Origin of the sequence: Stappia sp. (assembly GCF_048261845.1) — a bacterium.
Classification (GTDB): domain Bacteria; phylum Pseudomonadota; class Alphaproteobacteria; order Rhizobiales; family Stappiaceae; genus Stappia.
In genome coordinates, this window is the sequence record NZ_JBLXFR010000031.1 from 1 (window position 1) to 46,081 (window position 46,081).

42 protein-coding genes, 3 pseudogenes and 1 riboswitch are annotated in these 46,081 nt (G+C 65.8%); of the genes and pseudogenes, 20 read left to right on the plus strand and 25 right to left on the minus strand.

The genetic code is table 11. The features are described from left to right. Both ACN0T5_RS13390 and ACN0T5_RS13395 read left to right on the plus strand, forming a co-directional pair. Positions 1 to 183 (plus strand): annotated as a pseudogene (locus tag ACN0T5_RS13390) (hypothetical protein); the annotation flags it as partial. Positions 184 to 415: 232 nt separating this feature from the next. Then, positions 416 to 760: an acyl-CoA thioesterase gene (locus ACN0T5_RS13395; RefSeq protein ID WP_417769143.1), complete on the plus strand. Its 345-nt coding sequence runs from the start codon at positions 416 to 418 to the stop codon at positions 758 to 760. On the opposite strand, the gene ACN0T5_RS13400 is transcribed toward ACN0T5_RS13395, so the two are convergent. Together ACN0T5_RS13400 and ACN0T5_RS13405 are read right to left on the minus strand one after the other, a co-directional pair. Then, the gene (locus ACN0T5_RS13400; RefSeq protein WP_417769104.1) at positions 724 to 1,104 is read right to left on the minus strand and encodes a hypothetical protein; all 381 of its coding nucleotides are present in this window, start codon (positions 1,102 to 1,104) and stop codon (positions 724 to 726) included. The two genes, ACN0T5_RS13395 and ACN0T5_RS13400, sit on opposite strands and share 37 nt — an antisense overlap. A 44-nt stretch (positions 1,105 to 1,148) precedes the next feature. Then, a riboswitch (SAM-I-IV-variant riboswitch) is annotated at positions 1,149 to 1,286 on the minus strand. Between the two features lie 328 nt (positions 1,287 to 1,614). Beyond that, positions 1,615 to 2,880: an MFS transporter gene (locus ACN0T5_RS13405; protein WP_417769105.1), complete on the minus strand. Its 1,266-nt coding sequence runs from the start codon at positions 2,878 to 2,880 to the stop codon at positions 1,615 to 1,617. 761 nt (positions 2,881 to 3,641) lie between these two features. On the opposite strand from ACN0T5_RS13405, the gene ACN0T5_RS13410 reads away from it, so the two are divergent. Then, positions 3,642 to 5,075, plus strand: a complete 1,434-nt coding sequence (locus tag ACN0T5_RS13410) for an amidase (RefSeq protein WP_417769106.1) — start codon at positions 3,642 to 3,644, stop codon at positions 5,073 to 5,075. Between the two features lie 373 nt (positions 5,076 to 5,448). Here the strand turns inward: ACN0T5_RS13410 and ACN0T5_RS13415 are convergent, their stop codons facing one another. The 6 genes from ACN0T5_RS13415 to ACN0T5_RS13440 all read right to left on the minus strand — a co-directional run bounded on the left by ACN0T5_RS13415 (position 5,449) and on the right by ACN0T5_RS13440 (position 11,223). Continuing rightward, positions 5,449 to 6,318: an isocitrate lyase/PEP mutase family protein gene (locus ACN0T5_RS13415; RefSeq protein ID WP_417769107.1), complete on the minus strand. Its 870-nt coding sequence runs from the start codon at positions 6,316 to 6,318 to the stop codon at positions 5,449 to 5,451. Between the two features lie 109 nt (positions 6,319 to 6,427). Beyond that, a complete protein-coding gene (locus ACN0T5_RS13420) occupies positions 6,428 to 7,702 on the minus strand; it encodes a TRAP transporter large permease (protein WP_417769108.1) in 1,275 nt (424 codons plus the stop codon). Between the two features lie 6 nt (positions 7,703 to 7,708). After that, positions 7,709 to 8,215 carry a TRAP transporter small permease gene (locus tag ACN0T5_RS13425; protein ID WP_417769109.1) on the minus strand — a complete coding sequence of 169 codons (507 nt, stop codon included), beginning with the start codon at positions 8,213 to 8,215 and terminating at the stop codon, positions 7,709 to 7,711. 81 nt (positions 8,216 to 8,296) lie between these two features. Then, a complete protein-coding gene (gene dctP, locus ACN0T5_RS13430; RefSeq protein ID WP_417769110.1) occupies positions 8,297 to 9,295 on the minus strand; it encodes a TRAP transporter substrate-binding protein DctP in 999 nt (332 codons plus the stop codon). 331 nt (positions 9,296 to 9,626) lie between these two features. Next, a complete protein-coding gene (locus ACN0T5_RS13435) occupies positions 9,627 to 10,241 on the minus strand; it encodes a DNA-3-methyladenine glycosylase I (protein ID WP_417769144.1) in 615 nt (204 codons plus the stop codon). 259 nt (positions 10,242 to 10,500) lie between these two features. Beyond that, positions 10,501 to 11,223, minus strand: coding sequence for a protein phosphatase CheZ (locus ACN0T5_RS13440; RefSeq protein ID WP_417769111.1), 723 nt, complete (start codon positions 11,221 to 11,223; stop codon positions 10,501 to 10,503). Between the two features lie 183 nt (positions 11,224 to 11,406). Here ACN0T5_RS13440 and ACN0T5_RS13445 point away from each other — a divergent pair, with 183 nt between their 5' ends. From ACN0T5_RS13445 to ACN0T5_RS13455, 3 genes are all read left to right on the plus strand, one after another. Beyond that, on the plus strand, positions 11,407 to 12,189 hold the full coding sequence (locus tag ACN0T5_RS13445) for a DUF2927 domain-containing protein (RefSeq protein WP_417769112.1): 783 nt from the start codon (positions 11,407 to 11,409) through the stop codon (positions 12,187 to 12,189). Between the two features lie 239 nt (positions 12,190 to 12,428). After that, the gene (locus tag ACN0T5_RS13450) at positions 12,429 to 13,178 is read left to right on the plus strand and encodes a L,D-transpeptidase (RefSeq protein ID WP_417769113.1); all 750 of its coding nucleotides are present in this window, start codon (positions 12,429 to 12,431) and stop codon (positions 13,176 to 13,178) included. A gap of 200 nt (positions 13,179 to 13,378) precedes the next feature. Then, the gene (locus ACN0T5_RS13455; RefSeq protein ID WP_417769114.1) at positions 13,379 to 14,092 is read left to right on the plus strand and encodes a hypothetical protein; all 714 of its coding nucleotides are present in this window, start codon (positions 13,379 to 13,381) and stop codon (positions 14,090 to 14,092) included. 8 nt (positions 14,093 to 14,100) lie between these two features. Here the strand turns inward: ACN0T5_RS13455 and glcF are convergent, their stop codons facing one another. The 4 genes and pseudogenes from glcF to ACN0T5_RS13475 all read right to left on the minus strand — a co-directional run bounded on the left by glcF (position 14,101) and on the right by ACN0T5_RS13475 (position 18,208). After that, a complete protein-coding gene (glcF, locus tag ACN0T5_RS13460) occupies positions 14,101 to 15,444 on the minus strand; it encodes a glycolate oxidase subunit GlcF (RefSeq protein ID WP_417769115.1) in 1,344 nt (447 codons plus the stop codon). Position 15,445: 1 nt separating this feature from the next. After that, positions 15,446 to 16,639, minus strand: a pseudogene (locus tag ACN0T5_RS13465) (FAD-binding protein); the annotation flags it as partial. After that, positions 16,567 to 16,758, minus strand: a pseudogene (locus ACN0T5_RS13470) (hypothetical protein); the annotation flags it as partial. The pseudogenes ACN0T5_RS13465 and ACN0T5_RS13470, both read right to left, overlap by 73 nt. After that, positions 16,712 to 18,208, minus strand: coding sequence for an FAD-linked oxidase C-terminal domain-containing protein (locus ACN0T5_RS13475; protein ID WP_417769116.1), 1,497 nt, complete (start codon positions 18,206 to 18,208; stop codon positions 16,712 to 16,714). The gene ACN0T5_RS13475 and the pseudogene ACN0T5_RS13470, both read right to left, overlap by 47 nt. Positions 18,209 to 18,395: 187 nt before the next feature. Between ACN0T5_RS13475 and ACN0T5_RS13480 the strand changes: the two genes are divergently transcribed. Both ACN0T5_RS13480 and ACN0T5_RS13485 read left to right on the plus strand, forming a co-directional pair. Then, entirely contained in the window at positions 18,396 to 19,352 is a 957-nt protein-coding gene (locus ACN0T5_RS13480; RefSeq protein WP_417769117.1) for a LysR family transcriptional regulator, read from the plus strand. A gap of 156 nt (positions 19,353 to 19,508) precedes the next feature. Beyond that, on the plus strand, positions 19,509 to 19,907 hold the full coding sequence (locus ACN0T5_RS13485) for a c-type cytochrome (protein ID WP_417769118.1): 399 nt from the start codon (positions 19,509 to 19,511) through the stop codon (positions 19,905 to 19,907). 137 nt (positions 19,908 to 20,044) lie between these two features. Here the strand turns inward: ACN0T5_RS13485 and ACN0T5_RS13490 are convergent, their stop codons facing one another. The 4 genes from ACN0T5_RS13490 to ACN0T5_RS13505 all read right to left on the minus strand — a co-directional run bounded on the left by ACN0T5_RS13490 (position 20,045) and on the right by ACN0T5_RS13505 (position 25,022). Next, a complete protein-coding gene (locus ACN0T5_RS13490) occupies positions 20,045 to 21,412 on the minus strand; it encodes a DUF3422 family protein (RefSeq protein WP_417769119.1) in 1,368 nt (455 codons plus the stop codon). A gap of 68 nt (positions 21,413 to 21,480) precedes the next feature. After that, positions 21,481 to 22,863 (minus strand): TRAP transporter large permease, encoded by a 1,383-nt coding sequence (locus tag ACN0T5_RS13495; protein WP_417769120.1) that lies wholly within the window; start codon positions 22,861 to 22,863, stop codon positions 21,481 to 21,483. 16 nt (positions 22,864 to 22,879) lie between these two features. After that, positions 22,880 to 23,842 (minus strand): TRAP transporter small permease subunit, encoded by a 963-nt coding sequence (locus tag ACN0T5_RS13500; RefSeq protein WP_417769121.1) that lies wholly within the window; start codon positions 23,840 to 23,842, stop codon positions 22,880 to 22,882. A gap of 133 nt (positions 23,843 to 23,975) precedes the next feature. Beyond that, positions 23,976 to 25,022, minus strand: coding sequence for a TRAP transporter substrate-binding protein (locus ACN0T5_RS13505; RefSeq protein ID WP_417769122.1), 1,047 nt, complete (start codon positions 25,020 to 25,022; stop codon positions 23,976 to 23,978). Positions 25,023 to 25,386: 364 nt separating this feature from the next. On the opposite strand from ACN0T5_RS13505, the gene ACN0T5_RS13510 reads away from it, so the two are divergent. The 9 genes from ACN0T5_RS13510 (at position 25,387) to ACN0T5_RS13550 (ending at position 32,559) form a co-directional block, all read left to right on the plus strand. Then, on the plus strand, positions 25,387 to 26,217 hold the full coding sequence (locus tag ACN0T5_RS13510; RefSeq protein WP_417769123.1) for an FCD domain-containing protein: 831 nt from the start codon (positions 25,387 to 25,389) through the stop codon (positions 26,215 to 26,217). Next, positions 26,214 to 27,035, plus strand: coding sequence for a (Fe-S)-binding protein (locus ACN0T5_RS13515; protein WP_417769124.1), 822 nt, complete (start codon positions 26,214 to 26,216; stop codon positions 27,033 to 27,035). The genes ACN0T5_RS13510 and ACN0T5_RS13515 overlap by 4 nt, the downstream gene beginning before the upstream one ends. Before the next feature lie 72 nt (positions 27,036 to 27,107). Next, a complete protein-coding gene (locus ACN0T5_RS13520) occupies positions 27,108 to 27,617 on the plus strand; it encodes an arsinothricin resistance N-acetyltransferase ArsN1 family A (RefSeq protein WP_417769125.1) in 510 nt (169 codons plus the stop codon). Continuing rightward, positions 27,610 to 29,049: a LutB/LldF family L-lactate oxidation iron-sulfur protein gene (locus ACN0T5_RS13525; protein ID WP_417769126.1), complete on the plus strand. Its 1,440-nt coding sequence runs from the start codon at positions 27,610 to 27,612 to the stop codon at positions 29,047 to 29,049. Before ACN0T5_RS13520 ends, ACN0T5_RS13525 begins: the two co-directional genes overlap by 8 nt. Beyond that, positions 29,046 to 29,726, plus strand: a complete 681-nt coding sequence (locus ACN0T5_RS13530; protein WP_417769127.1) for a LutC/YkgG family protein — start codon at positions 29,046 to 29,048, stop codon at positions 29,724 to 29,726. The genes ACN0T5_RS13525 and ACN0T5_RS13530 overlap by 4 nt, the downstream gene beginning before the upstream one ends. A gap of 86 nt (positions 29,727 to 29,812) precedes the next feature. Then, positions 29,813 to 30,442, plus strand: a complete 630-nt coding sequence (locus ACN0T5_RS13535; protein WP_417769128.1) for a thioredoxin family protein — start codon at positions 29,813 to 29,815, stop codon at positions 30,440 to 30,442. A gap of 4 nt (positions 30,443 to 30,446) precedes the next feature. Beyond that, complete coding sequence (locus ACN0T5_RS13540) at positions 30,447 to 31,055, plus strand: hypothetical protein (protein WP_417769129.1); 609 nt, start codon at positions 30,447 to 30,449, stop codon at positions 31,053 to 31,055. A gap of 162 nt (positions 31,056 to 31,217) precedes the next feature. After that, positions 31,218 to 31,478, plus strand: coding sequence for a hypothetical protein (locus ACN0T5_RS13545; RefSeq protein WP_417769130.1), 261 nt, complete (start codon positions 31,218 to 31,220; stop codon positions 31,476 to 31,478). Positions 31,479 to 31,614: 136 nt separating this feature from the next. Further along, positions 31,615 to 32,559: a DMT family transporter gene (locus ACN0T5_RS13550; protein WP_417769131.1), complete on the plus strand. Its 945-nt coding sequence runs from the start codon at positions 31,615 to 31,617 to the stop codon at positions 32,557 to 32,559. A 26-nt stretch (positions 32,560 to 32,585) separates the two neighbouring features. Here ACN0T5_RS13550 and ACN0T5_RS13555 read toward each other — a convergent pair whose 3' ends face one another. Continuing rightward, on the minus strand, positions 32,586 to 33,470 hold the full coding sequence (locus tag ACN0T5_RS13555; RefSeq protein ID WP_417769132.1) for a LysR substrate-binding domain-containing protein: 885 nt from the start codon (positions 33,468 to 33,470) through the stop codon (positions 32,586 to 32,588). A 221-nt stretch (positions 33,471 to 33,691) separates the two neighbouring features. On the opposite strand from ACN0T5_RS13555, the gene ACN0T5_RS13560 reads away from it, so the two are divergent. Beyond that, positions 33,692 to 34,000: a DUF1127 domain-containing protein gene (locus ACN0T5_RS13560; protein WP_417769133.1), complete on the plus strand. Its 309-nt coding sequence runs from the start codon at positions 33,692 to 33,694 to the stop codon at positions 33,998 to 34,000. Between the two features lie 190 nt (positions 34,001 to 34,190). Here the strand turns inward: ACN0T5_RS13560 and ACN0T5_RS13565 are convergent, their stop codons facing one another. The 3 genes from ACN0T5_RS13565 to ACN0T5_RS13575 form a co-directional block, all read right to left on the minus strand. Then, positions 34,191 to 35,027, minus strand: a complete 837-nt coding sequence (locus tag ACN0T5_RS13565; protein ID WP_417769134.1) for a DUF937 domain-containing protein — start codon at positions 35,025 to 35,027, stop codon at positions 34,191 to 34,193. A gap of 81 nt (positions 35,028 to 35,108) precedes the next feature. After that, positions 35,109 to 36,482, minus strand: coding sequence for a glutamate--cysteine ligase (locus tag ACN0T5_RS13570; RefSeq protein WP_417769135.1), 1,374 nt, complete (start codon positions 36,480 to 36,482; stop codon positions 35,109 to 35,111). A 119-nt stretch (positions 36,483 to 36,601) separates the two neighbouring features. Next, complete coding sequence (locus tag ACN0T5_RS13575) at positions 36,602 to 37,351, minus strand: 16S rRNA (uracil(1498)-N(3))-methyltransferase (protein WP_417769136.1); 750 nt, start codon at positions 37,349 to 37,351, stop codon at positions 36,602 to 36,604. Between the two features lie 108 nt (positions 37,352 to 37,459). Between ACN0T5_RS13575 and xseA the strand changes: the two genes are divergently transcribed. Then, entirely contained in the window at positions 37,460 to 38,905 is a 1,446-nt protein-coding gene (gene xseA / locus ACN0T5_RS13580; RefSeq protein ID WP_417769137.1) for an exodeoxyribonuclease VII large subunit, read from the plus strand. An 83-nt stretch (positions 38,906 to 38,988) separates the two neighbouring features. On the opposite strand, the gene ACN0T5_RS13585 is transcribed toward xseA, so the two are convergent. The 5 genes from ACN0T5_RS13585 to ACN0T5_RS13605 all read right to left on the minus strand — a co-directional run bounded on the left by ACN0T5_RS13585 (position 38,989) and on the right by ACN0T5_RS13605 (position 45,854). Next, entirely contained in the window at positions 38,989 to 40,356 is a 1,368-nt protein-coding gene (locus ACN0T5_RS13585) for a TRAP transporter large permease (protein WP_417769138.1), read from the minus strand. Further along, a complete protein-coding gene (locus ACN0T5_RS13590; protein ID WP_417769139.1) occupies positions 40,353 to 41,000 on the minus strand; it encodes a TRAP transporter small permease subunit in 648 nt (215 codons plus the stop codon). The genes ACN0T5_RS13585 and ACN0T5_RS13590 overlap by 4 nt, the downstream gene beginning before the upstream one ends. 256 nt (positions 41,001 to 41,256) lie before the next feature. Further along, on the minus strand, positions 41,257 to 42,267 hold the full coding sequence (gene dctP / locus ACN0T5_RS13595; RefSeq protein WP_417769140.1) for a TRAP transporter substrate-binding protein DctP: 1,011 nt from the start codon (positions 42,265 to 42,267) through the stop codon (positions 41,257 to 41,259). A gap of 247 nt (positions 42,268 to 42,514) precedes the next feature. Beyond that, the gene (locus ACN0T5_RS13600) at positions 42,515 to 43,939 is read right to left on the minus strand and encodes a sigma-54-dependent transcriptional regulator (RefSeq protein ID WP_417769141.1); all 1,425 of its coding nucleotides are present in this window, start codon (positions 43,937 to 43,939) and stop codon (positions 42,515 to 42,517) included. Positions 43,940 to 43,988: 49 nt separating this feature from the next. Further along, complete coding sequence (locus ACN0T5_RS13605) at positions 43,989 to 45,854, minus strand: sensor histidine kinase (protein ID WP_417769142.1); 1,866 nt, start codon at positions 45,852 to 45,854, stop codon at positions 43,989 to 43,991. 56 nt (positions 45,855 to 45,910) lie between these two features. Here ACN0T5_RS13605 and ACN0T5_RS13610 point away from each other — a divergent pair. After that, the coding region (locus ACN0T5_RS13610) for an acyl-CoA dehydrogenase family protein (protein WP_417769145.1) at positions 45,911 to 46,081 on the plus strand (171 nt) is incomplete at its 3' end.

The following is a 46,081-nucleotide window of genomic DNA, read 5'->3' on the forward strand; positions in this document are numbered from 1 at the left end:
GTGCAGCAGGCGGCGGAAGGCACCGGTGCGGTCACCCGCAACATGGAGCTGCTCGCCTCGACGGTGGAGAGCACGTCGGCTGCGGCCGGCAACGTGCTCGACGCCTCCGGCGCCATGAGCCGCAACACCGATGCCCTGCGCGAGGAGATCGACCGCTTCCTCACCGAAGTCGCCGCCGCCTGAGGCGTTCGCGATCCGGCCTCATGGCCACACAATCGCTCTGCCGACCCCGGCCCGCCCCGCGCGGGCCGGGGTTTTCGTTGCACATGCCGCGATGCAAAGCCCTCGCGCGATTTCCACCGTCGCGAATTGGCTCTAGGGTCAGGGCACATTAAATTCACGAAAGAGGATCCTGCCCGTGACAGACGAGAGTGCTGCGACCGAAAGCCCGAGCGGCGAGTTGACGTTGAGAACCATGGCAATGCCCGCCGACACCAATGCGGCCGGCGACATTTTCGGCGGCTGGGTCCTGTCGCAGATGGACCTGGCGGGCGGCATCGCCGCCGGCCAGCGGGCAAGGCTGCGTGTCGTCACAATCTCCGTCGACCGGATGACCTTCATCCGCCCGGTGCATGTGGGCGACGTGCTTTGCGTCTATTGCCGCGTGATCGGCGTCGGCCGAACATCGATGAAGATCGGCATCGAGGCCTGGGCCCTGCGCCACCGCCACGGCGAGCGCGAGAAGGTCACCGACGCGACCTTCACCTTCGTCTCCGTCGATGATCAGGGCCGGCCGATACCGGTACCGCCCGACGAGTGAGGGAAACGCGGCGCGGCCGCGTGGCGGCGGCGCAGGCGGCTCCTCAGCCGTCCGGCCAGTTCCGGGTGGCGCGCCGCGATATCGCGAAACAGCACCTCGTCGACGACATTCCGGCAGCCGCCGGCCCAAAGCCCCACAAGCACCGCCAGCCGGTCGGCCCGCTCCGCCTCCGGAAGGATGTCCCTGTCCGGCGCACAGCCGCCAAAGCCCGGGGCGCGCATCCGCAACCCGACCGCCAGCACGCGCATTTCGGCGAAGGACACCCGCGTCACGGAGGCACAGCGGCTACGGGCCGGCAGGGCGCCGGCGACGTCGGCAGAGACAAGATGCGGGGCATTCGACATTAAAAAATCCTCCATCGGTTTCCCGAGGAGGACTGGCGCGGATCAGATGACCGTTTCGTTGCCGCTTTCGCGGCCACATCCCCAAAACGCGGACCGGTTGTTCCGGTCTTTCGTGTCAGGGAGACCACCTTGCCCGGTCGGGCAGGTTGGCGAGGGCGCCAGCCCTTCTCTTGATGACGGATTCGTCATGCCACGATCCGGCGTGCCATGCAAGGTCCAAACCGCCGTCCCAGGACGTGAACTCATAGTTCTGGCGAGAAACGGTATGAGGGAACGGGACTGGATACCAGGAGCAAACCTGCAGGAAACCGCCCGGTTTTCAAGGGGGTGCGACGCCGTTGCCAGCCCGTTCCCTCATACCCCGTTCTCTCATACCAAGGGGGGCGCCCGTCCGGCTTCGATCCGCGGCGTCAGACAGCTTGACCGGGGCCCCACCCCGGCCATCGCGGCCTTTCTGGCGGATCATTGCCGGACCGGGCGCCGTTTCCGCCACAATCATGAGTCCACGTCCTAGGCCGCGTCGCGCGGCAATTCCTCCTCGTCCTCCTCGGCGCGCGGATCCAGCGCCAGCGTCTCGGGAGTGGAGAAGCGCACGCCCGAGGCCATGGCAACGAAGTCGTCCTTGTCCTCGCTCGGCAGTGCGCTGCGCTGCGTCATCCGCCACAGCGCGAAGGCGATGAGACAGGCATGTGCGGCCGAGGTCACGGCGAACAGTCCCTGCGGCGTGGTCAGTGTCATCATCACGGCCGCAAGCAGCGGTCCGACCACCGAGCCGGCACCGAACAGCAGCAAGAGGCCCCCGCTCGTCTTGAGGAATTCACCCGGCGGCGTGTGATCGTTGGCATGGGCGACAATCACCGGATACATCGAATAGATCATGCCGCCGAAGGCGCCGACCAGCGCGATGACTGCCACCGGCGACAGTGCGCCGCCGAGGCTGAGCGCAGCACCGAGCAGGCAGCCGGCACCGGCGATGCCGATCAGCACCAGACGCCGGTCGACCCGATCCGACAGCATGCCGATCGGCACCTGGATCAGCGCGCCGGCCAGCAACGCCACCGACATCATCGTCGCGATGGAAGAGACCGAGAGGCCCACCTGCCGGCCGTAAACGGCCCCGAGCGTACCGAAGGCGCTGTTGGAAATACCGACCAGGAAGACGCCGATCACCGCCACCGGCGAGTTGTGCCACAGCGCCCTGAGGTCGAGGCGCGCCTGCGACAACGGCTGCGGGGCGGCGGCAGTCGACAGCGCGGTCGGCAGCAGCGCCATGGAATAGATCATCGCGCCGAAGACGAAGAACAGGAAGCCGGCGGTGTCGCCGAGCGTCAGCAGCATCTGGCCGAGCATCGTCGCGCCGAGATTGATCATCGTGTAGATGCCGAAGATCCGGCCCCGCGTCGCCGGACTGGCGCGCTCGCTGAGCCAGCTTTCCACCACCATGGCGGCACCGGCGAAACAGAACCCGGAAAGGGCCCTGAGCGGGATCCAGGCGGCAGGGGTCATGAACACCAGGTTGAGCAGCACGACGATGGAGGCCAGCGAGCAGAACACGCCGAAACAGCGGATATGGCCGACGCGCTTGACGATCACCGGGGTCAGGAGGCAACCGGCGATATAGCCGATCGCCCAGCCCGTGCCGAGCAGGCCGAGCGAGGTATCCGAAAACCCCTCGAAGGAGCCGCGCAGCGGCAGCAGCAGGCCATGCAACCCGCCGGCGGTGAGCAGCAGCGCCGACCCGACAAGAAGAGCTGCAATGGGAAGGATCTGGGTCATGAACTGGCCGGCCAAAGTGAAGGAAACGGGAGGTTGAACGGATCGAGGGTTGAAAAGCTGCCGCGAGCGGACGCGGTACAAGGCGCTCGCCTCCGTCCTCTCCGACCGCATTGCGACGGCATGATGGCAACCTAACAAAATCCCGAGCGATCACAACATGTCCTCGGCTGTCATGCCCGCAACGGCAGGCATCCGGTATCCGCGGGCGGGAGAGAGGCGACAAGGAGCCGACCCCGCCGCCTCAACCGTGACAAGGACAAGCCGCGACCCGGCGCCCATTCGTTCCCGGAGCGGGGGCAGTGGTGCGGCGGAGGCCATGTATCAGGTCGGTCGACGGACGGCGATGAGTTCCGTGGCTGCCGCAAGCGCCGGGAGCCCTCACACCTGCCGGGGTTGCCAATGGATCCCGCTCGGGGCGGGGGGGCAGCCGAGACGGAGGCAGGTGCCTTGCGCTGCCCTATCTCCGGAGCCGGGATGACACGGAAAAGCAGCAGGCGCCTGCGTGCCTGATCCGCGGCGGCTGAAGCTCACGCTCTCTTTCGCCGCCCAAGCCCCTGTTGCCGCTTGCATATCCTGTGCAAGATGCGCCAGTGTCGGTCAACGGGTGAAAACGCGCGTGCCCCGCGCCGGACCGCTCCCCGGCCGGCCGACGCCGTCCGTTGTCGCCCGGCATCCCCTGTCCGGCATCATCGATCAGGCATCCCCTGTCCGGCAGGGGCCTTCACCCCGAACCCACGCGAACCACAACAGGAGAGAGACGAATGGCGAATGGCGAGATCACCAGCCTTGGCGCGCGGGCCCTGTCGCGGGCGATCCATGAACGCCAGGTGTCAGCGCGCGAGGTGATGGAAGCAACGCTTGCCCGCATCGCCGAGGTCAATCCGAAGATCAACGCCATCGTCTCGCTGCGCGAGGCCGACGCGCTGCTGGCCGAGGCGGATACGGCAGACGCCGAGTTGGCGGCCGGCCGCTCGCGCGGTGTCCTGCATGGCATCCCGCAGGCGATCAAGGATCTCGCCATGACGGCGGGCCTGCCGACCACGATGGGATCGCCGGTTTTCGCCCGCCAGGTGCCGGAGGAGGACAGCATTCATGTCGCCCGGGTGCGGGCGGCCGGGGCCATCATCATCGGCAAGACCAACGTGCCGGAATTCGGCCTCGGTTCGCATACCTACAACCCGCTGTTCGGCCCGACGCTGAACCCGTATGACCGGACGAAGAGCGCCGGCGGATCGAGCGGCGGGGCGGCGGCAGCGCTTGCCACCCGCATGCTGTGCGTGGCCGATGGCAGCGACATGATGGGTTCGCTGCGCAACCCCGCCGCCTTCTGCAACGTGATGGGCCTGCGCCCCAGCTACGGGCGCGTACCGGCCGGCCCCGCGCCTGAGGTCTTCTTCGACACGATGGCGACCGACGGACCGATGGCGCGCAGCGCCGATGACCTTGCCCTGCTCCTGTCCGTGCAGGCCGGCTATGACCCGCGCGCGCCGCAGTCGCTTCCCGGTGACGGATCGGAATTCGCAGCCGAACTTGCCGACAATGTCGCCGGCATGCGCATCGGCTGGCTCGGCGACCTCGGCGGCCACCTGCCGACGGAGCCGGGCGTCCTGGAACTCACCCGCACGGCGCTTGATGTCTTCGCCGGTCGCGGCTGCACGGTGGAGGATGCGGAACTTGCCTTCGATGCGGAGCGCGTCTTCCAGGCCTGGATCGACCTGCGAAGCTGGCGGGTAGCCGGCAAGCTCGGCCCGCTTTACGAGGCGGCTGCCACCCGCGACAAGCTGAAGCCGGCGGCAATCTGGGAAATCGAGAGGGGGCGGGCCTTGTCGCTTTCGCGCATCGAGGAGGCGAGCGCGGTGCGCAGCGCTTTCCACCGGGCGATGCTTCGGCTGTTCGACCGCTTCGACGCGCTGGTCATGCCGAGCGCCCAGATCTTCCCCTTCGACGTCACGCTCGACTGGCCGGCGGAGGTCGCGGGCCGGCCGATGGACACCTATCATCGCTGGATGGAAACCGTCGTCCCGGCAAGCCTGCTCGGCCTTCCCGCGATCGCCCTTCCGGCCGGCTTTTCCGCGGGCGGTCTGCCAGCCGGCTTCCAGTTGATCGGCCGGCCGCGCGACGATCTCGGCTTGCTGCGCCTCGCCAAGGCTTATGAATGCGGCACGGACTGGCTCACCCGCGCACCGGAGCTCTGACAGCCAGGCGTGCGGAAATGCGGAGACCGCTCCGGGGGGGAAGCGGTCTCCGTGCCGGGAGCCGATCGGGATGGCCTCCCGCGGAACCGGCGGCGGTTTCCGACAGCGTAATCGGGAATGGCCGTCGCGCCGCCTGCTCCGTTTCAGGTACGCGGGCACGGGGCGGCCGGATCACGGACGACAGCCCGTGGCAGATGGCCGGGTTCACCGGAGCGATTAAAAAACTCAGATTTTCGATCAATTTTGCGCAAAAAATTGCAAAAATTGTCCGGTCTTGTCGAAATTGCACGCATGCACGGAGGCCCGCGCCGCCACATCCGGGCCCGGCCCGGCGCAGGCCCCGGACAGGGGGCCCGGCCAAGCTCCGGATTGCTCAGTCGCGCCGGTCGGCGTAGCTCGCCTCTTCCTCGTAATAGGCATCGAAGCCGACGGCCTTGCGCAAATCGGCGAAGTCGAGAAGCGCCTCATTCGGATGGCCGCCCGCCTTCATCACGGCAAGCGCCTCCTGCATGGCCCGCGTCATGGCGGAGAGCAGCGTCAGGGGATAGGCGGCAAGCCGGTAGCCGATGCGCTCAAGTTCGGCATGGGGCAGCATCGGCGTCGCGCCGCCCTCCACGAGGTTCGCCATGTGGACGCCCGGCACCTCACGGCAGATTGTCTCCATCTCTTCAATGCTTTGCGGCGCCTCGACGAAGAGCATGTCGGCACCGGCGTCGCGAAACGCGCGGGCGCGCTCCAACGCTTCGTCGAGCCCGTGGCCGTGACGTGCATCGGTGCGGGCGAGGATAAGGATGTCGGCCCCCTCCTCGCGCGCGTCGACCGCCGCCTTGATGCGGTTCACCGCCTCGACCCGGTCGACGACCAACTTGCCGCGCGTGTGGCCGCAGCGCTTGGGCGCCACCTGGTCCTCGATCATCACGGCGGCCATGCCGGCCTGCGCGTATCCCTTGACCGTCCGCTTCACGTTGAGCGCGTTTCCATAGCCCGTATCGCCATCACCGATCACCAGTGCCCGTGTCGCGGCAACCACGTTGCGGGCCGTGTCGACCATCTCGCCATAGGAAATGAGGCCGGTGTCGGGCTGGCCGATGCGACTGGCCGAGACGGCGAACCCCGACATGAAGGTTACGTCGAAGCCGGCATCGCCGATCAGGCGGGCGGAGAGACCGTCGAAGCAGCAGGGCATGACGGTGAAAGGGGTGCTGGCCAGATGGGCACGCAGCCTTGCGGCGGGTGAGGACATTGTTTCCTGCCTTTGTTCTGCCTGACGGCCGGCCCCGCAAGCGGAGCCGGCAAGTCCTTGTTTTCAAGGGACCGAACGCCCCGGTGGTTGGCCGGGGGACTGGCGGCCGCTACAGTTTGAAGGGGATATAGAGCACCAGGTCGGTCCACCAGAAGATCAGCAGGACGCTTGCCAGCATGATCGCCAGGAACGGCCAGACGCCGGTCGAAACCTCGCCCATCGTCGCCTTTCCGACAGCCTGTATGACATAGAGATTCAATCCCACGGGTGGCGTGATCAGCGCGCATTCGACCATGATGACGAAGAAGACGCCGAACCAGATCGGGTCGATCCCGAGCGCGAACAGCGCGCCCGAGAGCACCGGAACCATGATCAGCATCATGGAGAGTGCTTCCAGGAACAGCCCCATCACCAGAAGAACCAGCGCCACGACCAGGATGAACATGCCGGCGGTCGAGATATGCTCGGACAGGAACATCGAGATGTCCTGCGGGATCCGATAGAGCGTGATCGCCTTGCCGAAGACCTTGGCGCCGCACACGATCAGCAGGATCGCCACCGTGGTGGTCATGGATTCGGCCACCGCGTCGCGCAGCTTCGGCCAGTCGAGCGTTCTCAGAACCAGACCGACGACAATCAGCGAGCCGAGGAAACCGACGGCTGCCGCCTCCGTCGGCGTGAAGATGCCGGCATAGATGCCGACGATGACAAGTCCGGCCAGCAGCACCGTCGGGAAGGCCCGGATTGCGGTTGACCGGCGCTCCCCCCAGCTCGCCTTGGGGCTCGGCTGATAGTCGGCGGCGAAGCTTGCGTAAAGCACTGACCAGGCGATGAAAAGCGCCATCAGCATGAGGCCGGGGCCGATGCCGGCGAGGAACAGCGCGATGATCGATTCCTCGGTGATGACGCCGTAGACGATCATCGGGATCGACGGGGGAATGAGGATGCCGAGCGTGCCGCCGGCGGCGAGCAGGCCAAGCACGAAGCGGCGCGGATAGCCGCGCGCCGTCATCTCCGGAATCGCGACCGTGCCGATGGTGGCGGCGGTGGCGACCGAGGACCCGGAGATCGCCGCGAAGATGCCGCAGGACAGGATGGTGGCGATCGCAAGCCCGCCCGGCCAGTGGCCGACCCAGGCCTGGACGGCGGCGAAGAGGTCGCGGCCGACACCGCCCTTGAGCAGCACGTTGGACATCAGCAGGAACAGCGGCACGGCGATCAGCACGAAGCTGTCAGCTGCCGACAGCAGCCCCTGCGGCACCATCAGCGGCGACAGTCCGCCGAAGTAAAGCAGGCCGAGACCGAGGCCCGCGAGCGTGAAGGCGACCGGGATGCCGGCCAGGAGCAGGGCGAAAAGCGCCAGGAGAATCAGAATGGTGGTCATGTCGCCTCAATGCTCCAGCGGCGCGCGGGGCGTGTCATCGGGTCCGTTCAGCGCCACCCGCAGCGCCTCGACGAGCGCTTGCAGGGAAAGCAGGGCGAAACAGGCGGGAAGCGACGCTTGTGCCCACCAGGCCGGCAGGTCGAGCATCGAGCCGGTGGTGCGCCCGCGGGTCAGGGAATCGCCCGCGATGCCGCCGCCATAAATGACGATGAAGAGGGCCAGCGCGGCCACGAAGAGCAGCGCAAAAACCTCCTGCGCCTGGCGCAGGCGCGGCGGCAGGTGGTCGGTGACCAGGGTGATCACGATGTGCTGGCGCCTATGCACCAGGATCGCAGCGCCGCCGAACGTCGCCCAGACAAGAAACATGCGCGACAACTCCTCCGCCCAGATCGTCGGAGCGATGAAGACATAGCGCATGATGACCTCGTAGCAGAGCATCAAGGCGATCGCAAAATAGGCCCAGCCGGCGACGGTCCCGACGAAGCGGGACACGTGGTCGATCATACGCAGCATCGGCGTCATCCGTGCATGTTGACTGTCGGGAGAAACCGGGGCGGCGACCGCCGCCCCGGAACTATGCGGCAGGACGCGGGCTCAGTTGCCGAGCGCGCGGGCAGCCGTGAGCACCTTGGCTCCCAGGTCGCCGGAATCGGCGAGGAACTGGTCGTAGACCGGCTGGGCGGCTTCCATCCAGGCGGCGACTTCCGCATCGCTGAGCTCGTAGACGGTCATGCCGTTTTCGCGAGCCGCGTCATAAGCCTCGGTCTCGATCTTGGTCATGCGGTCGCGCACGTCGTTCTCGGCGAAGAGGGCGGCTTCCGTGATCCACGCGCGCTTCTGGTCGGACAGGCCCTGCCAGAACTGCTCGTTGACGACGACGATGAACTCGATGTCGGCATTGTTGGTCACGGTGATCGTGTCCATCACCTCCCACAGGCGACGGCTCTTGACGCCGGACACGCCGGTCATGCCGACATCCACGGTGCCGCGCTGGTAGGCGATGTACTGCTCGGAACCGGAGACCAGCGTCGGCGCACCGCCGGCGGCCTTGATCCACTCGCCGAGCGTCTTGCCGAAGACGCGGACCTTCTTGCCGACGACATCGGCCGGGGTCTTGATCGGGCCGCCGTTGGACAGCAGCACCGAACCGCCATAGGCCTGCCACCAGACGACACGTGCGCCGGTTTCCAGGATCGCCTCGTCAAGCGGTCCGCGCACCGGGCTGCCCGGAGCAACCGCCTTGCGCACCAGTTCCTCGCTGTTCAGCAGGAAGGGCATGTAGAAAACGTCCACCGCCGGCACGTCGCCGACATAGCGGGTGAGCGAGGCAACGCCCATCTCGATGGAGCCGGAGCCGACAGCCTGCGGAACCTCGTTGTCCTTGTAGAGCTGTGCCGAATCATAGATCTCGACCGCGATCTCGCCCTTGGAGATTTCCTCGAGCTTCTGCTTGAAGAGCGACAGGTTCTCGCCGAGATGGCTCTTGAGCGGCAGCTGCAGGGTGATGCGCAGCGTCGTCGTCTCGGCCCAGGCTGCCGACACAGTCAATGCAAGGCCGGCGGCAAGGCCGACGGCGAAACGAGCGAGTTTCATAACATTCCTCCCTTCGGGCGCCCCCAACCGCGCGCCCGGACGCGGCACCTTCTGGCAGCCGCCTGTTTTACGTTCAGACGCGCGGGAAACCGGCACATGCCGCTTTCCCCCGCCCCCGTTCCGGTCCCAGGACCTTGGGCAACATGAATAACCTCATGCCGGCCGGCGATCCTACACGATTTGCCGGGCCCGAGCACAGTTTCGAACCGTGTCCACAACAACCGGTGCGCACCGCGCCTCCAGCCACGGAGCCTCGGCAAATACAACAAGAGCTAAGCGCATGCACCGCCTTAGCGCAACTACCGAAATCGACTGGCGTCCGTCGAGCGTTCTATTTTGGGCGGACAAAATCCGAGCGCTGTTGCTCCACCTGCTCACGTATGCAGCAGCCTTCGAGGTGATCGTTGACCAGCCCCATTGCCTGCATGAACGCATAGACCGTGGTCGGCCCGACAAAACTCCAGCCGCGCTTCTTCAGGTCACGCGACAAGGCCCTGGACGCGGGCGTCTGGGCAAGCACCGACAGGGACGCGTGATCGAAGCGCGCGGGACGCTCGGAGGGATCCGGCTCAAAGCTCCAGAAATACGCGGCGAGCGATCCATGTTCGGCAGCAAGGTCACAGGCGCGCCGCGCGTTGTTGATGGTCGAGACGATCTTGCCGCGATGGCGCACGATGCCGGCATCGCCGAGCAGTCGCTCGACATCCGCATCGCCAAACCTTGCCACGGCCTCGGGATCGAACCCGGCGAAGGCCTTGCGGAAATTCTCGCGCTTGCGCAGGATCGTCAGCCAGGACAGGCCCGACTGGAAGCCCTCGAGGCAGATCTTCTCGAACAGGCGCCGGTCGTCCGCCACGGGCCGCCCCCACTCGGTGTCATGATAGTGCAGATAGTCGGGCTTGTTGCCATGCCACCAGCAACGCACGGCGCCGTCCTCCCCGACCATCAGCCCTGCGGCCGGCTCCCCGTGTTCCTCGTCCAAAGTCAGTCTCCCATGCTTGCCCCGACCGACGTCCGGTCGCATTGTTCACTATTTGTTCGAGATAGCAGAGAACAGCGCCGACTGGCAAGCAGCGCCACGGAATGCGGCGCCATGCCGGCTTCGCCCGCATGCTGCAGGAATTTCCAGGAAAACTGCCCGAACCGGATGTCCGCCGCAGGCCTGCGGCACGGATGCTTCGGTTTCCCTCATCGAGGCGGAGCGCTCAGGCGAACAGGGCGTCGATGTCGTCCTGGCTGGCGACACCCTCATCGATGTCCAGAGCCGGGCCGTTGAGCAGCGCGGCGTCGCCTTCACGCTGCGATCGGGCCTCGGGCTGGATCGACTTGAACGTCTCGATGCCGCCCCAGATCTCCATCATTCGGATGATGCGATCCTCGATGAAGCGCAACGTTCCGATCACCTTGGTGATGCGCTGCCCGGTCAGGTCCTGGAAGTTGCAGGATTCGAAGATCTGGATGACCTTCTCCTGAATGTCGTTGGCAAGCTCGGCATCCTGGCCGGAAAGCCGCGCACTCAGCGTGTTGGCTGTCTCGTCGATGAATTCCGCCGCCGAGAGAATGCCCTCGGTCGCGCCCTCGGTGCCGCTGACGACCGCGTCGAGCTCGTTGGTCACCCGTGTCATGTCCTGGCTCTCGGAGCCGGCGGTGTTGTGCAGGGTGGCGATCTCGCGCTTGGTCTTGGCGATCGCCTCGTAGATCGAATCGAGCTCGGTTTTCAGCTTCACCGCCTCGCCCAGTTCCTGCTTGAACTTCTCAAGCACCTGGTCGCCGACTTCCTCGGCCGGACGGATCAATGCCTTGAGCGAGGCGATCTCCGCCATCAGTTCCTGATGGCGATAATCGGAACCTGCCGCCGAGGAGGAGGTGTTGACGCCCGACTGCTGCAAAAGGCTTTCGGCTCTAAAGGCTCTTCTCGTCGCCATCATGGTCGGCTTCGTCTCCAGATCTCGGACCGGGTGCGGGACAATCTATACAAGTCGAGTTTTAAGGAATTGTTCCTCCGGAAGGCCCTTGGCCGGCCACGTGCCGAAAGGTCACGGCCACCGCCGAAGTCGCGCAGTGACGTGATTTTGCTTTCCGCACGGCTCTCGGGTTTTGTATGGTTGACGATGGCGGTCGACGCTCGCCGTCCCCAAACAGAGAGCCTGAACCTGTTCGTGCGCCGACCGATACCGACATTTGTCGTCCTGATCTTCTGCGCCCTGCTCACCGGAGCCGGGCTGCCGGGCAGCGCGCGCGCGACACCCTATACGTTCTCAACCGAGGAACTGGTCGACGGGTTCCTCAAGACCGTTTTCGGGCTCGAGTACCGTTCGTGGAGCTGGCAGCCCTATCTGGTCAAGAAATATGCCGGGCCGGTGCGCTTCTATGTGCACAACATGGCGCGCAAGAACCGCAAACCGACCGTCTATCGCTTCATCGACCAGATCGGTGCGAGCATCCGCGGACTGGCGACCACCATCGTGGCAAACCCGGCGGAGGCAAATTTCCACGTCTACGTGGTTGACCGCAGCCAGTATCGCGACGTGGTCCGCCGGCAGATCTACAAGGATCCCAACGCAGATGTCCCCGGCCGCTGTCTCGTGCGGGTGGTCTCCGACAGCCGCGGCATTTCGCAGTCGGCGGCGGTGATCGTCTCCGACGAGGGCGATTTCCTGTTCCGGCGCTGCCTGGTGGAGGAACTCCTGCAAGGGCTCGGGCCCATGAACGACGACCCCTCGCTGTCCCATTCGGTCTTCAACGACCGGTCAAGGCACAGCCGCTTCACCTCTTTCGACCGGCTGATCCTGAACATGCTCTACCACCCGCGCATCAAGCCGGGCATGCGCCCTGCCCAGGTCGAGCCGCTGCTGCCCTCGATCGTCCGCGAAGTGCGGCCCCTGGTAAACTGAAGCCCGCCTTTTCGTTAACCGGCGAGCCCGGGCGATTCAGGACTTGTTGACCACGTCCCTCAACGCCGCGCTAACCACGCCACGCGATTCCGTTCGGACTTGCGTCAAGGTTTACGTTTGACTGCCTGCAACCGGATATTCTTTCGACCCATGTGCCGATGCAGCGGTCCGGAGCCATCCGGCGCCGTCCGCCCGGGCGCATGAACCCGTGTACCGACGAAGAGGTTGCGAGTACGTCGATGCAACGAACATCAAGACTTCTTGCCGCGCTGGCGTTGATCGGCGCTTTCGCGCTGTCGCCGGCCCAGGCCGACTACCGCAGCGGCGCCGGCGCGCCGCCGCTTCTGCTCAGCCCGGACCTGACCGAACCCTGGGTGCTGCAATTGCGGCCGCACCGGCGCAGCCTGCGCGCGCAGGTGACCAGCCGGCCGGCGGCGCGCGTGCGCCCGCCGGCGCACTCGAAACCGCGCCACATGCAGCGGGTGCGCCACATGGGAGCGGTCGCCCCCGGCGCCCCTGCCCGCCAGCCGCCGCAGCGCACGGTCGACCCCCGGTTCCTGCCGACCACGGTTGCCTATGACGGCAACCACGCGCCCGGAACGATCGTCATCGACACCAACGAGCGCTATCTCTACCTGGTGGAGGCGGGCGGTTTCGCACGGCGCTACGGCGTCGGCGTCGGACGGCCCGGCTTCGAATGGGCCGGCACGCACAAGGTGACCCGCAAGGCGGAATGGCCCGACTGGCGGCCGCCGGCGGAAATGCGCCAGCGCCAGCCCAGCCTGCCGACCTTCATGCCCGGCGGACCGAAGAACCCGCTTGGCGCGCGCGCCCTCTATCTGGGCTCGACGCTCTACCGCATCCACGGCTCGAACGAACCCTGGACGATCGGCAAGGCTGTCTCCTCGGGCTGCATCCGGATGCGTAACGAAGACGTTATCGACCTTTATCAGCGCGTGCCGGTAGGGGCCAAGGTCCAGGTGATCTGAGGATCTTCAAGGTATTGTACCAGTTGTGCTTTTAAAATGGCCCGCGGCAGACATGCCGCGGGTTTTTTGTTCGCCTTCGCCACTCGCGTTAACTATGTACAACATCTTATTACATTGTAATTAATTACAAGGTATAGTTATTGCCGCTTTCGGCCAACGCAGGCGCCCCCATTCCACCGCCAACAACAGGAGGCTCAGCAGTGGCGAAACGCATTCTCACTGCTGAAGAGACCCTCCGCAGATCCGACGAGATCCGCGCGGAACTGAACCGGCTTGTTACCCGGCCGCAATTCACCCAGGCTCCCAAGGCGCGACGCCTGATCGTTCACCTTGTCGAGGCCAAGCTCGACGGCAAGCCCGAACTGCTTTCGGAACGGGCCATCGCAACGGAAGTCTTCGGCCTCGATCAGAGCTACCCCCAGCGAGCCAATCCGGTTCTGCGTCATACCGTCCTCAGGCTTCGTCAGGCACTTGCGGCATGCAACGACCTGACGGCCTCGTCAACGCGGCCTCATGTCGAGCTCCCCGACAACAGCTACGAGCCGCGTTTTGTCATTTTCGTGCCCGAAGGCGAGACGCCCGCTGCGGAGCAGCCCCAGATGCCGACGGAAAAGGCCGCCGCAGAGAACCGGCTTTCGGTTCGCGGGCAGGTCAGGCCGGTGCAACGGACGGGGCAACCTCGGGAGAAAGCCGGGAGCGAGGCCCGCAATGCCTCGCCGCCATACCGGCCCCGCCCCTTCCGGATTTCAGGACGGGCGTCCCGCGCATTGCTGCTGGTCGCGACACTCTCCGCCGCCGTTCTTGCGATCGGCTATCTTGTCTTCGCAGCGCCGATGACGGACCTGCCGCGATTGGCAGAAAGCCCGCCGGCCATTGCTGTATGGCCTGTCACTGAACAAAAGCCCGCAAACTGAACGGCCTGTCAGCCAGCCGCCTCCACCGTATCCCCGGCCAGAGCGGTCTCGCGCAGGGCAAGCGGCACCGGCCCGCCATAGGCCCAGTCGAGCAGTTCCGCCGTGTGGACGATGGGCAAGCCGGTGCCACCGCCGATCTGGGTCATGCAGCCGATATTGCCGGTGGCGACGAGATCGGGCGAGGTCTTCTCGATATTGGCGACCTTCCGGTCGCGCAGGCGGCGGGCGAGGTCCGGCTGCAGGATGTTGTAGGTGCCGGCGGAGCCGCAGCACAGATGGCCCTCGGGCACATCGCGCAAGGTGAAGCCGGCCGCCTTGAGCAAGTCCTTCGGCTGGCGGGTGATCTTCTGGCCGTGCTGCATCGAGCAGGCTGAATGATAGGCAACGACAAGCCCGCCCGGACGTTCGGGCGGACCGAGTTCGAGCGTGGGAAGGAACTCGCTGATGTCCTTCGCCAGTTCCGATACGCGGGCGGCCTTTTCCGCATAGGCGGGATCGCCGCGCAGCATGAAGCCGTAGTCCTTGATCGTCGTGCCGCAGCCCGATGCGGTGATCAGGATGGCATCCAGCCCCTCGCCCTCGATCTCGCGCCACCAGGCATCGACATTGCGGCGGGCGTCAGTGAGCGCCCGCTCCTCCTTGCCCATGTGATGGACAAGCGCGCCGCAACACCCCTCCCCCTCAGGCAGAACCACCTCGATGCCGGCGCGGGTCAGCAGGCGGATCGCGGCCTCGTTGATCTGCGGGGCAAGCACCGGCTGGGCGCAGCCGGACAGCATCGCGACGCGGCCACGGCGCGCCGTTGTCGCTGGGAAACTCCCCGGCCCCTCCATCGCGGAACGAAGCGGCGCTCGCGCGGGCGCCAGTTCCAGCATCGCGCCGAGCGGCTTCAGCGGCCCGCCCAGCGCCTTCAGCAGGCCCGCGAAAGGCCGGGCGAAGAATGCGGCAAAGAGCGACATGCGGAAGCGGCCGGGGTTCGGCAATACGAAGGCCAGCAGTTCTCGCGTCAACCGGTCGGCGAGCGGCCGCTTGTAGGTCTGCTCGATATGGGCGCGGGCGTGATCGACCAGATGCATGTAGTGGACGCCCGACGGACAGGTCGTCATGCAGGAGAGACAGGACAGGCAGCGGTCGACATGGCGGACGGTGCGCGCGTCCGCCGGCCGGTCGTTCTCGAGCATCTCCTTGATGAGGTAGATGCGGCCGCGCGGACTGTCGAGCTCGTCGCCAAGCAGCGTGAAGGTCGGACAGGTGGCCGTGCAGAAGCCGCAATGCACGCATTTGCGCAGGATCTTTTCCGATTCCGCCATGTGCGGATCGGCAAGCTGGTGGATGGAGAAGCTGGTCTGCATATCAGTGTCCCGCGGTCATGCGGCCCGGATTGAGGATGCCGTGTGGATCGAACTGTTCCTTGAGCCGGGCCGACAGGGCGGCAAGCGGCCCGGGCTGCGGCTGGAACACAGGTATGGCGGAGCGAAGGGGAGCGGACGCGCGCACCAGCGTGGCGTGCCCGCCACCCGCGGCCGCGATGGCGGAGCGAATCTCCCCGGCGCGAGCCTCCTCGCCCGGCACGGCGAGCCAGACGAGGCCGCCCGACCAGTCGTAGAAGGCTGTGCAGGGGAAGGTCTTCTCGAGCGTCCCGACCACGGCGGGGCCGGCGGTCGGGGCAACGGAGAGACGCCAGACAAGGTCACCGGTGCCGACGAAGGCTTCCGCGTCGCGCACCGCTCGCCAGAGGGCGCGCGAGGCCCCGGCCTCGATCCGCGTGACGCGGGCGCGCGCTCCGAGCAGGCCGCGCAGCTGTTCGAAACGGTAGTCGACGGAAGGACCGAAGCCCTCCAGCCGCAGCAAGGTGGAGGGACCGGCGAGCGCATGGCCGCGCGCGGCAAGGCTGGCTGATGCGGCCTCGGGCAGATGCGCGGCGGCGGACACCTCCGCCGAAGCCCCCATGGCAGCGGTCATCGCAAGGGTGGCCTCGCCGTCGGAAAGACCCGACAGCAGGAAGGTCGCCTCAGTCTCGGCGCGCGGCAGCACCTTCAGCGTCAGGCAGGTGGCGACCGCCAGCGTCCCCCACGATCCGGTGAGCGTGCGCGGCAGATCGTAGCCGGTCACATTCTTCACGACCCGGCCGCCCGATTTGAAGATCTCGCCGCGCCCGGAGATCGCCTCCATGCCGAGCACATGGTCGCGTGCCGCGCCGTGCTTGAGCCGCTTGGAGCCGGCAAGGTTCGCGGCGATCACGCCGCCAAGCGTGCCAAGCCCCGCAGGCTGGCCGAGCAAGGGCCCGTAATCGAGGGGATCGAAGGCGAGTTCCTGACCGGCAGCGGCAAGGGCTGCCTCGATCTCGGCCATCGGCGTGCCGGGCAGTGCCGTGAGGATCAGCTCCTCCGGTTCGTAAAGCTCGATGCCGGAAAGCAGCGACATGTCGAGCACATGGCCAGCCTGGACCGGGCGCCCGAGGGCGCGCTTGGAGGCCTGGCCGACGATTTCCAGCGGCTCGTGCTCGGCCGCCGCCCAGCGGACGACGTCGCGAGCCTCCTCCGCCGTGCGCGGCTTGAACGTGTCTGGCATGGTGTCTTCTCGTCCTGGCTTGCGGTTCGGCTCTGTCGGAAACGGGGGTCAGAAGCGGGGAATGTCGGGAAACGGCAGTTGCCCCTTGCTGACATGCATGCGGCCGAGTTCGGCACAGCGATGCAGCACCGGGAATACCTTGCCCGGGTTGAGCAACTGTTTCGGGTCGAAGGCGCATTTCACCCGCTGTTGCTGCTTGAGGTCGTCCTCGGAGAACATCTCCGGCATCAGGTCGCGCTTCTCGATGCCCACGCCGTGCTCGCCGGTCAGGACGCCGCCGACCTCGACGCAAAGCCGCAGGATGTCCGCGCCAAAGGCTTCGGCCGTCTCCAACTCACCGGGCTTGTTGGCGTCATAGAGAATGAGCGGATGCAGGTTGCCGTCGCCGGCGTGGAAGACGTTGGCACAGCGCAGTCCGTGCTTCTTGCTGAGTTCCCGCATACGGGCAAGCACCTCGGGCAGGGCCCTGCGGGGGATGGTGCCATCCATGCAGAGATAGTCGGGCGAGATACGCCCGACGGCCGGGAAAGCCGACTTGCGCCCGGCCCAGAAGGCGAGCCGTTCCTCTTCTGAATTGGAAACCCTGAGCGAGGTGGCACCGTTGCGCCGGGCAATGGCCTCGACCTCGGAAAGCAGGTAGTCGACCTCGGCGTCCGGACCGTCGAGCTCGACGATGAGCAGGGCGCCGGCCTCCCGCGGATAGCCGACATTGACGAAGTCCTCGGCGAAATTGATGGCCAGCTCGTCCATCATTTCCATGCCGCCCGGGATGATGCCGGCGCCGATGATCTCGGCCACGCACTGGCCGCCGGCCTCGCTGGAGGGGAAGCCGACCAGGGCGGCGCGCGCCGTCTCCGGCTTTTGCAGGATGCGCACGGTCACCTCGGTGACGACGCCGAGCAGCCCTTCCGAGCCGGTCATCAAGGCCAGCAGGTCGTAGCCCTCGGCATCGAGATGCTTGCCGCCCAGGCGGATCACCTCGCCGGTGATCAGCACCATTTCCAGGCCAAGGACGTTGTTGGTGGTGAGCCCGTATTTGAGGGAATGCACGCCGCCGGAGTTTTCGGCCACGTTGCCGCCGATGGAACAGGCGATCTGCGACGAGGGATCGGGGGCATAGTAGAAGCCCAGATGCTCGACCGCGCGGGTGATGCCGAGATTGGTGACGCCCGGCTGGGCGACCACCGCGCGATTCGCCTCGTCGACCTCGATCACCTGGTTGAACTTCATCATCGACATGAGGACGCCGTCACCGACGGGCAGCGCGCCTCCGGACAACGAGGTGCCAGCGCCTCGCGGCACCACCTTGACCCCGTTCTCGTGGCAATAGCGCAGCACCGCCGCGACCTGTTCGACGGTCTCCGGCAGAACCACGACCATCGGCATCTGACGGTAGGCGTTGAAACCGTCGGACTCGTAGGGCCGCATGCCGATCTCGGCGTCAATCACGCCTTCGCCCGGAACCATCGCCTTGAGTGCCTTGACGATTTCCGCTCGCCGCGCGATCACGTCGCTGTCGGGTACGGGCATGGCAATGCCGGTCATGGCGTTGTCCTTCCTTTCGGTTCAAGATGCGGCTTCAACAAATCCACCCGGATGGGCCATACGTACAGATCCGTGACTGAGAAACCCGACGGTCCCGGGGCGGAACGGGCACTTGACCCAGCTTACATGTCCTGCATCTGTCATAAATCTTTGAAAGCAGACAAAAACCAAGTCCGGTGCGTTGAAAATGAGCAGTTTTCCAGACATGGAGATTTTCGCCCGCGTGGTCGGGGCCGGCAGCATGTCGGCGGCGGGCCGCGAGATGGGCCTCTCGCCGGCAGTGGTTTCCAAACGCCTGCGCCGGCTCGAGGATCGGCTCGGCACGCGGTTGCTGCAGCGCACCACCCGGCAACTGGCGCTGACGGAGGCGGGCCAGGGCTATTACAAGCGCGTCGTCGCCATCCTTGCGTCGGTCGAGGAGGCGGAGGCGTTCGTCACCCGGCGCTCGGCGATCGCGCGCGGCACGTTGAAAGTCAGCGCGCCGACGGCCTTTGGCCGCATGCATGTCGCCCCGCATCTCGGCGCCTTTCTTGCCGACAACCCGGACCTGTCCTTCAATCTCGACCTTTCCGACGAGTTGATCGACATTGTCGGCGAAGGCTACGACCTTGCCATACGGATCGCGGAACTTGAGGATTCCAGCCTTGTCGCACGGCGGCTGGCGCCGGTCCACAGGGTGCTGTGCGCCGCGCCGTCCTATCTGGAGCGCCACGGCGCGCCCGGATCCGTCGAGGATCTGCAGGCCAATCATTCGTGCATCTCGACCACCCAGCAGGACATCTGGCGACTGGCCGGGCCTGACGGCATCGAGATGGTGCGCACCGGCGGGCCGATCCGCACGAATTCCAGCGAAGTGGTGCGCGAGGCCCTTCTGGCCGGACTCGGCATCGCGCTCAGGTCGACATGGGACATCGGCCCGGAACTGCGCGACGGCCGGTTGCGCATCGTCCTGCCGCATTACCGCGCCTCGAAGAATGTCGGCCTGCACGCGGTCTATCCGAGCCGGCGCTTCCTGCCGGCGAAAGTCCGGGTGTTCATCGACTTCCTCGCCAAGCTCTATGGCCCCGCACCTTACTGGGACCAGGGGCTCGAGCAGTGGCTGACGATCCCCGACAGCGCACCGGCGGCGGCCGAGGCCGGATGATGTCGAACGGCGCAAGGGCGCCAATGCGACATACTGCCCCTGCCCTTGCGGGGTGACGCAACCGTGGAGCATGCTAGTCTCCAGAGGCCTGTTCGACAGGCCGTCGGGCGACATGTGCCCGGACCGAGGAACAAGAGAGTTTCGGGAGAGATGCTTATGAAACGTCTGATGCTGCTTGCCGGCGCCGCCATTCTGGCCTTCTCGGCAAACGCGCATGCCGAGGGCGACGCAGCCGCCGGCGAGAAGGTTTTCCGCAAGTGCATGGCCTGCCATGCCGTGGGTGAAGGCGCCAAGAACAAGGTCGGCCCCGCGCTCAACGGTGTCGTCGACGGCCCCTGGGGCCATGCCGACGACTACAAGTATTCCAAGCCCCTGCTTGAGGGCAAGGAAGCCGGAAAGGTCTGGGACACGGAAACGCTCAGCGCCTATCTCGAGGCACCCAAGAAAGTGATCCCGAAGGGCAAGATGGCTTTCGCCGGCCTCCGGAAGGAAGACGAACGTGCCGACGTGATCGCCTATCTGGCGCAGTTCAATGCGGACGGAACGACCAAGTGACGCCGGGCGCCGGGCCAGAGTCCGGCGGCGACCGATCAGGCGTGACAAGAAGGGGCCGGACATCTGTCCGGCCCTTTTCACGTCAAAGGCGCCGTCAGGCAGCACCTCGACCTCGGGCGGAGTGAGGATGGCTGCAGTCATTCGCGCCGATCCGCATCTCCGTGATGGCGGCGAATGCGCCGGACGACGAGGTATACGGCAGCCAGAACGACAGGCACGGACGCGGCGGCCATCACCTCCGGCGATGGCAGGAAGGCGGCGAACGGACTGCCCTTCATTCCCTTCACCAGATAGGCGATCAGGCCAACCACATAGTAGCTGATGGCCGCAACCGACAGCCCTTCGACCGTCTGCTGCAGGCGCAACTGCAGACGGGCACGACGGTTGATCGCCTCAAGCTGCGCGCGGTTCTGTTCCTGCAATTCGACGTCGACCCTGGTGCGCAACAATGTCGCCGCGCGGGCGAGCTTGCGCGACAGGTTGGCCTGACGCTGGTCGAGGGTCTCGCAGGTGCGCATGGCCGGCGCCAAACGCCGGCTCAGGAACTGGGTGAACGTGAAATAGCCCCCGCGCGGGTGCTCGCCAAGAACCTCCAGCCGCTGCTTGACGATCTGATAGTAGGCACGGCTGGCACCAAGCCGGTAGGCACTCGCCGCCGCACCAGCCTCCAGGTCGGCGGCAAGCCGCGTCAGTTCATCAAGCAACTGGCGGTTGGCATCAAGGCCGACACTGGCGCGCATCCGCTCTGCGATCGCCAGAAGGCCCGCCTCGATCTCGGAAATCCGCGGCGCCTGCCGGTTGGCCTCGGCCAGTCCCAGCATCGCGAACGTGCGGTAGGTCTCGAGCTCAAGCAGGCGTTGGGTCAATGCTCCCGCCTGGACAGAGTTGAGCGACTGGTCCCCGACCAGAAGCCGGGTAAGGCCGTCGCGATCCTGACGGAAGTCGGTCGCGATCACTGCCGCGCCCCCGTCGGTCTCCGCCATCGAGAGACTGGCCTGATCGAAGCGTTCGAAGCGGCGCTCGAAAGCGGTGCTGCCGGCGGGAACGAAATCGCACCGGATCGCGACCATCAACGGCCCCGGCGCCTGGAAGCGCGCCCCGAAAGGATGGCCTTCGGGAGGCCCCTCGTCATTGGCCGCCGTATCCAGCGGCCCGTCCCAGGTGTAGGTTATGAACTCGCCATGACGCTCACGCCGCAGCACGGCCTCGCCCAGACGCAGGAGATGATGGCGCTCGGCCGCCGCCGGGCCGGGCATGCCGATCGAGCGGCAATAGCCGGCGAACCATTGCCGGTCCCGCTCGACCGATGCCTCGTCGACGACGAAGCCGTAACGCAGGAAGACGCGCGGTCCGGAAAGCGGGCGAAACGGGCGGGCGTGCACCTCGCCCAGAACCAGATCCCGCGCGGGATGCGCCACAAAGGCGGGCAGTCGTCCCCGGTCGTTCCGATCCTCGCCGGAGGGCGTTCCGCCCTGTTCCGCAAGCTCGTCGTCCCTGCCCGCCATTGTCTGGCGCCTCCCGTGCTGCCGTCCGGTTCTCCGCCAAAAGGCGGAGAACCATTAGTTCACAGGCACTATCGACCGAGCAACAGGTCAGGCAGCCACAGCACGATGTCCGGGAACAGGATGCACAGTCCGAGACCGATAAGCTGCAACAGCACAAAGGGGATGATGCCCTTGTAGATATGCTGGATCGTCACTCCCGGAGGGGCGACACCCTTCATGTAGAACAGCGCGAAGCCGAAGGGTGGCGTCAGGAAGGATGTTTGCAGGTTGGTCGATACAAGGATCGTGAACCAGATCAGGGCCACCTCGCCAACCCCCTCGTAGCCGGCCAGATGCATGCCGAAGTCGAGCTTGGCAACGATCGGGCCGAAGACAGGCAGGACGATCAGGGTGATCTCGATCCAGTCGAAGAAGAAACCAAGGAAGAAGATCATCCCCATCAGCACGAAGAGAATGCCCCAGGGGCCGACGCCGGCCCAGGCGATGAACTGGTCGATCAACTCCTCGCCGCCAAGCCAGCGGAACACCAGCGAGAAGCAGGTGGCTCCGAGGAAAATGCCAAACAGCATGGCGCCCGTGAGCGCCGAGCGATGGCATACGTCCTTCATGACGCCCAGGGACAGTTTCCCGTTCAGCAGCGCAAGCAACGCCGCGCCGGCCGCACCCACACCCGCCGCTTCGGTCGGTGTGGCAAGGCCCGCAAAGATCGAACCCAGGACAATGACGATCAGGAAGACCGGCGGAATGAAGCTCTTGAAGATCATCGTCCAGAATTCGGTCCGGTTCTGCGGACCGATATCGTCCGGCAGGGGCGGAGCGAGATGCGGCTTCAACCGGCACAGGACGATGATGTAGATCGCGTAGAGGGCGGCAAGAAGAAGCCCCGGAACGATGGCGGCGACAAAGACCGTGCCGACGGGGATCGACATGAGGTCCGACATGATCACCAGCATGATCGATGGCGGAATAAGGATACCCAGGGTCCCCGACGAGGCGATCGTGCCGGTTGCCAGCGGAATGTTGTAGTTGCGCTCCAGCATCACCGGCAGGGCCAGCAGGGTGATCATCACCACCGAGGCACCGATGATGCCGGTGGTGGCGGCCATGATGGTGCCCATCAGCGTGACCGACAGCGCCAGGCCTCCCGGGATGCGTCTTGTCAGCACCTGCAGGCAGTGGAGCAGATCCTTGGCGACGCCGGATTTCTCCAGCATCGTTCCCATGAAGATGAACATGGGAATCGCCACGAGGACGGGGTTCTCCATCGTTCCGCCGAAAATGCGGTTGGGAATGATGACGAGCCGGGCGACGTTGAAGGCGCCCAGTTCCTGCGCAAGGAAGGCAAAGCCAAGACCCACGCCGCCGAGGATGAAGGCGACGGGGAAGCCGGTGAACAGCAGCAGCGCAAGCGCGACGAACATGAAGACCGGCAGAAGTTCCACAAATGTCATGACGCGAAATCCCCGATCAATCCGTTATCGGCCCGTTGGTGACGACATCCTTGGGCAGGTCCGCATGATGGGTGCCTGCGTAGTCGCCAGAGCGTTCGTTCAGGTAAGTCGGGCCAAACAGGAAGACGGCGCATCTGAAGGCAGCCGAAACCCCGGCCGCGAAAAGCAGCGCGAAGCCGACAGGCAGCATCCCCTTGATGATCCACCGGTGGCTGAGCCCGGTCTGGGCCGCTGAAACTTCCCCGATCTGGTAGGACTTGGAGGCAAAGACCCAGCCGAACTCGACCGTCAGGTAGCAGTAGGTCAGCAGGAAGCAGATGATCCCGACCAACTCCATCCACACACGGGTCCGCTGGCGCAGCCGGTCGCGTATCAGTTCGATGCGCACATGGGCGTCATAGCGATAACCGAAGCCGAGGCAGAGCAGGAACAGCGTGGCATGCAGGTGCCATTCGAGCTCCTGCAGCTTGGTGCTGTCGAAATAGAAGACCGAATCGATGATCGAGTTGTCGAAATCGAGCAGCTTGCGCTGACTGACATCGTAGAAAATCACGATCATCATCGGCACGAAGAGCCAGGAGGCCAGCTTGCCGATGCCGTTGACCACACTGTCGATGTCATCGGACGCACCGAGCATGGCCTCGTAGCCCTGCGGAGCGTGACGCCGCGCCATCAACAGGGTCAGCCCGAGGATCAGGAGGGCACCGATCAGGCCGGACAAACCGTCATAGGTGCGGAAGAAGCTGCGCGGATTGACGTCGAGCGACGTCAGCAGGGACGTCATGCCATCCGACGTGATGGCGAAAACGAAAGCGCTCAGCACCATTCCGGCCATCGCCAGCGACAGCCGGCCACGGGCAAGACCGCCAATCGCGCTGACAACGAAGGCGACCGGGCAGAGAACGTAGGCGGGAACGCCCAGCCCGAACAGCGCGACCACGGACAGCGCAATGCCGGCAAGGCAAAGCAGAGTTGACATGAAAACCTTACTCCCGACTGGGGTATCGCGAGACGAAGCGAACAGCGGCTGCAGACCGGACGTTGCACCACCCGCACCATGCGCGCAGCATCGCGCGGCCCGAAGGCCGCGCGATCGGTTCTTGTCGGCCGGGTTACTTCTTCAAGTAACCGACGTCAGCCCAGACCTTGTATTCCTCGCGGAACTTGCTCAGCGAGTCCCAGGCCTTGACGAAATTCGGGTTTGCGGCCTTCTCTTCCTCGACCACTTCACCCCAGGCCTGCTCGAGCGCCTCAAGAATGGCCGGATCCCATTCCTTGATGTTGACGCCCTGACCCTGCAACTCGGCAAGCGCTGCGGACTGGATCGCCTCGCCCTCGGCAATGCCATAGATCATGTTGGCGTCGCAGACGGTCTCGAAGATGGACTTGGTCTGGTCGTCGAGAGCGTCCCACTCGGCCTTGTTCATCATCAGGTCGAAGAAGGTCGACTGCTGATGCCAACCCGGGAAGTAGTAGTACTTCGCCACCTGGTAGAAGCCGAGCTTCAGATCAATCGCCGGCATGGAGAACTCGGTCGCGTCAATGGTCCCGAGTTCGAGGGCCGGGAAGATGTCGCCGCCGGCAAGAAGCTGCGTGGAGACGCCAAGCTTCTGCATGACCTTGGCACCCAGGCCGAAGAAGCGCATCTTCAGGCCCTTGAGGTCGTCGACGGTGTTGATCTCCTTGCGGAACCAGCCGGCGGCCTCGGGAGCGATCACGGCGCAGACCAGCGACTTGATGCCATACGCGGCGTAGATTTCGTCAAGCAGCTCCTGGCCGCCACCGAATTTCAGCCATGCGACGTATTCCGGAGCGCTCGGGCCGAACGGCACGGCCGCGAAAAGCGCCAGCGAGCTGTCCTTGCCGGTCCAGTAGCCCGGGGTCGACCATGCAGCCTGCACCGCGCCCGACGACACGGCATCGAAAGCCTCGAGCGCCGGAACGATCGCGCCGGGCTCCTGGAACTTCAGGTTGATCTCACCGCCGGATACCGCGGCAAGACGCTCCGACACGAGCTTTCCGAGCGTGCCGAGCTGCGTGAGCGAGCCCGGATATGTCGACTGGAGATCCCAGTCGAGCTTGTCGAGCGCGACGGCCGGCGAAGCCGCGCCTACCGCAAGAGACGCCGTAACGGCAACTGCTGAAAGAAATGATTTCACGTTGATGTCCTCCCTAGGAACAGACATGCGGGCGTTTGCCCGCACGCTCGTCAAACCGCCGCGGTCCCAATTCGCAGCGGGTCGGCACAAGGCGACAACCATCCGCTCGGACATGTTCCGAGACACACCTCAATCCAGCCCAACCGACGCCGCCCGGTCAGGCGCAGACATGTCTCATTCTCCATCCGGAGCGAACGATGCTCCCCCCGGCCTCCCAACCGGAGCAATCACCTCGCCCTAACTGGATAACAATATTGACCACTCAACGCAACACAGAATAGATTGCTGGTCCGCGCCGGGAGCGAACGCTACTTGCTGCAATGCAATATAATTCATTGGCGCTGCAATAAAAACGAACGGGACAATGGTATTCCGAAAGATCCAACACAACCGGACGGCAGATTCGGTTGTCGACCAGGTCGAGGAGCTCATCCTCCAGGGCGTGCTGCGCCCTGGCGACCGGCTGCCCGCCGAGCGGGACCTGGCCAAAAAAGTTGACGTCTCCCGTCCAATTCTCCGCGACGCCATCAAGACGCTGGAGGAGCGCGGGCTGCTGGTCACGCGTCATGGCGGCGGAACGTTCATCGCCGATGTCATCGGAACGGTTTTCTCCGATGCGATCGTCGAGCTGGTGCGCCGTCACCCGCCGGCTATCGCCGACTATCTCGAATACCGCCGCGAGATCGAGCGGATGACAACGCGCCTGGCCGCGCTTCGTGCGACGGAGGCCGACCGCGAGATCATCAGCCGCATTTTCCACGCCATGGAGTTCGCCCACGACAGCGAGAACTTCGACACCGAGGCGGAACTGGATGTCGAGTTCCACCAGGCGATCGGCGAGAGCGCACACAACATCGTGCTGCTGCACACCTTGCGCTCCTGCTACCGGCTGCTTGCCGACGGGGTGTTCTACAGCCGCGTCCAGCTCTACCGCTATCCGGGATCGCGCGAGCGGCTGCTTGCCCAGCACAGGGCAATCTACGAGGCCGTGATGTCCGGTGATGCGGCCGCGGCCACCGAGGCAGCCGGCGCCCATATCGACTATGTCGAACAGATTGCCCATGCGATGGCGCGGACGGGCAGTTGGAACAACGTCTCGGCCCTGCGGCTCGAACAACGTATCGAGAGCGAACAGGACGACAGCAAAAGGCGCCGACCGCAGCGCCGCTCGACAGAGGAAGCCACCACGACATGACAACCAACGCGCAGCACGACGCGCAGCCAAACCCCGACGGCCGACCCGAGGCCGGAAAGGCGCCACGTGTCGGCCTCTTCGTGACATGCCTCGTCGACCTGTTCCGGCCCAGCGTCGGCTTCGCCGCGGTCAAGCTCATGGAAGATGCCGGCTGCCGCGTCGACGTGCCGGCCGCACAGACCTGTTGCGGTCAGCCGGCCTTCAATTCCGGCGACCGCAAGGATGCGCGCGCGATCGCGGAAAGTGTCATACGCTCGTTCGAAGACTATGACTATGTCGTCGCCCCGTCGGGCTCCTGTGCCGGGATGCTGAAGAAGCATTATGCCGAGCTGTTCGACGACGATGCCGGGGCTCGCGCCCGCGCCGAGGCATTCTCCGCCAAGGTGTTCGAGCTCGTCAGCTTCCTGGCCGATGTGCTCGGCGTTACCGAGGTGAGCGCGCATCACGATGGGACGGTCACCTATCACGACAGCTGTTCGGGCCTGCGCGAACTCGGCATCCGGCAACAGCCGCGCCGACTGTTGAGCTCCGTCGAGGGGCTTGAACTGAAGGAAATGAAGGATTCGGACGTGTGTTGCGGCTTCGGCGGCACGTTCTGCGTCAAGTATCCGGACATCTCCAACAAGATCGTCAGCGAGAAGACACGCACGATCGACGAGGCCGGTGCATCGCTGTTGCTGGCCGGCGATCTCGGCTGCCTGATGAACATGGCGGGCAAGCTGAAGCGCGAGGGTTCCGCCGTCGAGGTCCGGCATGTCGCCGAGGTGCTTGCCGGCATGACCGACCAGCCGGCCATCGGCGAGAAGAGGCGCGGCTGAACCATGACGCCCCCCGCCCCCGCCGTGGACGCCCCAGCCGCAGATGCACTCGCTGCGGATGCCCTGGCCGCAATGCCCTTCACCGCACGTGCCGGTCGCCGGGCGGATGCGGCGGCGGTCGCCGCGATCTACAACCAGGGCATCGATGACCGGGTCGCGACCTTCGAGACCGAACACCGCGATGCCGACACCGTCGGAGCCTGGTTCGATGCCGGCCATCCGCTTGTGGTCGTCGAGGATGCGGGCGGCGGCATTGTGTCCTACGCCGTCGCTTTCCCCTACAGCGCCCGCCCCTGTTACGACGGGGTCAGGGAGTTTTCCGTCTATGTTCGCCGTGATGCCCGGGGCAAGGGATGTGGCCGGCTGGCGCTTGCCGGTCTGATCGAGACGGCACGCATGAACGGCGCCTGGAAGCTGCTGTCGCGGATCTTCCCGGAAAACACCGCCAGCCTGGCGCTCTGCCGCAGTCTCGGCTTTCGCGAGGTCGGCATCCATATCCGCCACGGCAAGCTCGACGGCCGCTGGCGCGACACGGTGATCGTCGAGAAACTGATCGACGAGGAAGGAGAGCCCCGTGGTTGAGATCACCTCCCCGGCGTTCAAGGCCAATGCCCGCGAGGCGCTTGCGGATGCGCCTCTCCAGCGCGCGCTCGGCCATGTGCGAACCGGTTTCATCGCCAAACGTGCGGTCGCGGCCGAGGCCCTGCCCGAATTCGACAGGCTCCGCGACAACGCGCGGGACATCAAGGACCACGCACTCGCCCATCTCGACCTTTACCTGGAGGCCTATGCCGACAAGGTGGAAGCGGCCGGCGGCCATGTGCACTGGGCCGAGACGGCGGAGGACGCGCGGCGCATCATCCTCGACATCTGTCGCCAGAAGAATGCCCGCACGGTGACCAAGGGCAAATCGATGATCACCGAGGAGATCGGCCTCAACGCCTTTCTCGAGGAACACTCGGTGGCGCCGGTCGAGACGGATCTGGGCGAATACATCATCCAGTTGCGCGGCGAGCACCCGAGCCACATCATCGCGCCGGCCGTGCATGTCAACAAGGACCAGGTGGAGGCCGACTTCCGCCGCGTCCACACCCATCTCGACCCGGACCGCAATCTCGAGGAACCGACGACGCTGCTGGGCGAAGCCCGGGCCGTGCTGCGCGAGAAGTATTTTCAGGCCGATATCGGCATCACCGGCGCCAATTTCCTCGTCGCCGAGACGGGCACGTCGGTCATCGTCACCAATGAAGGCAACGGCGACCTGACGCAATCCCTGCCGAAGACGCATGTGGTGGTGGCCTCGATCGAGAAGATCGTGCCGACGCTGGAGGACGTGTCGCAGATCCTGCGCGTGCTGGCGCGCTCGGCCACCGGGCAGGACATGTCCGTCTACACGACCTTCTCCACCGGGCCGCGCCGCGACATCGATCCCGACGGGCCGGAAGACTATCACGTCGTGCTTCTCGACAACGGCCGCTCGTCGATGCTCGGGACGGAGTTCCAGGACATGCTCCGCTGCATTCGCTGCGGTGCCTGCATGAACCATTGCCCCGTCTATCACGCCGTCGGCGGGCACGCCTATGGCTGGGTTTACCCGGGTCCTATGGGCGCGGTGCTGACGCCCTCGCTGATCGGCGTCGACCAGTCCGGCCACCTGCCCAACGCCTCCACCTTCTGCGGGCGTTGCGAAAGCGTCTGCCCGATGCGGATCCCCCTGCCAAAGATGATGCGGCACTGGCGCGAGCGGGAATTCTCCCGCAACCTCAATCCGGCCGCGGCCCGCTACGGGCTCGGGCTCTGGGCGTTTTTCGCCAAGCGCCCGGCGCTTTATCAGGCGCTCACCCGGGCCGCCATCGGCACGCTCGGGTTCATGGGCCGCGCACGCGGGCGTTTCCGGTCGATGCCGCTTGCCGGCGGCTGGACGCGCCATCGTGACCTGCCCGCCCCCGAGGGCGGGACATTCCAGGCGCAATGGGCGAAACGACACGGCAACAGCAGGAGGGGTGCTCGATGAGCGATGCACGAACCGCCATCCTGGCCAAGATGCGCGCCGCCATGGGACGGGGACGAGACGACGCCGCACGCCGGGCCGCCGTCACCGACCGGTTGCAGCGCAGCCCGCGCGGGCTGATCCCCGCACGCGGCCAGCTTGAACCCGCCGCCCGGATCGACCTCTTCTGCGAAATGGCGGAGAAGGTGCAGGCAAGCATCGCCCGGCTTCCGGACACGGCGGATATTCCGGCCGCGGTCAGCGACTATCTGAAATCGAAGAACCTGCCGGCGCGGATCCGCACCGGCGCCGATGCCCGCCTTGCCGACCTTCCCTGGCAGGGCCAGGCGCATCTGGAAGTGGCGCAAGGTCCGGCACAGGCCGACGACATGGCCAGCGTCTCGCACGCTCTCGGCGGTGTTGCCGAGACCGGAACCCTGATGCTGACATCCGGACCGGACAACCCGACGACGCTGAACTTCGTTCCCGAGCATCACATCGTGGTGCTGCGGGCAGCGGACATCGCCGGCGACTACGAGACGCTATGGGATCGCGTCAGGGAGATACACGGCAAGGGCGTCATGCCGCGCACGGTGAACCTTGTGACCGGCCCGTCCCGATCGGCGGATATCGAGCAGACATTGCTGCTCGGCGCGCACGGCCCGCGAGCGCTGCACATTCTCGTCGTCGGCGACGCCTGAAAGGCCCGCCCTCGCGATTTCGCCGGATGGCAAGGTGCGAAAGACCTGATACATTCCCGACCCGGAATATGTCGGGAGGAGACATCATGATCACGAGACGGCACTTCGGTCTTGGCGCACTGGCCACCGGCACGGCGGCGGCCCTGTCTGCGGGCACCGCCCGCCAAGCCCGCGCGGCAACCCTTGGCGATGACGGGCTCTACAAGCAGGACTGGTTTGTCGAGAGCTTTCTCGATCTCGGCGAGGACCTCGCCGAGGCCCAGGCGGCGGACAAGCATCTCGTGGTGATGTTCGAGCAGGGCGGCTGCCCGTTCTGCCGGAAGACCCACGAGATCAACCTCGCGCGCGAGGACTACCTCCCCTATCTGAAGGACAACTTCGCCTTCATCCAGCTTGACCTCTTTGGCGCCCGCGAGACCACCGATTTCGACGGAGAGACGATGGAAGAGCGGGCCCTGGCGCGGCGCTGGCTGGTCAATTTCACACCGACGATCGTCTTCTTTCCAAAGAGCATCGAGGCGGTGGAGGGCAAGGACGGGCGCTCGGCGGAACTCGCCCGCATCCAGGGCTATCTCCCGCCCTTCTACTTCTACCATTTCTTCGAATGGGTGCGCAGCGGCGCGCATCAAGGCGAAGGTTTCCAGCGTTATTCCAACGACCGCGTCAACCAGTTGCGCGACAAGGGCGTGGAAACCGAGGACTGGCGGCTGGGCTGAGCCGGTGCCGCTGCGGAACCGGGTCGCACCGGACGGCACGTTCCACGCGGTGACAGCGCGCGGCACCTTGATGGGCAATCGCGGCGGCCGGCTGCACAACCCCGAGACACGAACGCTTGGCCGGGCCCGCTGGCGCTCGCGCGCATGGATCTGCTGCGAAATCGCCTTCAAGAACCGGCATCGCAGCGTGATGGGCGCCGGCTACACGGAGTTCTTCTTCCTGGACGAGGTGACGGCGCTCGCCGCCGGTCATCGTCCCTGTTTCGAATGCCGGCGCCGTGACGCGCTGCGCTTTCGCGAGGCCTGGGCCCGGGCAGGCGGCAACCAGCTGCCGCCAAGCGCGCCCGAGATGGACGCCAGGCTGCATGACGAGCGAACCGGGGGCCGGCCTCCGGTGCGGCTCGGCACCCTGCCGGACGGGGCAATGGCCCGCATCGGCGACACGGTCGTCACTCCCCTTAAGGGCCGCCTGCTTGGCTGGAGCTTCGACGGCTACGCACCGGCGACCGGGACGGCCCCGGATGCAATGGCGGAGCTTCTCACTCCGCCGGCCATCGTGTCGGTGCTCGCCGCCGGCTACCAGCCGCGCTGGCACGAAAGCGCGTCAGTCTGACCTCCCGGGTGCCGCACCCGGCCGCCGGTCGAGATTGTCGCAGGGACAGGCCGTCGCATCACAGGGCGCAGGCCTTGCGGCTAATGTGCCGCACTCGCGCCCGCGGAGGGCAGGCCGCCAGTCGCGGCCGGCCGGGCGCCCCGACAACAGGACGGACACCCCATGACGAACAGGCTCATCCGCCTTCTCGAATACATTCCCGTTTTCGGCGCGTTCCTGCGCAGCGCCCGGCTGGGCGGCTACGCCGAACGCCTCGCCTTCGTGCTGAACGTCATCGCGCTCTGGCTGCTTGCCGTCATATGGGTCGGCTATCCCTTGCTGATCGTCACGATGCTCTCGCTCACGGGGCTTTATCTCTTCGGTCTGGTCTATCTGACGTCGGAAGGGCTCCGTTCCCGCTGGCGGTCGCGCGGGCGCGCCTGAGCCGGCGCAGGCGAGCAAGGCTGTACGATCCGATCCATCAATAAGCGGCATGGATTGCGTCAACAATCATGATTTGTCCGCATGAACCGGTTGGGCCATGCTGTGTGCCTGATCCCCAGAGGAATTTCCGGCACCCATGACTTCGCTCGCCACCGGCGCGCCGACGCGCGACGCCCCCTCCATGACCCCTGCCGACCTCGGCCTCTACGGCCTGACGGTGATCGCCTGGGGATTTTCCTGGTACGCGCTGAAGCTGCAACTCGGCACTGTCCCGCCGGAAGTTTCGGTGTTCTGGCGTTTCGTCGTGGCGGCCGCGATCATGATGGGCTGGGCACTCGCGCGCGGCGCGCGACTGCGCTTTCCGGCGACGACGCACCTGCGGTTCGCGGGCCTCGGGCTGTTCATCTTCTCGACCAATTTCACGCTCTTCTACTATGGCGGCCAGTATGTTCCCTCCGGCCTCCTGTCGGTGGTGTTCTCGCTGACCTCGATCTTCAACATGATCCTGGGCTTCGTCATCTTCCGCCAGCGGATCAGCCGACGCGTGCTCGTCGGCGGCGTGCTCGGCTTTACCGGCATCGCGCTGCTGTTCTGGCCACAGATCGCCGGTCAGGCGGACGGCGCCGGCTTCGATGCGCAAGGTCTGCTGGGTCTTGCCCTGTGCATCGGAGGAACGCTTTCGTTCTGCCTTGGCAACATGGTCTCGGCGGCGAACCAGCGGGACGGCATCTCCATCGTTTCGGCAAGCGCCTGGGGCATGGTCTATGGCGCGGTCTTCCTGGGGCTGTTCGCCAGCGCGCGGGGCGCGTCCTTCGCCATCGAATGGACGCCGACCTATCTCGGCGCGATGGTCTATCTCTCCGTCTTCGCGTCCGTGGTCGCCTTCGCCTGCTACTTGACGCTGCTTGGCCGCATCGGGTCGGCGCGGGCCGGGTATTCGACCGTGATGTTCCCGGTCGTGGCGCTGCTGGTATCGACCGTCCTGGAGAATTTCCACTGGGGTGCGGCGGCGCTGACCGGTCTTGCCTGCGTGCTCGCCGGAAACCTGCTGGTGCTGCGCACCGGCAAGGCGCGCGGCTGATCCTGTTCGCTTGAGGCTGCTTGAGCCTATTCGGCCGCCATCAGTTCAGCCGCGACGTTGCCGATCGCCGCACGGATGTGGCAGCACAGCGCATCATGCACGGGATCGGTCGCGGTGGCAGCGCGGATCATCGTGATGTCGCAGGGCGGCAACATCGGAAAGCCGTCGCTCTCGCCGAGGATACGCATGCCGGAGCGGATCGCGCTTTCCGGCAGGACGGCGACGGCAAGCCCCGCCTGGACGGCGCCGATCAGGGCGGCGGCGCTCGACGAGGTGTAGGAGATGACATGCCGGCGATTCATCCGGTCGAGCAGGGAAACGGCCTGCGTGCGCCAGGCGCAGCTTGTCGGTCCCAGTGCAAGGCGGACCACATCCTCCGTATGGATGCACATGTTGGCCGGAGCGACCCAATGCAGCGGCTCGCGGCGGATCACCTCTCCATGCACCTTGACGCAATCGCCGGAGGTGACGATGGCAAGGTCGAGGTCGCCGCGCTCTATCATGTCACCGGTGAGGGTCGAACCCTGGCACTGCACGACGATCTCGATGGCCGGATTGAGACGGGCGAAGGCGGCCAGTACCTGCGGCAGGAGCCGCTCGGCATAGTCGTCGGGAAGTCCGAGGCGGACGCGGCCGACGATCGAAGGCTCGGCAAAGGCAGTCATCGCCTCGTCGTTGAGACGGATCATGCGTTGCGCGAACTCGATCAGGCGATGGCCGTCCTCCGTCAGGCGCGACTGCCGCCCGTCCTTGACGAAGATCGGCCGTTCCACCCGGTCCTCCAGGCGCTTCATCTGCATGGAAACGGCGGACTGGGTCTTGTTCACCGCATCGGCGGCCTTTGTGAAGCTGCCAAGCTCGGCAATCGCAAGAAAGGTACGCAACTGGTCGATATCGAGTGCATGGGCCATGACGGGTGATCCTCGCTCACGCAACCCTTGCGGGCGCTGCCTCGGTTTTGATGACGGACAATACATCACAAATGCAGATTGATATCCATCTAAAACATTCGTTTGTTAAATCTATCTCCCGGATTTAATTTCTTCTCATACGAAACGACCAGAGGCGACGCCCCCGTCGCCAGCCAATACCAGGCCCCGGAATCCCGGGCGCCGGAAAGGAGAGTGTTGCCATGACACAGGCATGCGATACCCAGACTGCCAGATCCTACCGCTTCTCCGCGAGCGCGGTTGCCGCTGCCGCCGCGTCCAGCATCCATCTTGCGCTGGCCAGCGCATGGCGACGCTATCGCAACCGGAAGGCCGTTGCCGGACTGCTCGAGCTCGATGCGCACATGCTTGCCGATCTTGGCGTGACGCGGAGCGACGTCGCCGCCTCGCTTCATGGCAGCGACTACATGGATCCGAGCCTGCAACTGGCGCGCCTGCGCAATGAACGCCGCAACTCGACACTGGCGACGCGCAGGTTGCGCCGCCGGTAGAAGTTGCCCGACCTTCCTGACCTTCTCTGGCGCCGGGCCGGGTTGAAGACCCTCTCCCACCGCCCCGTGCCGAGGCCCTGTCGGCCCCTCGCCGACGCACCTTGCCCGCCTCCCCGGAGGCGGGCTTTTTTGTTTCAAGCAAGGGCATACTGTCCTGCCTGACTGCGCGACAGGGACGTGTGCGACGTGGTCAGCTGTCTTGCGAACGCTCCGATGCGCGGTCGAACAAGGCCTCGAAACCGCGGATCTGCTGCTCCTGGATATCGCGGCCGAAGGAGAGCCAGGTCTCGACGAGCTTCGCCCCGTCTTCGCCGCCCTCTCCCTCTCCGGTGTCGCCCCCGGCCGGCGCCCCCACGCTCTCCGTTCCAGCCGCGTCGGATGCAGACACGCCGGCCCCGGTCTCGCTGGCCGGTGTCTCGCTGGCCGGCGTCTCGTCCGGCGGAGCCTGTCCGGGGACGGCCGCATCCTGGCTGTCCGGCGCGGGGCGGTCGAAAAGGCCGAGATAGCCATCCCAGAAGGAGCGCATCGCCTCCGTATAGGGCGCCATCATCCGCATCGGATTGGGGACGGGCTTCGGACGGCCGCGCGCATAGCCGGCAAGGAAAGCGTCGAGCAGTTCCCGCGCCGGACCGACGGTAAACCTGCGGGCGGCCTGACCGAGTGCCAGCGTCGCCACCACCGGCATCATCGTCTCGATGCCAGGAAGTTCGAGCCCGGTCTGCTCGGATACGTAGCGGGCAACGGAGCGCTGGACCTCGGCCGGACCGAAGATCAAGGCCAGGGGCTCGCCGACAAGGCTGTCCGGTCCGGGCATGGCGGTGACCCGCCCGGGCCCCGGCATGAAGGCCAGCAGCGCCTCGAAGGCGGATGGCGAGGCAGCATAGCGGCGCATTCCGGCAAGGGCGGCGGGCATCAAGGCCTCGGCGGCCCGCGCGACATCGGCGTCGCCCCAGCCGAACTGGCGCTGCATGACCTCGCTGACGGAGGCCGGATCGAAGGCGCCGAAGTTCGGGAATCGGTCGGTCATGATACGCCTCTCCGCTTGGATTGACGCATCTTCCGACGTCCGTGCGGGCGGGTCAAATGGCCCGTCCGCACGGAGCAGGTTTCAATAGGCGTAGGCCTGGTAAACCTTCGAGAGGTCTCCGCCCCATTCGCCGTGATAGCGGCGCAGCATCACGTCGGCCGGCGTCATGCCGCTTGCCAGCGTCTCCTCGACCGCCGCCAGGTGGACCCGCTCGTCCTGGCCGCCGTCGTTGAGGCGGGCCCGACGCTTCAGCCCCTCGCGGGACAGCGCCACCATGTCCTTTGCAAGATCGCGGACGGTGCGGTTGCGGAACGGCGTCTCGAGCCCCAGGCGCGGCACCTCGTCGCGAAGTTGCACGCGCTCTTCTTGCGTCCAGTCGCGGATCATCTCGCCTGCCTGGTCGAGCATGCCCTGATCATAAAGGAGCCCGACCCAGAGCGCGGGAAGCGCGCAGATCCGCCGCCACGGACCGCCATCGGCGCCGCGCATCTCAAGATACTTCTTCAACCGGACGTCGGGGAACAGCGTCGACAGATGGTTGTTCCAGTCGCCCAGCGTGGGCCGTGCGTCGGGAATCACTCCTTCCAGCTCGCCATTCATGAAGGCGCGGAAGGTGGTGCCGGTCACATCGTGATAGGTGCTGCCGCGCTTGACGAAATACATCGGCACGTCGATCGCCCACTCGACATAGGATTCGAAACCGAACCCGTCCTGGAAGGCGATCGGCAGCGGCCCCGAACGGTCGTTGTCCGTGTCCTTCCATATCTCGGCGCGGAAGGACTTGAAGCCGTTGACCTTGCCATCGGTGAAGGGCGAATTGGCAAAGATCGCGGTGGCGACCGGCTGCAATGCCAGCCCGACGCGCATCTTGGCCCGCATGTCGGCTTCCGAGGAGAAGTCGAGATTCACCTGGATGGTCGAGGTCCGATACATCATGTCGAGGCCGAGTGAGCCGACCTTGGGCATGTAGCGCGTCATGATCTGGTAACGCGACTTGGGCATCACCGGCACGTCCGCGCGGGCCCATGTCGGCGTCATGCCAAGGCCGAGGAAGCCGATGCCGAGCGGCTCGGCGACCTGACGCACCTGGGCAAGATGGCAGTTCGTCTCGCGGCAGGTCTGGTGCAGGTTCTCCAGCGGCGCGCCGGAGAGCTCGAACTGCCCGCCCGGCTCGATGGAAATGGCACCGCCGCCGACCGGATCGGCAAGGCCGATGATCAGCCCGTTGTCCTCGATGCGCTCCCAGCCAAGCAGCCCCTCCATGCCCTTGAGAACCGCCTCGATGCCGCGCGGACCCTCATAGGGAATGGGGGAATTGTCGGAGAGATTGAATCCGAATTTCTCGTGTTCGGTGCCAATGCGGAAATCGCTTTCCGGCTTGCACCCCGCCTCAAGTGTAGCGGCAAGTTCAGCAACCCCGGATACTGGGGTCGAATCAATGGTATCGCGGGCCATGAAGATGGGTTCCTTCGCGCTGTTGGCGCGCACCTTACTCAGGCGGTCGGATCAAAACAAACGCGTTTTTTTGTGATGATCGATCAATGATCGGGGCTTGATCGCGGCCGAAAAGCCACCTAGCGCCAGTCGCCGAGCCGAGCCTGAACCACGGCAAGCGCGGCAACCGCCGCCGTGTCGGCCCGAAGCACCCGGGGCCCGAGCGGCATCGGCGTGACGAAAGGAAGGCTGCGCAGGAGGACGCGTTCGTCTTCAGAAAAGCCGCCTTCCGGCCCGATCAGCACGGCAAGCGGGCCGCGTTCAACGCCCTGAAGCGCGTCGAGGGGGTTCTGGCTGGCCTCGCCCTCGTCGCAGAAGACGAGACGGCGGCCCGGCTCCGATGCCTCCCACCCGTCAAGAAGCGCCGCCAGCAAGACGGGCTCGCGGATCTGCGGGAGGCCGAGCACCCCGCATTGCTCGCAGGCCTCGACCGCGTTGGCACGCATGCGCTCCAGATTGACGCGCGCCGACTGGGTGTGGCGGGTGACAACGGGTCGCAGGACACCTGCTCCCATCTCGACCGCCTTCTGCGTCATGTAGTCGAGGCGCGCATGCTTCAGCGGCGCAAAGAGATAGTGGAGATCGGGAAGCGGCGCCTGCGCACGGGTGCGCTCGCTGGCGACCAGGGAGGCCTGCTTGCGTCCTTCCTGGCGGATCGCCGCCCGCCACTCGCCGTCCCGGCCGTTGAACAGCAGCACTTCGTCGCCATCCTTCAGCCGCAGCACGTTCAGGAGATAATTCGACTGCGCCCGGTCGAGCGGCAGCGACGCGCCCGGCCCGAGATCGGATTCGACGAAAAGGCGCTGCATGCGAAATTCGTAGCGGGGCATCGGGGAACCGGTCCTCAAAGCTTGCGTGGACTTGCGGGCACGCGGCCTTGACGGCGGGACCCGGGTGCGGTCCCCTCGCAGGAACCAGACAGCGAATGGATACGAACCTTGTCCGACGACAGCAACATTGCCGAATACTCGGTGTCAGAGATTTCCGGCGCGATCAAGCGCACGATGGAGGACACGTTCGGCTATGTGCGCGTGCGCGGCGAGTTGGGACGCATCTCGCGTCCGGCGTCCGGCCATATCTATCTGGATCTCAAGGACGCCCAGTCGGTGCTCTCCGGCGTCATCTGGCGCGGCCAGGCCTCGCGGCTGAAGATCCAGCCCGAGCAGGGACTGGAAGTGATCGCCACCGGCAAGATCACCACGTTCCCGGGGCAGTCGAAATACCAGATGGTGATCGATTCGATCGAGCCGGCGGGCATCGGCGCACTGATGGCGCTGCTCGAGGAACGACGCAAGAAGCTCGCCACCGAAGGCCTCTTCGCCGAGGCGCGCAAGCGCCCGCTGCCCTATCTGCCGCGCGTCATCGGGGTTGTCACCTCGCCGACCGGCGCGGTCATTCGCGACATCCTGCACCGGATCTCCGACCGGTTCCCGCTGCATGTGCTGGTCTGGCCGGTCCGCGTGCAGGGCGAAACCTCGGCACGGGAAGTGGCGAACGGTATCGAGGGCTTCAACCGCCTGCTGCCGGGCGGGGCAATCCCGCGTCCCGACCTCATCATCGTGGCGCGCGGCGGCGGCTCCATCGAGGACCTGTGGGGCTTCAACGAGGAGGTTGTCGTGCGCGCCGCGGCGGCCTCGCAGATCCCGCTTGTCTCGGCGGTCGGTCACGAGACCGACTGGACCCTGATCGACCATGCCGCCGACCTGCGCGCGCCGACCCCGACGGGAGCCGCCGAGATTGCCGTGCCGGTGCGCGGCGAATTGATCGCCTCGCTGGATGACCTTGCCCGGCGAACCATCTCCGGCCTGCTCCGGCTGATTGCCGGGCGGCGCACCGAACTCAGGGCAGCGTCCGCCGCGCTGCCCTCCCCGCGCGACCTCCTGGCACTGCCCCGGCAACGGCTCGACACATACGGGGAACGGCTTGCACCGGCCCTGCGCGCCGGGCTTCGCGACAAGCGCGGACGCTGCGATGCCGCCTCCGCCCGGCTGTCCCCCCATGCCCTGTCGCGCGGCGTATCGCTGGGGCGCGAGCGGCTTGCCGGGCTCGAGGCGCGGGCGCGGCGGGCGCATTTGCAGCGGCTCGCGAGCGAGCGGGCACGGCTCTCCTCCACGGTGAAACTGCTCGAAAGCCTGTCCTACAAGAACGTGCTGGGGCGCGGCTATGCGCTGGTTCGCGGCAATGACGGCGAGCCCTTGCGTTCGGCGACGGGAGTTGCGGCCGGAGCAGCGCTTTCCATCGAGTTCGGCGACGAGACGCGGCTTGCCGCCATCGCGGGAGATGGTGGCGCGGCGCCCCCTGCACCGCAGCCCGCAGCTCCCCGCGCCAGAAAAAGCGGCAAGACGGCAAAGGCCGAGAGCAAGGGACAGGGCTCGCTGTTCTGAGACACGCTTTCGGAGTGCATGTGCCGGACAACAAAAAAGGGGCGCCCGAGAGCGCCCCTTCGTCGTTTTCCGTCTGCCGCTTTCTACATGATCGACGGCAGGAAGGTGATGATCGCCGGGAAGGCGACGAGACCGCCGATGGTCAGGATGTCGGCAATGAAGAAGGGCGTGCAGCCCCGGAACACTTCCTGCACCGGAATGTCGTCGCGCACACCTGCCACGACGAAGCAGTTCAGCCCGATCGGCGGTGTGATCAGGCAGAGTTCCGCCATCTTCACCACCAGGATGCCGAACCAGATCGCGCACATTTCGCCGGACATGCCGAAGGCGCTGTCCGCCGCCGCGACGTTTTCCCCGCCATTCAGCGCCATCACCGCCGGATAGACCACCGGAAGGGTGAGGATCAGCATGCCGATCGCGTCCATGAACATGCCGAGCAGCGCATAGACGCACAGGATGAGGATCAGGATCAGCCAGGGCGAGAAGTGCAGCGACACGATGAACTGCTCGAACGCGTCGGGAAGACCGGCGAAACCGAGGAAGCGCACATAGACGAGCACGCCCCAGATCAGGGTGAAGATCATCACCGTGAGTTTCGCCGTCTCGTGCAGGGCCTGCCAGAGCTGCTTGCCGCGCATGCCGTTGACGAAGGCCGAAACCAGCACGACGAAGGCGCCGAGCGCGCCGGCTTCCGTCGGCGTTGCGTAGCCGTAGTAGAGCGACCCGAAGATGATCACCACGACGGCGATGATCGGCAGGGTCCCGGGAACCGAGACGAAACGCTGCTTCCAGGTAAAACCGCCGACCGCCGGCGCATCGCCCTTCCACATCGCCATGCCGATGATGATGAGAACATAGACCAGCGCGGAGAAGATGCCGGGCAGGAAACCGGCCAGCAGCAGCTTCGCCACCGACTGCTCGACCAGGATCGCATAGATGACGAGGATCGCCGAAGGCGGGATCAGCGAGGCAAGCGTGCCGCCAGCCGCAACGACGGCCGCCGACAGGCGTTTGGAGTAGCCGACCGCGAGCATTTCCGGGATCGCCACGCGGGCGAAGACGGCGGCGGTCGCCACGGAAGCGCCGGAGACGGCGGCAAAGCCGGCGGTGGCGAAGACCGTGCCGACCGCCATGCCGCCGGGCAGCCAGCCGAGCCAGCGTTTGGCCGCCTCGAAAAGCTGGCGGGTGAAGCCGGCATAGAAGGCGAGAAAGCCGATCAGGATGAAGGTCGGCAACACCGACAAGGAGTAGGTGACCGACTTTGAATGCGGAATGGTGCCGGCCATCTTCAACGCAGTGACCACACCGCGCTCAAAGCCCATGCGCATGGAGAAGATGGCGATCAGGCCGAGCGTGCCCACAAGGGCGGCGGCAAAGGCGACCCGCATGCCGAGCACGACGAGAACCAGCAGAAGGCCGGTCATGATGAGACCGATATCGAAGGGGGTCATCGGCGCGTTCCTTCATTGCCGGAGGTCTCGTTCGCATCGTCGCCGAGCGCTTCCTCGATCTCGTGTTTGGCAACCGATTCGACATCGCTGATCACCGGAACGGCGAGCGGCTCGGCCGAGGGGTCTTTGACCAACCGCCAATATCCGTAGAGCTGCAGCGTCAGGCGCAGCAGCAGCAGGGACAGCGCGACCGGGATGACCAGCTTGGAGGGCCAGGTGGGCAGGCCGATGTCGATGGTGCTGTCGCCGAACGACCAGGAGCGCTCGAAATGGAACCAGGAGCCGTAGATGAGCGCGGCGACGACGATCCAGACGCCGGTGACGCCGATCATCTCGGCGATCCACATGGCGCGGCCCGAGAGCTTGCCGAGCAGCAATTCCATCCGGATGTGGCCGCCAACGCGCTGGCAGTAGGCAATGCCCATGAAGGCGAAAACGGCCATGGCCTGTTCGGTGATGTCGATGAAACCCGGCACCGGCCAGTTGAAGGCGTTGCGACCGATGATCTGGACAACGGCCAACAGCATCAGCAGCAGGATGCTGCCGGCGGCGACGAGATTGAAAGCGTTTTCCAGACCGCGCAGCCATCCGTCGAAACGGATATAGGTGCCCGGCCGGCCGCTTGGTGCGGATGGCGATGTCATGGCTAACTCCGGCCGTGGGGCCGCTCGTCCGGCAGTTTCCAGCATTCTTCCGCGCCAAGCGGTGGTCTGCTGGCTCACCTCCTTCGGAAACCGGCATCGCAGGCTGGGCCTGATGCACCGGTTCCGTTCCGAGCGGTGAAACGGTTGCTAGGGTCTGGGCAGATCACCGGTTACACGGCGCCGGCAGCATAGCCCGTGCAAACCGCGCGACGGATCGCCCGGATTTCTCCGGACGACCCGTTGCATCAGCGCGTGATCAGTTGAGCTTGGACAGCGCCAGGTCGAGAAGCTCCTGACCGGGAATGCCCTGGGCATTCATCTTCTGAACCCAGGCGTCCCAGAGCGGCTTGCCGGCCTTCTCCTTGAACGCATCGAGCTCCTCCTTGGTGAACTCGACCTTCTCGATCTTCATCTCGTCGAGCGTCGGGTACCACTTCTCGTAGACCTTGTCGTAGGTGGCAAGATAGTGGTCCAGAGCGGCGTCGACGGAGCCGTCCAGCGCTTCGCGGAAATTGTCCGGCAACGCGTCGTAGGCGGCGGCGCTGACGACAACCGGGCAGCTGACCGTGCCGGGGTTCATGTTGGTGGTCCACCAGTTGCCGGCCTCGACCGTCTTGAACGACAGATGGGCATGAGGCGCGAAGGACGCCGCGCGCACCGTGCCGGAATCGATCGCCTGGAACGTCTCCGATGCGGTCACAGTGGTCGGAACGGCACCGATCGTCTGCATGGCCTGGCCGATGCCGCCGAGCGCGCGCACGCGCATGCCCTCGAAGTCCGACACCTTGGTCGGAACATCGCCCTTGCCGACGAAATTGTACTGCGGCATCGGCGAGGACATCAGCAGCTTGGCATCCCAGCGCATCAGGTCCTTCACGACCGCCGGGTGCGCATAGATCGCCTTGTCGAGCTCGATCTGCGTGGGCAGGTCCGGCACACCGAGGAACGGCAGCTCGATGACGGTCAGGGTCGGGTTCTTGTCCTCGTGATAGGAGGCGCAGATCTGCGCCATCTCGAAGGCGCCGATGGAGATGCCGTCGAGGTTCTCGCGCGACTTGGACAGCGCCTCGCCATAGGCGAGATTAAGCGTGAACTCGCCATTGGTCTTCTCGCTGACCAGCTCGGCGAGCTTCTCGATATGCTCGGTGAAGGCGCGGCGCTTGCCCCAGACGGAGACGTTCCACTCGAGCGCCATGGTCTCGCTGGCAAAGCCAAAGCCGAGAATCGTGGCCGTGCCGAGCACGGCCAGCTTGCGGGCAATGTTCATGTCAGTCCTCCCAAGGATATTTCCGGCCCCGCGGGTTGGCCCGTCGCGACCTGTCTTGCAATCCTCGCCAGCCCTCCCAGGCCGACGATTGCAATACCAGTGGCAAGCACCATGCCAGTTTGTCGCGGACACGCGCAACCCGCGCCACTCCTCAACAAATGATTAACGGGCAGCCGGGACAGCACGCCCCTTCCGGCAAGATATTGCCGATGCGGCATGGAGCGTCGGCAATATCTTGCCGATCGCCTCAGGCATCCGCCGAAGGATCGATGTCCCCGCGCGTGAGGCCAAGGCGGGTCATCTTCTCGTTGAGCGTGCGCCGCGGCAGATCCAGCTCGGCCAGAACAGCCGCGACGCTGCCGCCGTGACGGCGCAACGCATCCGCGATGATCCGCCGCTCATAGCCCTCCATCAGGTCGCGCAGGCGCCCGTGCGGCTGCCTGTCCGCCACCTCCTGCGCCCCGCCCGCCAGTGCCCGCAACGCCGGGGCACCCATCGGCGTGTTGAGGACGTAGCGTTCCGCCGCGTTGCGCAACTCGCGCACATTGCCCGGCCACTCATGGGCGAGCAGGAAGGCGGCATCATCCGCAGCAAGAGGCGCCGGCTCGATCCCGTAGTCGGAGGCGAAGCGGTTCACGAAACTGTCGAAAAGGAGCCGGACGTCGCCACCGCGCTCGCGCAGTGGCGGGATGCGGATCTCGACGGCGTTCAGCCTGTAGAGCAGATCCTGGCGCAGCAGGTTTTCCGAGACCGCGCGATGGGGATCCATGTTGGCGGCGCTGACAACGCGGATGTCGACCCGTGTGGTGCCTCGCCCGCCGATCCTGTCGACTTCCCGTTCCTGCAGGACGCGCAGGAGCTTGGGTTGCAACGCCAGCGGCATCGCCGAAATCTCGTCCAGAAAGAGCACACCCGCCTCTGCCTGCTCGATCCGGCCGGGGCGCGCCTGGCCTGCTCCCGTGAAGGCGCCGGCCTCGTGGCCGAAGAGTTCCGCCTCGACCATGGTCTCCGGCAGGGCGGCACAGTTCAGGGCAACGAACGGACCGCCGGCGCGGGCCGACAGGTCGTGCAGGGCGCGCGCCACGACTTCCTTGCCGGTCCCCGTCTCGCCGACAATCATCACCGAGGCGTCGGTCGCGGCGAAGTGGGTGATCTGCTCGCGCAGGACGCGCATTTGCGCGGATTCCCCGATCAACCGTGCCGCAAGCCCGTTCAGATCCTGGAGACGCCGCGTCAGGGAGCGGTTTTCAAGCACCAGGCGGCGACGCTCGACCGCGCGGCGGACAACAGCGGCCAGAAGATCGGGGTCGAAGGGCTTTTCGATGAAGTCGGCGGCCCCCTGACGCATGGCCTCGACCGCCATCGGGACATCGCCATGACCAGTCATCAACACCACGGGCAACTCGCCGTCGATCTCCTTCACCCGGCGCAGGAGATCGACACCGCTGGCTCCGGGCAGCAGCACATCGGAGACGACACATCCGGGAAATGCCGCATCTATCCGCGCGAGCGCGGCTTCCGCGTCGACGGCCTCGACCGGTTCGAAGCCCGCCAGCCGCATCCACTGGCGCAGGCCGGCGCGCATGGACGGGTCGTCGTCGACGACCAGCACCGGCGTCCGGCCGGTCTCGGCCGGTGTCGTTCCCGATATCGTCTCCGTGTCCCTGCTCATTGATCCCTGCCTCGTGACGCGGACGGGCCTCCCGTTTCGGGGCCAGCCTTCATTGACGCGCAAGCGGCAGCGACAGCACGAAACAGGCCCCGCCCGACCGCCCCTCGCGCACGCTCAGGCCGCCGCCGAGGTCTTCGACGATCCTGGCCGAAATCGCAAGTCCCAGACCAAGGCCGGCGGCCGCGGGCTTGGTCGTGAAAAAGGGCTCGAAAATTCGCTCGCGCAAGTCTTCGGGAATGCCGGCGCCATTGTCCGCGACCTCGATCATCGCTGTCGTCCCCTCGCTCCAGGCACGTGCCTCGACACGCGGCTCGGGTTCGCCCTGGCAGGCGTCTATGGCGTTTCGGATAAGGTTGACCAGGACCTGCTCGACCCTGAGCGGCGCCGTCGTCGCCAGCAGGTCGGCGGAGGTGATGTGCAATTGCAGCGCCACGCCGGTTTCCTCGATGCGCGGCCGCACCAGCTTGGCGCTGGTCTTCAGGCATTCCCGCAAATCCACCGTCTCGATGCGCGATTCTCCTGGCCGGGCGAAACGCTTGAGCTCTTGCGTCAGGCTTGCCATGCGCAGGCGCAGGGCATCGATCTCGTCGAGGTTCTCAAGCACTTCCGCCGCCTCGCCGCGCTGGTGATAGAGCCTGGCGCCGGAGACGAACATGCCAAGCGCGGCCAGCGGCTGGTTGAGCTCATGCGCCACCGCCGCCGACATCTGGCCGACCGCCGCGAGCCGGCTCGCCCGCGCCAGATCCGCCTGGGTCTCGCGCAACTCGCGCTCGACGCGGCGGCGTTCCTCGACCTCGTCGACAAGGCGCCGGTTAAGATCGCGCAGGCCGGCCGCGTCCTGGCGCAGGCCCGCCGTCACCCGGCCGAGCCGCCTGCTGCGCAGGAACAGCAGAGCGACCGCATAGACCAGAATCAGCGCGAAGGCAGCTGCCCAGACCGTCCCGCGCGGAGCCCGCACCTCGGTGAGCGGCGTGAAGTAGTGGATCGACCAGTCGAGCAGGCCAACCCTGAGCCGCGCCTGCCGGTAGGCCGTTCCCTCGATGGTGAGGTCCGTGGCATGCGCCGGTCCCTCCTGCAGGCTCTGCAGCCGCTCACCGCCGTACTGGCGATCGGAACGGATGGCGGCGACGACCATGTCGTCGAGCGGCGCGATCGAGGCATAGCGCCAGTCATCGCGGGTGCCGAGAAAGACGACCCCGTGGACGTCGGTGACGATCACCGTCTCGCCGCCCTCGCGCCAGTTGCGTTCCAGCCGGTCCATGTCGACCTTGACGACGACGACGCCGCGCGGCTGCACGCCGGACGGGGTGGAGCGGGCAAAGAAGAAGCCGGGTTCGCCGGTCGTCGCGCCGACGGCGAAGAAGCGCCCCTCCTCACCGTCGAGAGCCGCCTGGAAATAGGGGCGGAATGCGTAGTTGCGGCCCATGAACGAATTGGCCGTGTCGAAATTGCTGGCAGCGACCGTCAGGCCCTTGCCGTCCATCACATAAAGGGCGTCCGCGCCGGTGGTGGCAGCAAGATCCTTCAGGAAGCGGTTGGCGGCATCCGTCTCGGCCGGATCGGATAGCACCCCGACGGCGCGCGGATCGCGGGCGACGATATAGGGCAGGTAACGGTACTTCTCCAATTCGCGCAGGATCGTCTCGCGGTAGAGCGTCAACCGCTCGCGGGCACCCGCATCGCTGCGCTCGCGCGAGCGTTCCTCCGCCCAGTCCGCGGCAAGGACTGCGGCCGCGAGCACCGCCAGCGGCGGCAACAGAAGCAGCAGCCGGCGCAGGAACCGGCGCGGCAGGCGCTGGCGCAACGCCGGCCACGGTGCGTCCAGGCCGATGCCGCTCGCTCCGGTTGCATTCGCCGTTGTCCTCTCCGGCGTGGACACGGCCGGAGCCTGCCCGTATGAGTTTGCTGTCGTCATGATTGATCGTAGCGGCCGTGGCCCCCGGTTGCCACCATTGCCCGGAAAGGACGCAGATGCAGTTTTCATTGAGCGAGGAAGAGTATCTCATCCAGGACACGGCGCGAAAGCTCGCCGAGGACAGGATCGCGCCGCTGGCCGAGGAACTGGACAAGGGTGAGGGCCGCGAGGCCTTTCTCGCCAATCTGAAGCTGCTTGCGGAAAACGGCTTCATGGGCCTCAACGTG

Excerpts from the sequence above, each read along its gene's own strand:
- ACN0T5_RS13395 (WP_417769143.1), top strand. The coding sequence starts at position 416 with ATGGCAATGCCCGCCGACACCAATGCGGCCGGCGACATTTTCGGCGGC.
- ACN0T5_RS13400 (WP_417769104.1), bottom strand. The coding sequence starts at position 1,104 with ATGTCGAATGCCCCGCATCTTGTCTCTGCCGACGTCGCCGGCGCCCTG.
- ACN0T5_RS13405 (WP_417769105.1), bottom strand. The coding sequence starts at position 2,880 with ATGACCCAGATCCTTCCCATTGCAGCTCTTCTTGTCGGGTCGGCGCTG.
- ACN0T5_RS13410 (WP_417769106.1), top strand. The coding sequence starts at position 3,642 with ATGGCGAATGGCGAGATCACCAGCCTTGGCGCGCGGGCCCTGTCGCGG.
- ACN0T5_RS13415 (WP_417769107.1), bottom strand. The coding sequence starts at position 6,318 with ATGTCCTCACCCGCCGCAAGGCTGCGTGCCCATCTGGCCAGCACCCCT.
- ACN0T5_RS13420 (WP_417769108.1), bottom strand. The coding sequence starts at position 7,702 with ATGACCACCATTCTGATTCTCCTGGCGCTTTTCGCCCTGCTCCTGGCC.
- ACN0T5_RS13425 (WP_417769109.1), bottom strand. The coding sequence starts at position 8,215 with ATGCTGCGTATGATCGACCACGTGTCCCGCTTCGTCGGGACCGTCGCC.
- dctP (WP_417769110.1), bottom strand. The coding sequence starts at position 9,295 with ATGAAACTCGCTCGTTTCGCCGTCGGCCTTGCCGCCGGCCTTGCATTG.
- ACN0T5_RS13435 (WP_417769144.1), bottom strand. The coding sequence starts at position 10,241 with ATGGTCGGGGAGGACGGCGCCGTGCGTTGCTGGTGGCATGGCAACAAG.
- ACN0T5_RS13440 (WP_417769111.1), bottom strand. The coding sequence starts at position 11,223 with ATGATGGCGACGAGAAGAGCCTTTAGAGCCGAAAGCCTTTTGCAGCAG.
- ACN0T5_RS13445 (WP_417769112.1), top strand. The coding sequence starts at position 11,407 with ATGGCGGTCGACGCTCGCCGTCCCCAAACAGAGAGCCTGAACCTGTTC.
- ACN0T5_RS13450 (WP_417769113.1), top strand. The coding sequence starts at position 12,429 with ATGCAACGAACATCAAGACTTCTTGCCGCGCTGGCGTTGATCGGCGCT.
- glcF (WP_417769115.1), bottom strand. The coding sequence starts at position 15,444 with ATGCAGACCAGCTTCTCCATCCACCAGCTTGCCGATCCGCACATGGCG.
- ACN0T5_RS13475 (WP_417769116.1), bottom strand. The coding sequence starts at position 18,208 with ATGACCGGCATTGCCATGCCCGTACCCGACAGCGACGTGATCGCGCGG.
- ACN0T5_RS13480 (WP_417769117.1), top strand. The coding sequence starts at position 18,396 with ATGAGCAGTTTTCCAGACATGGAGATTTTCGCCCGCGTGGTCGGGGCC.
- ACN0T5_RS13485 (WP_417769118.1), top strand. The coding sequence starts at position 19,509 with ATGAAACGTCTGATGCTGCTTGCCGGCGCCGCCATTCTGGCCTTCTCG.
- ACN0T5_RS13490 (WP_417769119.1), bottom strand. The coding sequence starts at position 21,412 with ATGGCGGGCAGGGACGACGAGCTTGCGGAACAGGGCGGAACGCCCTCC.
- ACN0T5_RS13495 (WP_417769120.1), bottom strand. The coding sequence starts at position 22,863 with ATGACATTTGTGGAACTTCTGCCGGTCTTCATGTTCGTCGCGCTTGCG.
- ACN0T5_RS13500 (WP_417769121.1), bottom strand. The coding sequence starts at position 23,842 with ATGTCAACTCTGCTTTGCCTTGCCGGCATTGCGCTGTCCGTGGTCGCG.
- ACN0T5_RS13510 (WP_417769123.1), top strand. The coding sequence starts at position 25,387 with ATGGTATTCCGAAAGATCCAACACAACCGGACGGCAGATTCGGTTGTC.
- ACN0T5_RS13515 (WP_417769124.1), top strand. The coding sequence starts at position 26,214 with ATGACAACCAACGCGCAGCACGACGCGCAGCCAAACCCCGACGGCCGA.
- ACN0T5_RS13520 (WP_417769125.1), top strand. The coding sequence starts at position 27,108 with ATGCCCTTCACCGCACGTGCCGGTCGCCGGGCGGATGCGGCGGCGGTC.
- ACN0T5_RS13530 (WP_417769127.1), top strand. The coding sequence starts at position 29,046 with ATGAGCGATGCACGAACCGCCATCCTGGCCAAGATGCGCGCCGCCATG.
- ACN0T5_RS13535 (WP_417769128.1), top strand. The coding sequence starts at position 29,813 with ATGATCACGAGACGGCACTTCGGTCTTGGCGCACTGGCCACCGGCACG.
- ACN0T5_RS13545 (WP_417769130.1), top strand. The coding sequence starts at position 31,218 with ATGACGAACAGGCTCATCCGCCTTCTCGAATACATTCCCGTTTTCGGC.
- ACN0T5_RS13550 (WP_417769131.1), top strand. The coding sequence starts at position 31,615 with ATGACTTCGCTCGCCACCGGCGCGCCGACGCGCGACGCCCCCTCCATG.
- ACN0T5_RS13555 (WP_417769132.1), bottom strand. The coding sequence starts at position 33,470 with ATGGCCCATGCACTCGATATCGACCAGTTGCGTACCTTTCTTGCGATT.
- ACN0T5_RS13560 (WP_417769133.1), top strand. The coding sequence starts at position 33,692 with ATGACACAGGCATGCGATACCCAGACTGCCAGATCCTACCGCTTCTCC.
- ACN0T5_RS13565 (WP_417769134.1), bottom strand. The coding sequence starts at position 35,027 with ATGACCGACCGATTCCCGAACTTCGGCGCCTTCGATCCGGCCTCCGTC.
- ACN0T5_RS13570 (WP_417769135.1), bottom strand. The coding sequence starts at position 36,482 with ATGGCCCGCGATACCATTGATTCGACCCCAGTATCCGGGGTTGCTGAA.
- ACN0T5_RS13575 (WP_417769136.1), bottom strand. The coding sequence starts at position 37,351 with ATGCCCCGCTACGAATTTCGCATGCAGCGCCTTTTCGTCGAATCCGAT.
- ACN0T5_RS13585 (WP_417769138.1), bottom strand. The coding sequence starts at position 40,356 with ATGACCCCCTTCGATATCGGTCTCATCATGACCGGCCTTCTGCTGGTT.
- ACN0T5_RS13590 (WP_417769139.1), bottom strand. The coding sequence starts at position 41,000 with ATGACATCGCCATCCGCACCAAGCGGCCGGCCGGGCACCTATATCCGT.
- dctP (WP_417769140.1), bottom strand. The coding sequence starts at position 42,267 with ATGAACATTGCCCGCAAGCTGGCCGTGCTCGGCACGGCCACGATTCTC.
- ACN0T5_RS13600 (WP_417769141.1), bottom strand. The coding sequence starts at position 43,939 with ATGAGCAGGGACACGGAGACGATATCGGGAACGACACCGGCCGAGACC.
- ACN0T5_RS13605 (WP_417769142.1), bottom strand. The coding sequence starts at position 45,854 with ATGACGACAGCAAACTCATACGGGCAGGCTCCGGCCGTGTCCACGCCG.